We start from the raw sequence: 56,247 nt of genomic DNA on the forward strand, positions 1-56,247 counted from the left end.
CGAGACGCAGTCGGTGTATTTGCACTTGATGCAATTATCCGTGACTACGTAGGTCATTTATCCGGTCTCCGTACGGCGGGTGTGAATTGTCCCGCGGCGCTCACCTAGCGCACCTGCCGGAGAGTCGCAAGAAACATCAGGTCTTCACGGCGCATGGCTGTCCGGCGCGCCAGGGGTCTCCACTTCCACATAGGTCGTGGCCGCCACCTGTGCATCCCCCCGCCGCTCGATAAATCCGGTGACCCGCCAGAGCCGTACGCGGGAATCGAGGGCAATGGTGAGCACGTCGCCAAGGCGGATCGTCTGGCTCGGGGCGGTGACGCGCGCGCCGTTCAGCCGCACGCGGCCGGCCTTCACCAGCGCCGCGGCGCTGGAGCGCGTGCGCACGCAGCGCGCATGCCAGAGCCAGGCATCGAGGCGATGGCGCCGACTGTCCGGCTCGTCATGGCGGGAGGCGCCCTGTCCGGAGTCGCTGTCGTCGGTCAAACGCGCCTCCGTCCCCGCGCCTCAGCCGCCGTTCTTCTCCGCTTCCATCCGCGCCTTGAGCGCGAGCAGGGCGGCGAAGGGCGAATCCGGATCCACCGGCTTGTCGCGGCGGCCGTCGTTGCGGTTGTCCTGACGCGGCGCGGAGAAGCGCTCCTGCCGCTCGCCGCGCTCTGGCCTCGGACGGTTGCCCTGCTCGCGGCGGTTCTCGTCGCGACGCGCCTCGCCGTCACCGCGCTCGGTGCGGCGCTCGCGCCGGTCCTCGCGGAAGGGGCGCCCGCCGCGCCCGCCATTATCGGGACGCTCGCGACGATCGGGACGCCCGCCCTCGGCCGGCGCCTCGCCACGCCCCTGTTCACTACGTCCCGGCTCGCCACGACCCTGATCGCCGCGCGCCTGATTGCCGTCGCGGCCGCCCTTGCGCTGATGATGCGCCGGGCGGTGCTGGCCCGGCGGACGACCGGGGCGCCAGACCTCGATCATGGCCGGTTCGACCGGCGCAGCGGCCTCAGCATCGCCGGTCTCGGTAGCCGCGGCAACCTCCCCGCTTCCCGCTTCCGTCTCGGTCGCGACGGCCGGGCTTTCCAGCGCGGGCTCGACCGTGTGGTCGAACACCGGATCGGTGAACACCTCGCCGCTCACTGCTGTCACATCGGCGGCAGCGGTCTCGACGGGTTCCGCCGGCTCGGGCGCGGGAACGTCTTCCAGAGCGGGCTCCACCGTCTGGTCGAAGGCGACATCGGTGCCGGCTGCTACCTCCGCCGCGGCCTCGTCCGCCTTCGACGGTTCGGCGGGAGCTTCCGCGGTCGACGCTTCCGCCACCGGGGTTTCAGCGGGAACATCCGAAGCCGCCGCGGGCGTCGCTTCGACCGGAGCCGGGCGGCGGTCCATGCGGTAGCCGAGCGAACGCAGGATCGAGGCGAAGTCCTCGCCGGCGCAGCCGGCCAGCGAGGTCATGGCGACGGTCGCGACGAAGCCGTTGCCGTCAAAGGCGCCCGCCGGCTTTTCACCGGACGTACCCGGACGCCAGGCCAGCGCCGGGCGGATGAGGTCGGCGAGGCGCTCCAGAATGTCGACGCGCACCGCCCGCTCGCCGGCAACGCGGAAGCCGACGGCGCGGTACAGCCCCTTCTGGATCTCGGGATCCACGGGGATCGAGGTGCGCCCGCTGGCCGCCAGATGCGGAAGCTCGTCGAGGCCCTTCTGCTGCAGCCCGCCATGCTTGAGCGCCCAGAGCTGGGCGGCCAGCGCGCGCGGCGCCGGCTTCAGCAGGGTCGGGATGTAGATATGATGGGCGCCGAAGCGCACGCCATGGCCACGCAGCACCGCGCGGGCCTCCTGCGCGAGCGTCTTCATCTCCTCGGCCACCTTGTGGCGCTCCAGCACGCCGAGCGATTCGACGATCTGGAAGGCGATGCCGCGCGCGATGCCGGTCACGTCCTCGGCGGTGCCGAGCACCAGGAGCGGACCGAGCAGCTTCTCGATATGCGCCTTCAGCCACAGGTCGAGGCGCGCCTGCACGCTGTCGCGCGCCGTACCGGTCAGGTGCTCGTCGGCGATGATCTTCAGCCGGGGGGCGAGCACTTCCTCGCCGGGAATGAGCTTGGCGACCGGATCGCCGATCCAGCGCAGCGTGCCGTCGGAAGAGAGCACGAAGGCATCGTCGGGTGCCTCGGAGAGACGGGCGGCGCGCGCCTCGATCTCGCCGGCCAGGCCCTTCTGTGCGGCGGCGCGCAACGCTTTCGCCTCCGGGCCGCCGGCGGAAGCGTCCGCTGCGAACTGGAAGCCGAGCAGATGGCCGATCACATGGCCTTCCACAACGACGTCGCCGGTCTTGGTGATTTCTGTTTCGAGCATCGCGTTCTCTCGCAGGCGCCTCATCAGCACGCTGGTCCGGCGATCGACGAAGCGGTGAGCCAACCGCTCGTGAAGCGCATCGGAAAGCCTGTCTTCCACACGGCGTGTGACGCCTTGCCAGTGTTCGGGGTCGTCGAGCCAATCCGGCCGGTTTGCCGCGAAGGTCCAGGTGCGGACCTGCGCAATGCGCCCCGACAGCGTGTCTATGTCACCTTCCGCTCGGTCCGCCAAGGCCACTTGTTTGGCAAACCAGTCGGTGGAGAGCCGTCCGCGTTGCATTAGATCGCTGTAGACGGTCGCAACGAGGTCGCAATGCGAGGCGGGGGAGACCTTGCGATAGTCCGGCAGCTGGCAGGCTTCCCATAGCCGCTCCACCGCATTCGCGCTGGTGGAGAAGCGCCGGATTGCCGGGTCGCCGGCGAGCCGCTCCAGCACCAGAACGTCGTCCGCGGTGGGCGCGCGGGTCAGGCCGTCCTCGCGCGGCGGGATGGCGAGAGAGCGGTTCAGGGTCTCGATCGAGGTGAAGTCGAGGGCACTGTTGCGCCATTGCAGCACCCGGTGCGGTTCGAAGCTGTGCGCCTCCAGCCGCTCGACCAGCTCGGCGTCGAAGGGCGAGCAGCGCCCCGTGGTCCCAAAGGTGCCGTCGCGCTGGGCCCGCCCGGCGCGACCGGCGATCTGCGCCAGCTCGCCCGGATTGAGCTTGCGGAACTGCCACCCGTCGAACTTCACGTCGCCCGCGAAAGCGACGTGATCGACGTCGAGATTGAGGCCCATGCCGATGGCGTCGGTGGCGATGAGGTAATCCACATCGCCGTTCTGGTACATCGCGACCTGGGCGTTGCGGGTGCGTGGGGAGAGCGCGCCGAGCACCACCGCGGCGCCGCCGCGCTGCCGGCGGATCAGCTCGGCGATGGCGTAGACCTCGTCGGCGGAGAAGGCGACGATGGCCGAGCGGCGCGGCAGGCGGGTGATCTTCTTCTCGCCGGCGAAAGTGAGATTGGACAGGCGCGGGCGCACCAGAATGTTCACGCCCGGCAGCAGCCTTTCCACCAGCGGACGCATGGTGGCGGCGCCGAGAAGCAGCGTCTCCTCGCGCCCGCGGCGGTTCAGGAGCCGGTCGGTGAAGACGTGCCCGCGGTCGAGATCGGCGGCGATCTGGATCTCGTCCAGCGCCACGAAAGCGACGTCGAGGTCGCGGGGCATGGCCTCGACGGTGGCCACCCAATAGCGCGGATTGGCCGGCTTGATGCGTTCCTCGCCGGTGATCAGCGCGACGTTGTGCTCGCCCGCGCGCTCGACCAGCTTGCCGTAGACCTCGCGCGCCAGCAGGCGCAGCGGCAGGCCGATCAGCCCGGAGGAATGGCCGAGCATGCGCTCGATGGCGAGGCTGGTCTTGCCGGTATTGGTCGGGCCGAGCACCGCCGTGACGCCACGGGCGCGCAGCGACGGCGGCAGCGGTCGGGTCTCGGGACGGGAATGGCCCGGCGGGGCGGCGATGTTCATGCGGCGATGTTCACGAAACCGATCGGGCGGCGGGCCGGCAGGACGGCCCTTTTAGCACAGGAACTTCCCATATGGGGATGCGGGGGCGCGATTGCCCGTCCGGGGTTTTCAGGCGGCTTTGCAACGGTAGCGAGGGGGTAGCGTTTTGCGTAGCATCCGGGGCGGAGTGTAGCGCTACAGGGCGCTACGTCGCGCTACACCGTGCAACCCGGCGCTACTGCACCCCGGCCTTGGCCGGAGCGGCGCGCTTGCTCACCACCGGCTCGGTCTCGAAAGCTTCCGCCTGCAGCTCCGCGATGCCGATGGCGGTGCTGACGGAGGCGCGGAACGGCACCAGCATGCGCGTGCCGGCGACGGGGGCCAGCCACACATAGATGTCCTTGTTCCTCATCATGTACTTCACCGCCGTGCGGTCCGGCTTGTGGCCGGCGACCGGGCGGTAGGCGACGCGGCAGACCACGGCCGGGCCGGCATAGCCCTTCTCGGCCTTCACGTTCTCGGTGCGCTCGTAGCTGAGGGCCAGATCGTAGCGCTGGCGGCCGTCGAAGATGGACAGGACGCGCTCGCACGCCTTGGGCGACAGCGGATCGGCGCCGCCCGGCACCATGATCAGCGCCGCCGTCATCGGATCGAAGACGCCCTTCTTGTCCTTGTCGGCGATCGGCACCCGGTCGGGCGAGGGAAAGACCGGCGGCTCGACCCGCATGTCGGTGACGGCCGAGCCGTTCATCACCAGCCGGATCGCCTCCGACTTCTTGTCGGACACCGCCTCCATGGCGAAGCTGCGCGGGGCGAGCGCGCCGCGCTCGACGCTGCCGCGCGCGCCGGCCGTGCCCTTGCCGGGCGAGACCGCCTGCACGACGCCGGTGAGGCGCCCGCTGCCGGAAGCGATGTAGGAGCGGTCGTCGACCTCGACCATCAGCGCCGCCTTGCCGAGCTCCAGCCCGCCAAGCGACATGCGGTAGCGCGCCTCGAGACGTCCGTCCGCGAGGGCACCCGTGATCGTCGCGCCCGCTCCGGCGAACGCCATGACTGCCGTAAGGCAGACCCGCTTCATGAAGGCTTCCCGAATCGTTCCGGCCGCTCTGCCGAAACGTCATTTACTCCCGTTTCGGATGCCGTTGGAAGGCGGCGGAACTGTGACTCCCGCCGGTCACGAAGCCGCTATCATCGCCGGCGCCATCCCCGCGCCGCCGGCGGCGACGGATGGCGGGCGATGCGCAAGGCGGCCTTGACGGCGCTGGGGCCGTTCCTTATAGGAGCGCACTCTTAATTTCCACGGATGCCGCATGCGGGATCGTCGGGCTCTTATAGCCTGCGGCGCATCGGCTGCGAAGAACAAGGAAGTCCACGATGTCCCGTCGTTGCGAACTTACCGGCAAGGCGGTTCTGACCGGCAATCTCGTCAGCCACTCGAACCGCAAGACCCGCCGGCGTTTTCTGCCGAACCTGGTGAATGTGACGCTCACCAGCGACGTGCTGAAGCGGTCGGTCAAGCTGCGCGTGAGCGCCAACGCCCTCAAGACCGTCGATCATCGCGGCGGCCTCGATGCGTTCCTCATCAAGGCGCGCACCGAAGAGCTGTCTCCGAAGGCCGCCGAGCTGAAGCGCGCCGTCGTCAAGGCGAGCCAGGCCGTCGCCGCCTGAGCGCGATGAACGCCTCCGGCACCGGATTCCCGATCTCGAAGCTCGTCGTCCCCGTCATCGCCATGATGGCGGTGGTGGCGGCTTCGAACGTGCTCGTGCAGCACCCGGTCGAGCTGTTCGGCTTGCAGGAGGCGCTGACCTGGGGCGCCTTCACCTACCCGGTCGCCTTTCTCGTCAATGACCTGACCAACCGCCGCTTCGGCCCCGCCGTGGCGCGGCAGGTGGTCTATTTCGGCTTCGCCCTCGCGGTGGTGCTGTCGATCTGGCTGGCGACGCCGCGCATCGCGCTGGCCTCGGGCACGGCCTTCCTGTTCGGCCAGCTCCTCGACATCGGCGTGTTCAACCGGCTGCGCCGCATGAGCTGGTGGCAGGCGCCGCTGGCCGGCAGCCTGTTCGGCTCCGCCGTCGACACGGCGCTGTTCTTCTCGCTGGCCTTTGCCGGCGACGCGGCAATGTCCTTCCCCGTCACCTATGCCTCCACCGGCATCACGGTGCCGCTGTGGGTCGGCCTCGCCTATTTCGACTTCCTGGTGAAGCTCGGCTGCGCCCTGCTGGCGCTGGTGCCCTATGGCGCGCTGATGGGCTGGCTCAAGCCCTGGGGCGGCGCGCAGGGCGCCAATACGCTCTCGCGCTGACGCCGGAGCGTCGTTTCCTTCCCGATCCGCCGACGATTGCCAATCTGCGACCGCCTTTCCGCGACCGCTAGTCCACGACCGCGAAGCGCAGCAGCAGCGTGCGCTGGAGCGCGGAGAAATTGTCGTCGGAGACGAGGGTCAGGATGAGCTCGCCCGCCGCGTTGCGGTGCAGGGCGAGACCTTCCATGTTGTCGATCGCCGCCAGCCGGTTGGCGGTGATCACCACCTCGCCCTCGACGCGCGCGCCCGGCTTGATCTCGCTCAGAGGGAAGCGGCGGATGCGCATGGCGACGCCGCGCAGGAAATCGAAGCGCCGCTCCAGCAGATAGACCGTGCCGTCATCGGCCAGCGCCGCGTCGGTCGCCGCGAAATCGTCGCTGCGGCGGATGGAAAAGCGCCCGGTGGGCACCGGCTTGCCCAGCGGCGCGAACAGGAAGCCCGGCAGGATGCCCGCATCGTCCGGGCTCTCCTCGCCGATGACGACGATCGCCGACGGCGTGCCGTCCGGCGGGGCGAGCAGCGCTTCCGGCCCCTGATTGCCGCCGAGCGTCGCCAGCGCGGGATCGGCCAGCAGCCGGCGGCCGGCGGATGTCAGCGGATCGTCGCCGGGAAACAGCCACAGCTCCTGCCGGCGCTCGATGCCGACGAGATAGCCGGCCTTGGTGCGGGCGAGGGATTCCGCGTCGCCGCGCCGCCGGCCGGCGAGCGTGCCGCCGCCCGCCGCGCGCAGGCGCGCCAGCCGGGCATCGGCGATGCCGGTGGGACGGTCGCCCTCGGAGCGGATGCGGCCGGACAGCCAGAAGCCGCGATCGGTGACGGCGACGAAGCCCGCCCCGTCGGGATCGACGACGAGGCCGGAGAGCCCGCCGAAATCGGCCGCCGCCGAGGACAGGACCAGCCCGCCGCGGAACTCCAGCGCGCCGAAGCGCGTGCCGCCGCCGGCCTCGAGCCGCTCGATGGGGGTCGCCGCGATCTCGATGCGGGCGGCGGATGGGGAGGACTGCGCCTGAACCGGAAGCGGGGCGAGGCAGAGCAGGAGCAGCACGGCGGCCAGCGGACGCGACGGGGCGGTGCCAGGCTTCGGGACGGACTTCAGCGCGGACATGGGCCTCCCGCCCCTCACCGGCGGGCCGGCAGCATGCGCAGCAGCAGCCCGTCCCGGCGCACGAACTGGTGCCAGAGCGCCGCCGCCACATGCAGCGCGACGATGCCGGCGATCACATAGGCGAGCCCGACATGGATGCGGCCGGTGCCGAGGCTCTTGCCCAGCGCGGTGGTGGTCACGGCGCCGAGGACCGGCTGCACGAGGATGGCGAGATAGAGAACGCCATGGGTGGCATGGGCGGCGACCTGCGTGAGCCGGTCCATGCCCGCCGGCAGCGGCGGCGCCGCATGGGTGAGCCGCCAGCCGATGCGCAGCACCGCCAGCGCCAGCACCGCATAGCCCGCCACCAGATGGGTGCGGAACAGATAGAAGCGCGGATCCGTGCCCCGCTCGAAGAAGCCCCAGCCCCAGCCGGTGGCGAACTGGAGCAGCACCAGAGCGGCCACGAGCCAGTGCAGGAGGCGGGCGATCCGGTCGTAGCGGGCGGGCATAGGCGGGCCTTTCGGTGCCGGCGGGAACGTGGGGAAGGATCGAATCGGCGGCATGCGGGCCCGCATATTGCGGCGCCTTTCATTTCCATGCCATGTCAGGGACTGGGGAGTTGACCGGGAGCATCCGTTGACGCGCGCGCAATCGATGGGGAAGCCCGCCACGGGTGCGGCCGCCAGGGCGAAGCCGAGGGGCGGCAAATCCGTTGTCGGCACGCCTTCTGTCGGCAAATCCGCCGCCGGCGCGCGCCAGGGCCGGCCGAAGACCGCCAACCGGCTCAAGCGCATCGAGGCCAAGCACGCCGCCATCCTCGACGCGGCGCTGGCGCTGTTCTCGCGCTACGGCCTGCACGGCACCACGGTGGAGGAGATCGCCCGCACCGCCGGCGTCTCCAAGACCAACCTCTTCTACTATTTCGCCTCCAAGGAAGACGTCTATGTCGGCGTGCTGAGCCGGCTGCTCGACCTGTGGCTGGAGCCGCTGCGCGAGTTCCAGCTCGACAGCGACCCGATCGAGGGCATCCGCGAGTTCATCCGCCGCAAGATGCTGTTCTCGCGCGCCCACCCGGAAGCCTCGCGGCTGTTCTGCCTGGAGATGGTGCAGGGCGCGCCGCTGCTGCGCGGCGAGCTGGAGACCTCGCTCAAGGCGCTGGTCGATTCCAAGGTGCCGGTGATCGAGGCCTGGGTGGCGGCCGGCAAGCTGGCGCCGGTGGACCCGCACCACCTGATCTTCGCGCTCTGGGCGACGACGCAACACTACGCCGATTTCGCCTCGCAGATCGACGCGCTGCTCAAGACGGGGCTGGACGACGACCGCTTTGTCGAGGAGGCTAGCCGCAACGTGCAGCGCATCGTGCTCGACGGGCTGCGCGTGAGGAACGAGGGCTGAATCGTCGCCCCTCCGCGCGGCGTGGGAACACCGCGCCGCCCCTCCGGCCTTGAAAGGAATTCGCGATGAGGCGCCGCGCGCTGCTTCGTTTCGCCGCCGGCGCGGCGCTCGCCCTGACCCTGCTGGCGCCCGGCCCGCTCGCCGCCCCGCTGCGCGCGGCGACGCCCGACGCGGCGCCCGCCCCCGCCCCGGCCTCGAAGCCGCTCGACGTCGACGCGCTGCTGTTCGACCCCGAGGCGCCGGTCGCCGGCAACCCGAAGGGCGACGTCACCATCGTCGCCTTCTTCGACTATAATTGCGGCTATTGCCGCAAGGCCTCGCCGGCGCTGGAGAAGCTGGTGGCGGAGGACGGCAATATCCGGCTCGTCTACAAGGACTGGCCGATCCTGGCGAAATCCTCGGTGGTGGCGGCGCAGCTCGCCCTCGCCGCCAAGTACCAGGGCAAGTACGACGCCGCCCACGCGACGCTGATGAAGATCCCCGGCCGCGCCTCGACCGAGCGCATGAGCGCGGCGCTGGCGGAGGCGGGGATCGACCGGGCGCGGCTCGCCAGCGATCTGAAGACCCACGCCAAGGCGATCGGCGCGCTGCTGGCGCGCAACAACGAGCAGGCCGAGGCGCTCGGGCTGCCCGGCACGCCGGTCTATCTGGTCGGCCCCTACAAGGTGGCGGCGGCGCTGGACTATCAGGGCTTCAAGGACGTGGTGAAGGACGCCCGCGACCGGGCGGCGGAGCGCTAACCCTCCGGCAGGTTGCCCTCCGGCAGGTTGCCCCCCGGCAGGCCGCCCTCCGGAAAATCGCCCTCCAGCAGGGCGGCGGCGCGGGCGAGCGCCTCCTCGCGCGCGCCGGAAGTGTCGAGGCGCACCCAGTCGAGCGGGCCGACGTCCCGTCCCGCCTGCCAGTGCACGACGTCCGCCGTGGCGTCGGAGGCGTCGCCCCGCCGGGCGTCGACGCGCTGCGCCAGCGCCGGTACCGGGGCTTCCAGCCACAGGCCGAGGAAATCCACCCCGCATTCATAGGCGACCTCGGCGATGGCCTCGCGCTCGTCGGGACGCTGGTGGACGGCATCGACGACGACGCCGTGCCCGGCGGCGAGGATCGCCTCGGCCCGCGCGCGCAGCGTCGCGTAGACGCGGTCTGTCGCCTCCATCGAATAGGCGTCGGAGGGCAGGCGCTCCAGCTCCGGCGTGCCGTGGAGGCGCTTGCGCTCGACATCCGAGCGCAGATGCACCGCCCCCGGTACCGGCCCGACATGCGGCGCCAGCCGGGCGGCGAGCGTGCTCTTGCCCGAGCCGGACAGCCCGCCAATGGCGACGAGCCGCACCGGGCGCGGCCGCAAAGCCTCCTCGGCGAAGGCGAGATAATCCTGCGCCTCCCGCGCCGCCGCCGCGCGCGCCGGCCCGCTGCGATGGGCGAGCGCGGCGGCCATCACCTGCGCGCGGATCGCCGCCCTGAGGGCGATGAACAGCGGCAGCGCCGCGAGGCCGTCGAGCGGCGCCTCGTCCCCGCAGGCGACGAGGTAGCGGTTCATCAGGTAGTTGGCCTCGAAGGCGAGGCCGCGAACGCCGATGTCCATCAGCAGGAAGGCGAGGTCGTAGAGCCGGTCGGTGGTGGCGAGCGCCTCGTCGAATTCCAGCGCGTCGAACAGCACCGGGCGGCCGTCGATCCGCACGATGTTGCGCAGATGCAGGTCGCCATGGCAGCGGCGCACCTCGCCGCCCGCCGCCCGGCGCGCCAGCAGCGGCCCCAGCCGGTCGAACGCCTCGGCGAAGGCGGCGTCGAGCGCCGCCACCCGCGCCGGCGGCAGGATATCGGGCGCCTCGGACAGCCCCTCGACGATGCCGCGCGCCACCGCGCGCAGGGCCTCGCCCGACGCGCCCTCGGCGCGGGGCGCGCGCCGGTGCGCCTCCTCCACCGCCAGCGCCAGCGCGGCGAGCAGCGGGGCGGAGAGCCCCTCGCGCCCGGCGACGCGGTCGAGCGTCTCCTCCTCGTCGAAGCGGCGCATGTGCACCGCCCATTCCACCACCTCGCCGTCCGCCGGATCAGCATCGGCCCGGTCCGCATCGGTCAGATGCAGCGCGCCGGACCGGCGCACGATGGGGACGATGCCGAGATAGAGGCCGGGGGCGGTGGCGCCGTTCAGCTCGACCTCGCGGGCGCAGGCCCGGCGGCGCTTCTCCAGCGTCGAGAAATCCATGAAGGAGAAGCGCACCGCCCGCTTGACCTTGTAGACGTCGGCGCCGGCGAGGAAGACCGCCGCGCCATGCGTGTCGATGCGCCGGATGCCCTCGCGCAGCCCATAGGTGGCGGGATCGGCGAGCAGGCGGAACACCGGCTCCTGATCGGCGACGACATGACCGGCGGCAACATGGTCTGTGGCAACGTGATCTGGGGGACGCGCACTCATCGCCCGCACTCTACCGCACCGCTCCGCGCGCCGGCCATACGGCAAGCTGCGCAGCCGGCTTCCCGGAATGTGCCCCGTGCCTCTCGCGATTGCGGTGGGATGTGGGGCCGTTTCGCCGTAAAGCAGGGCACAGAACCCCGGCCCTTCCATGCCATCCTCCGTGCCGTCCTCCATGCCGCCTTTCATGCCGCGCCCACTCCGACAGGATTTCCCGTGACCGACGCTCCCCTTCCCCGTTCACCGGCTCCCCGTTCGCCGGGCTTCGGCAGCGACAACGTTGCCGGCGTCTCGCCCGCCATCCTCGCCGCGCTGGCCGCCGCCAATGACGATTCGATGCCCTCCTACGGCACGGACGACCTCTCGGCCCGCGTCGAGGCACGGCTTTCCGCCCTGTTCGAGCGCGAGGTCGCGGTGTTCCTCGTGTCCACCGGCACGGCGGCCAACGCGCTGGCGCTCGGCGCGCTCACCCCGCCCTGGGGCGCGGTGCTCTGCCATGCCGAGAGCCATATCGAGAACGACGAGTGCGGAGCGCCGGAATTCTTCACCGGCGGGGCCAAGCTCGTCCATGTGGCGGGCGAGGCGGCGAAGATCGACCCGGACGCGCTGGCCGAGGCGGCCGGGCGCAACCGGGGCGACGTGCATTGCGTGCAGCCGGCCGCCGTCTCCGTCACCCAGGCGAGCGAACTCGGCACGCTCTACGGCGTGGAGCAGCTGCGTGCCATCGGCGCGGTCTGCCGCGCGGCGGGGCTGAAGCTGCACATGGACGGCTCGCGCTTCGCCAATGCGGTGGCGGCGCTCGGCGTCTCGCCGGCGGAGCTGACCTGGAAGGCCGGCGTGGACGCGCTGTCCTTCGGCGCCACCAAGAACGGCGCCATGGGCGTGGAAGCCATCGTGCTGTTCGACCGCGCGAAGGCGGACGAGCTCGCCTTCCGCCGCAAGCGCGGCGGGCACCTGACCTCCAAGATGCGCTTCCTCGCCGCCCAGATGGACGCCTATCTCGACGGCGACCTCTGGCTCGCCAATGCCCGGCAGGCCAATGCGATGGCGGCGCGCCTCGGCGCGGGCCTCGCCGCCCTGCCGGGCGTCGCGCTGCAGGCGCCGGCCGAGGCGAACATGCTGTTCGTGCGCCTGCCGCAGAAGATGATCGACGGCCTGCTGGCGCAGGGCTTCCGCTTCTACACCGACCGCTGGGGCGCGGGCGTGGTGCGCCTCGTCACCTCCTTCGCCACCACGGCGGAGGATGTCGACCGGCTGCTGGAGGCGGCGGGGAAGCTGGGCTGAGCCGAGCACGTGGCTCAGGGCCGGCCGGCGGCCGGCCTCTCCCCCAACGAGGGATCGCCGGATGGCTTTTGTGCCCAGCGGACAAGGCGTGGAGGATCGGGCCGAGCCCGGCCATGACGGTGTTCGGAGGCGGAACGCTCACACCACGGACGACACCGCCTCGGGCGACTGGGTGAGGGCGTGGGCCATGAAATCCAGCGCCGAGCGGATCTGCGACCGGGTCGCCGGCCCGCCGAGGCAGACGCGCACCGCCTCGGTCGGCGTGCCGCCGGCCGCGAAGACGTCGCTGGCGACGACGCCGATGCCGGTGGTGCGCATGTGGCCGACGAAGGCCGAGCGCGTCCACGGCTCCGGCAGCTCGATCCAGAGATTGAAGGCGAGTGGATCGGCGCGGAAGCTGCCGGGTGGCAGGATATCGGCGGCGAGCGCCTGACGCGCCTGCGCCTCCGCGCGGATGAAGCGCAGCAGCGTGTCGGCGGTGCCGTCCTCGATCCAGCGGGTGGCGAGCGCCGTGGTGAGCGGCGAGGCCATCACGTTGGCGGTACGCAGGGCGCTGGCGAAGGGATAGCCCGAGCGCGCATCCGGCACCACGACATAGGCGGCGCGCAGCCCGGCGCCGATGCATTTGGCCAGCCCGGCGATGTGCCAGGTGAGGTCCGGCGCGATGGCGGCGAGCGGCGCCGGGCCATGGGCGGGGATGAAGCCATAGGCGTCGTCCTCGACGATGGGCACGCCGAAGCGCCGGGCGACCTGGGCGATGGCGGTGCGCCGCGCCTCGGGGATGGTCAGCGTGGTCGGATTCTGCAGCGTCGGGTTGATGTAGAGCGCCTTGGGCGCGTGCTCGGCGCAGGCCGCCCCGAAGGCGTCGGGATCGATGCCGTCGCGGTCCATCGGCAGGCCGACCAGCCGGAGCCCGAGCTGGGCGACGATGGCGCGCGCGCCGGGATAGGTGATGGCCTCGCACAGGATGGTGTCGCCGGGCTTCGCCAGCAGGCCGAGAATGCCGAGCAGCGCGGGATGGGCGCCCGGCGTGACGAAGACGCGCTCCTGCGCCGGCACCAGCGCGCGCCGCCCGAGCCAGGCGGAGGCGGCGTCCTTGTCGGCCGGGGTGCCGCCGAAGCCCTGATAGCGCAGCAGGTTGACGAGATCGCGGGCGACCTCGGCGAGGCCGTCCTGCATGCGCTCGATGAGCGCGGGATCGTCCGGCTCCGGCGGCAGGTTCATCGACAGGTCGACCGTGCCGGGGCGCGCCGGGGCGGCGGCGCGCGGCCTGGGGCGCGGCGCGCCGGTGACGAAGGTGCCCTGCCCGACGCGCGATTCCACCAGGCCGCGCTTCTGCGCCTCCACATAGCCGCGCGCCACGGTGGTGAAGTCGATGTCCAGCCGGCCGGCGAGCTTGCGCTGCGGGGGCAGGCGGTCGCCGACGGCGAGGCGGCCGGCGCGGATGTCCTCGGCGATCAGGTCGGCGATGGCGAGGTAGCGCGGCTTGTCGGAACGGGAGAGATCGGGAACCCAGTCGGCCATGGTCGTCACGCGTGGTTGTCGGGCGCCGGGGGCGGCGCCGAATCCGTCATAGCATAATTGACTGTATAATGTTGCAGAGGTGGCCTGTCACCTCTGGTCCACAACTTGCTGCGTAAGGGGTGTTACGCACCGCCTTTCGTCGCATGCGCATGAAGCGGGCATTTTCCCGCCTTTTCCTTAAGCTCCCGCATGGGTTTTGATCAGCTCGCCCCGAAGCCGGGAGATCTAATTGAATGTATTATTGAATGTAAATTGAATGTTTTGATGATTCTTTTTGCATTCTGTCAATTGGCACATTGATTGCAATTCCCTCTGGCGCAAGCCGGCAGCACCGCCGGCCCCTGCCAGTCAAGGAGAGCGACATGGCCACCATCACCGTGCCGGCCCACCAGAAGGGCGACGTGCTCGTCGACTACGAGGACAAGAAGTTCGAGGACGTGAAGGCCGCCCCCGGCGAGAAGGCGCTGGTCACCTTCCACACCGTCGCCTTCGAGGGCTCGATCGGCCTCGTGAACCTCCTGCAGGCCTCGCGGCTGATCCAGAAGGGCTTCGAGACCTCGGTGCTGCTCTACGGTCCCGGCGTCACGCTCGGCGTGCAGCGCGGCTTCCCCAAGCTCGGCGACGAGGCCTTCCCCGGCCATCTCAACTTCAACGGCCGCATCGAGAAGATCATCAATGACGGCGGCAAGGTCTATGCCTGCCGCTTCGCCCTGCAGGCGCTCTACGGCCATGGCGAGGGCGCGCTGATCCCCGGCGTCATCCCGATCTCGCCGCTCGACGTGCTCGACATCGTGCTCGTCCACCGCCGCGACAACGCCTTCATGCTCCACACGTGGACGCTGTGACCCCGACGCTGTAGGCGCCGAACCGCTCAGGGAGGCCGGAATGGCCGAGAAGCGTATCGTGAGGGTGGGCGCGGTGCAGATCGCGCCCGACCTCGACAGCCTGGAGGGCACGCTCACCCGCGTGCTCGCCGCGCTGGACGAGGCGGCGGGGAAAGGCGCGCAGCTCGTGGTGTTCCCCGAGACCTTCGTGCCCTGGTACCCCTATTTCTCCTTCGTGCTCCCGCCGGTGCTGACCGGGGCGGAACATCTGCGGCTCTACGACAACGCGGTCATCGTCCCCGGGCCGGTGACGGAGGCCGTCGGCGCCGCCGCCCGCCGGCTCGGCGTGGTTGTCGTGCTCGGGGTGAACGAGCGCGACCACGGCTCGCTCTACAACACCCAGCTCATCTTCGACGCCGATGGCAGCCTCAAGCTCAAGCGCCGCAAGATCACCCCGACCTTCCATGAGCGGATGATCTGGGGCCAGGGCGACGGCGCCGGGCTGAAGGCGGTCGACACGGCGGTCGGCAAGGTCGGCGCGCTCGCCTGCTGGGAGCATTACAACCCGCTCGCCCGCTACGCGCTGATGGCGCAGCACGAGGAGATCCACGTCGCGCAGTTCCCCGGCTCGCTGGTGGGGCCGATCTTCGCCGAGCAGATCGAGGTGACGATCCGCCACCACGCGCTGGAATCGGGCTGCTTCGTGGTCAATGCCACCGGCTGGCTGACCGACGAGCAGATCGCCCGCATCGCACCGGACGAGAAGCTGCGCCGCGCGCTGACCGGCGGCTGCATGACGGCGATCGTCTCGCCCGAGGGCAGCCATGTGGTGCCGCCGCTCACCTCGGGCGAGGGCATCCTGATCGCCGATCTCGACATGGGCCTCATCACCAAGCGCAAGCGGATGATGGATTCGGTCGGCCATTACGCCCGGCCGGAGCTGCTCAGCCTCAACCTCGACAACCGGCCCGCCGTGCCCGTGCACGCCGGCGCTTTCCCCGTCCAGACAGGGAGTGCTTCCGATGAAACCGATGGACCCGGCGACCGATCTCGCGCCGATGCCGACGGAGCACCTGATCAACGAGTTGCAGTCCTACGGGGTGCGGCTCGTTGATCCCAAGGCCGGAGCGGAGAGCCGGCGCGGCGGCGCCGGTCCTTCCGATCACAAGGCGCTGACCCTCGACGGCATGACGGTGATGGTGCCGGTGCACACCGCCCCGGCCTTCGACAGCCCGTACCTCGTCGAGAAGCCCGACGCCTACGGGCGAAGCCGCATCAGCCGCGACGGGCTGGTGATCGGCGAGGTCTCCTTCCCGCTGCAGCCGAAATTCTACGGGCTGTCGACGGCGGACGGCATTCCCTATTCCAAGATCGCCGTGCTGCACGGGCGCGACGTGCTGGCGACCACGGTGCTGCAGACCTGCATCCGCTACCAGAGCCGCACCAAGACCTGCCAGTTCTGCGCCATCGGCCAGTCGCTGGCGGCGGGGCGCACCATCGAGCGCAAGACCCCGGCGCAGCTTGCGGAAGTCGCCAAGGCCGCCGTGGAGCTGGACGGCGTGAAGCACATGGTGATGACCACCGGCACGCCGCCCGGCAAGGACCGCGGCGCGGCGATCCTCACCGAGAGCGCGCAAGCGGTGAAGGCGGCGGTGGACCTGCCCATTCAGGTGCAGTGCGAGCCGCCGGACGATGACGCTTGGTTCGATCGCATGCACGCGGCAGGCGCCGATGCGCTCGGCATGCATCTGGAGGCCGTGACCGAGGAGGTGCGCGCCCGCATCATGCCCGGCAAGGCGCAGGTCTCGGTGGAGCGCTATTTCGAAGCCTTCGAGGCCGCCGTGCCGGTGTTCGGGCGCGGACAAGTCTCGACCTATATCCTCGCGGGGCTCGGCGACAGCCGCGAGGACATCCTTTCCGTCTGCGACCGGCTGACCCGCATCGGCGTCTATCCCTTCGTCGTGCCCTTCGTGCCGATCTCCGGCACGCCGCTGGAAAGCCACAAGACGCCCTCGCCCGCCTTCATGAATTCCATCCTCGGCCCGCTGTCCGGCATGCTGCTGGCGACCGGGCTGAAGGCGATCGAGGTGAAGGCCGGCTGCGCCAAATGCGGCGCCTGCTCGGCGCTCTCCACCTATGAGCGAAGGGCCTGTTCATGATCTTCGAGCCCTTCCGCCCCTTTCTTCCCAGCGACTTTCAGGTGAAGTTCGCCACCGCGACGTGGGAGCGGCGCTGCGCCGCGCATCTGCGCCGGCAGGTGTTCTGCGAGGAGCAGGGCCTGTTCGACGGCGACGACCGCGACGCCATCGACGAGGCCGCCATCCCCATCGTCGCCGTCTCCATGCTCGGGCTGGTGGCGGACGACGTGGTCGGCACGGTGCGCATCCACGAGGCCGAGCCGGGCGTCTGGTGGGGATCGCGCCTCGCCGTGGCGGCGGATTATCGGAAAGTGGGCGCGCTCGGCGCGGCGCTGATCAGGCTCGCCGTCTCCTCCGCCCATGCGCGCGGTTGTACCCGCTTCCTCGCCCATGTGCAGGCGCAGAACGGGCTGCTGTTCCGCCGCCTGCACTGGGGGATCGTCGAGGAGAAGGAGCTGCACGGCCGCCCGCATTACCTGATGCAGGCGGACCTCGCGCATTACCCGCCGATCCTCGACGCCGAGACCGGCTTCCACGCCCTCGCGCGCAATAGTTTGCCCCGGAAGGCGGCATGAGATGAGCACGCTCGCCCTCACCCCCATCGCTTTCGAAGCCGTCGCGGCGGCGCTGCGCGCTTCCAGGGGCATGGCGGCCAAGGCCGATATCGGGATCGCCGCCGCGCGGCTCGGATTGAGCGGGGCGGACGCGGTGGCGGTCGGCGACGACTGCGCGGCGATCCCCGACGGCGACGGCTTCCTGCTGCTCGCCATCGAGGGCTTCATGAACGGCTTCGTGGCCGGCGACCCGTGGTTCGCCGGCTGGTGCGGGGTGATGGTCAACCTCTCCGACATCGCCGCCATGGGCGGACGGCCGGTCGCCGTGGTCGACGCGGTCTGGGCGGCCGGCGAGGCGGAGGCCGCGCCGGTGCTGGACGGGCTGCGCGCGGCGTCCGAGCGCTTCGGCGTGCCGATCGTCGGCGGCCACACCAACCTCGACACCGACCGGGGCCAGCTTTCCGTCGCCGTGCTCGGGCGGGCATCGAGGCTGCTGACGAGCTTCGACGCCCGGCCCGGCGAGACGCTGATCGCCACCATCGACCTGCGCGGGCGCTACCGCGAGCCCTTCTCCAACTGGGAGGCGGCGCTGGAAGCCCCGGCCGCGCGGCTGCGCGGCGACCTCGAATTGCTGCCGCTCATCGCCGAGGCCGGGCTTTCGCGCGCCGCCAAGGACATCAGTCAGGGCGGCCTCGTCGGCACGGCCGCCATGCTGGCCGAATGCTCCGGCGTCGGCATCGAGATCGATCTTTCGCGCGTGCCGGCGCCGGAGGGCGTCGATCCCGCGCGCTGGCTGATGAGCTTCCCGAGCTATGGCTACCTGCTCTCCGCCGCCGCGAATGATGTGCCGGCCATCCTGTCGCTGTTCGAAGGGCGCGGCATCGCCGCATCCGCCATCGGCGCGGTGACGGCGGACCGGCGCGTCACCGTGACGAACGGCGCCGCGCGGGAACCCATCTGGGACTTCGCGCAGCGCGCCCTGCTCGGCTGCGGGCCTGTCACCGCCACGGCGGAGGACGCCGCATGAGCCGTTCGCTGCGCATCGCCCTCCTCGCCCATTCCACCAATCCGCGCGGCGGCGTGGTGCACGCGCTGGAACTGGGCGACGCGCTCACCCGGCTCGGCCACGAGGCCGTGGTGCACGCGCCCGACCCGAAAGGCGCCGGCTTCTTCCGCCCGAGCCTGTGCCGGACGGTGAGCGTGGCGGCCTCGACGGTGGGCGCCGATGTCGCCGAGATGGTGCGCATCCGCGCCGGCGATTATGTCAGCCATTTCGAGGACCCGGCGAACCGGGGCTTCGACGTCTTCCACGCGCAGGACGGCATTTCCGGCAACGCGCTGGCGACGCTGAAGCAGCGCGGCTTCATCCCAGGCTTCGCGCGCACCGTCCACCATGTCGACGCCTTCCGCGACCCCGCGCTGGCCGACCTGCAGCGCCGCGCCATCGTGAGCGCCGACCGGCATTTCGTCGTCAGCCATCTCTGGCAGGGGCTGCTGGCGGAGATGTTCGGGCTTCCGGCGGTCCTCGTCGGCAACGGCGTCGACACCCGGCGCTTCTCGTCCCTGACCGACGGGCGCGAGCCGCCGCTCGCCGCCCGGCTCGGCCTCGGCGCCGGGCCCATCGTGCTCGCCGTCGGCGGGGTGGAGGAGCGCAAGAACACGCGGCGCCTGCTCGACGCCTTCGTCCAGCTCCGGGCGATGCACCCGCGCGCCCAGCTCGTCATCGCCGGCGGCGCCTCGGTGCTCGACCACCACGCCTATCGCGCGGATTTCGAGGCGGCGCTCGCCACTTCCGGCCTGCCCGCCGACGCGGTGATCCGCACCGGCCCGCTGGCGCAGGACGACATGCCCGCCCTCTACCGGCTGGCCGACGTGCTGGCCTTCGCCTCGGTGAAGGAGGGCTTCGGCCTGGTGGCGCTGGAGGCGATGGCCTGCGGCGTGCCGGCGGTGGTGTCGGCCATCGCGCCCTTCACCGAGCATATCGGCGAGGAGGAGGCGGTCTGGTGCGACCCGCTCAGCGCCGGCTCCATCGCCAACGCGCTGATGCTGGCGCTGAAGCCCGAGACGCGCCGGCGCCTCGCCGCCCTCGGCCCCGCCGCCGCCGCCCGCCACGACTGGGCGACGACCGCCCGGGCGCACCTGCCCACCTATGAAAGCCTCGCGGAGCCCGCCCATGCGTGAGACCTCCCATGCCTGAGATGCGCTTCACCATCCGCTGGCCCGACGGCACGGCCGAGAGCTGCTATTCGCCCTCGCTGGTCATCCGGGATTATTTCGCCCCCGGTACGAGCTATCCGCTCGCGGACTTCCTGGAGAAGAGCCGCGAGGCGCTGACCATCGCCAGCCAGCGCGTCGAGGCGCGCTACGGCTTCCCCTGCTCGCGCGCCCTGGGCCAGCTCGCCCGCATCGAGGCGGGCGCCCGGGCCTTCTCAGCCTTTCCCAATCCCCGCGTCACCGTCGAGGCCTTCGACGCGTGACGCCCTGGAGATTCCTGTGATGAACGAGAACCGCATCGAGCACTACCCGGTGGTCATCGTCGGCGGCGGGCAGGCCGGCCTGTCGACGAGCCATCACCTGCGCGCGCAGGGCATCGACCATCTGGTGCTGGAGAAGCACCGGGCGATGCATGCGTGGTCGACCCAGCGCTGGGACACTTTCTGCCTGGTGACACCGAACTGGCAGTGCGACCTGCCGGGCCATCCCTATCAGGGCGACGACCCCGACGGCTTCATGAAGAAGGACGAGATCCTCGCCTATCTCGCCGGCTTCCGCGCCAGGGTCGATCCGCCGATCCGCGAGGGCGTCACCGTCCGCCGGGTGAGCCCGCGCGCCGGGGGCGGCTTCCATGTCTCGACCACCTCGGGCGAGGTGAGCGCCGACAATGTGGTGGTCGCCTCCGGCGGCTATCACGAGCCGATCGTGCCGCGCATGGCCGAGCGCCTGCCGGGCGCCGTCGCGCAGATCCATTCCGCCGAGTACCGCAACGCCGGGCAGCTTCCCGCGGGCGCGGTGCTGGTGGTGGGCTCCGGCCAGTCCGGCGCGCAGATCGCCGAGGACCTGCACCTCGCCGGGCGCAAGGTGTTCCTGGCGGTGGGCAACGCCCCGCGCTGCGCCCGCTTCTACCGCGGCCGCGACGTCGTCGCCTGGCTCGCCGACATGGGCTATTACGACATGCCGGTGGAGGAGCACCCCCTGCGCGAGGGCGTGCGCGACAACACCAACCACTATGTGACCGGCCGCGATGGCGGGCGCGACATCGACCTGAGGAAGTTCGCCGCCGAGGGCATGGAGCTCTACGGCGCGCTGCGCGACTATGACGGCGGGCGGCTGGTGTTCGACACCAATCTGCGCGCGGCGCTGGACGACGCCGACCGCACCTATAACGGCATCAACGCCGCCATCGACACCCACATCGCCACCCATAACGTCGTTGCGCCGCCGCCCTCGGTCTACGAACCGGTCTGGCAGCCGGCGGACGAGCGGGAGACGCTGGACCTCGCCTCGTCCGGCATCGCCGCCATCGTCTGGTGCATCGGCTTCCGCCCGGATTTCCGCTGGCTCGACGCGCCCGTCTTCAACGGCGCCGGCCATCCCCAGCACCGGCGCGGGGTGACGGCGCGCGAGGGCATCTATTTCATCGGCCTGCCCTGGCTGCACACCTGGGGCTCCGGCCGCTTCGGCAGCGTGGGGCGCGACGCCGAGCACATCGTCGCCCACATCGCCGCCCGCACGCTGAAGGAAAGCGCGGCATGAACGTGGCCGTCTCCCCCGACACGCTGCCCGACACGCTGCCCGGCGCCGACGCGGCGGCAGGGATCGCCACCGTCGAGACGGTGCGGCTCGGCATGCCGCATCTGGCGCTGGGCGGCCTGTCGGAGAGCTGGCTCATGAAGGATCTCGGCCACCGCCACTGGATGCTGCTGGCGCGCATGGCGGGACGCGCCGTGCCGGACTTCCGGGACGGCGACGGCGCGCCGGTCTACGCCGCCTTCTCGGCGCTGTCGGTGACCGGGGCCGACTTCGCGGCGCTCGGCGAGAACGACCTTCTCACCATCCGCTCCGGGATCGCGCGGGTCTCGCGCACCCAGTGCGCCAGCCGTCACACGCTGAGCCGCGCCGGGCAGCCGGTGGGCGAGGTCGAGCTCGTCTCGGCCTTCGTGCGCCGGGCGAACGGCGGCGGCAATCATACCGTTGCCCGCGTGGCGCTGGACGGCTTCCCCCCGGCCGCCGCGCCGATGGCGGACAGCCTTGCCGGGCTGGCGGCGGAAATGCGCGCGGGCCGCCGCCGGGAGCATCTCGGCTTCGACCTCGCCGAACCCGCGACGGGCGGGGCCTTCGACATCGATCGGTCCTTCGAGATCGACCCTTGCCCGGCGCAGGACTTCAACGGCGCCGGCTTTCTCTATTTCTCCAGCTTCGTCGCCTTCGTCGACCGGGCCGAATGGCATTTCGACCACCGCCGGGCCGCCCGCCCCACCACGCTGCGGCGCGACGTGTTCTTCCACGCCAATATCGACCCCGGCGAACGGTTGCGGGTGCGCTGGCTGGCGGAGCGGCGCGACGGGGGAAGGCTTGCCCATCGCTGCCGGCTGGAACGCCTGGGCGACGGCGCGCGCCTCGCCGAGGCCTTCACCCTGCGGGCCTTGTGAGGGAGAGGCGACCCCTTCGCCGACGTGGGGACGGCCAATGTCATCCGGCTGTGAGAAATCGTACGAAAGCCCGTTGCATTCGCCGCGCGGCTGGGGCATAGAGACGGCCCGTTCGGGGCGGCAGCCAATGCCGGACCGGACGACGGAGCGAGCGGGTGTAGCTCAGGGGTAGAGCACAACCTTGCCAAGGTTGGGGTCGTGGGTTCGAATCCCATCGCCCGCTCCAAAAATTTCAAGCTTATCGATAGATTTGACGCAAGCCGCCGAAGGGCGGCTTTGTTGTTTCCGGCGTGGTGACCAGCAAGGCGGCTGTGCTCACCAACTCCCCGCCTGTGGATAACCGCCGTTTCCCCTCACGAAACGAAGGGCTTCACCTTCCGGCTGCGGATGATGCGCGCGCCATCCCGTGATCGCAGGGCCGCCGCCGCTCCGAGCGGTCAGCCATCGGGACGTCCCCGCCCGCACGGAGGGTACGGAAAGCCGTGTTCGCTTTGCGCTGAATCGGCGGCCGCTGAAGCCCTGCCGATCCCGAACGGGAGGCCAAGGGGTCTTGCCTTGTTCACCGCATCGCCGCGCGATGGCGTGAGCCGACGGGCCCAGGCGGCCGACGCCGATGTTCCCACCAGGGCATGAGGTCATGCGAAACGACGACTAACCACCTGCGAGCCTGACGGCGACACGCCCCCGGACCTTGCCATCCAGCAGGTCGGCGGCCATCGCGATCGCTTCATCGAGACGGATCTCCGTCGCGATCGCGTCGATCCCGGCGAGGGGCAGCTCCGTCGCGAGCCGCTGCCACGCCGCCGACCGCAGCGGCGCCGGGCAATACACGCTGTCCACGCCGGCGAGCGTGATGCCACGCAGGATGAAGGGGGCCACCGTGGCCGGCAAATCCATGCTGCCGGCCAGACCGCAGGCGGCGACCGTACCGCCATAGCGCGTCTGCGCGCACGCATTGGCAAGCGTGGTGCCGCCGACGCTGTCGATCACACCGGCCCAGAGCTCCTTGCCCAGCGGACGACCCGGCGCCGCAAGCTCGGCGCGGGGAATGATCCTCTTGGCGCCGATCCGCTCCAGATAGTCCGCCTCCTCCGGCCGTCCGGTGGAGGCGACAACGGTGTAGCCGCTGGCGGCCAGGAGCGAGATGGCAAAGCTGCCTACCCCGCCCGAGGCGCCGGTGACGAGAATCTCGCCCCCGTCCGGCTTCATCCCGTGCCGTTCGAGCGCCATCACGCACAGCATCGCCGTGAAGCCGGCCGTGCCGATGGACATGGCCTGCCGCGTCGAGAAACGGGCCGGCAAGGGAACCAGCCATTCGCTCTTCACGCGAGCCCGCTCGGCGAGCCCGCCCCAATGGACCTCGCCGAGGCCACAGCCGTTGACCAGCACCTTGTCACCAGGCGCGAAGCCCGGCGCAAGGCTGTGCGTCACCTCACCGGCCAGATCGATGCCCGGCACCATGGGGAATCGCCGGACAACCGGCCCGCGGCCGGTGATGGCGAGCGCATCCTTGTAGTTGAGGCTGGAATAGTCGATGGCCACCGTGACGTCGCCCTCCGGCAACGCGCTCTCATCCACCTCCGAGAGCCGGGCCTGGTACGTGTCGTCGTCCTTGGTGACGAGTATGGCGCGAAACATCGGATGCTCCTCCCTCAGGCCCGAACGCGGTCATAGCGGAAGAGCTTCTCGGCATTCTCCCAGAGAAGCTTGCGGCGCGGCGCCTCGCGCAGCCCGAGCGCGTCCAGCTGGGGCAGCACCTCCTCATGGGTCAGCAACGGGAAGTCCGTTCCCCACACCACCTTGTCCTGCCCCCAGGAATTGATGAAGTGCACCATCTCCGGCTTCCAGTAGCGCGGCGCATAGGCCGTCGTACCGAGAAAAACATTCGGATGCTTGGAGGCAAGGGCGATGGCCTCTTCCACCCACGGCCACCCGGTATGTGTGCAGACGATCTTGAGGTCGGGAAAATAAAGGGCGACGCGATCGAGGCGCACCGGCCGGCCGTTCTCGATCGGCATGAAATCGAGCGTATGGCCCATCGAGACCACGAGCGGCACGTCGAGCTCGACGCATTTCGCGTAGAAAGGAAAATAGAAGGCGTGCTCGGGGCCGAGGTCGAACCCGTGCGGATGGACATGGGCGCCCACGAAGCCCAGTTCGCGCACCGCGCGCTCCAGCTCCCGCACGCCTTTCAGCGCCGTGTGGGGATTGATGCCGAACAGGCCATAGGCGTAGCCGGGCGTCCGGCGGATCACCTCATGGACCTCGTCGGCCGTCACCGTCAGATAGGGGTGCTGCTGGCGGTAGCTCCACGACGCGAAGGAGGCGATGTGGACGCGTCCTACGCCGACACGGTCGGCGTAGGACATGAACTGCTCGGGCGTAAATCCCTGCAGGTTAGCGGAACGTCCCAGGCTGTCGAAGACGCCCTGTTCCTCGTCATTGTCCCGGAAATGCGCCTTCATCGCCTCGGGCGTGTACAGATGGCCGAGTATGTCGATGGGCATGCCGGAACGGCTGTCGCCGGGAGACGGTCTGGAAGACATGGTCGATCTCTCTGGAACTTCCGGGACGAAGAAAGGGGGCGCGGAGATCACCGCGCCCCGGCTCTATCAATCGACAAGACCATAGATCTCGCGGGCCGCCTGCTCGGAGATGTAGCCGAGCGCGAGATCGCGGCGCACCGCCGCGCGGTCCCGCTGGCGTGGATCGCCATAGCCGCCACCGCCCGGCGTCTCCAGAACGAGATATTGGCTGTCCTCGACCACGAAGCGCTGCTTGGGGTGAACGGGCACACCGTCACGCCCGAGCGTGCGGCCGATCTGGCCGGGAAGCCCGTCGAACAATCCCTGCGGACCGATGCGGGTCTTGTCGCAGACGAGATTGACGACACAGGAGCTGCCCTCGGGTACGACTTCCAGCGTCACCCGCTGCCCGAGGCCCCCGCGGAAGCGGCCGGCACCGCCGCTGTCGGTCAGCAGTTCCTTGCCGTAATAGACAAAGGGCGCCTCCAGCTCGAGCACCTCGACCGGAACGCAGCGTGTTCCCGTCGGGTACTGCATGGTCGAAAGGCCATCCTTCGCCGAGCGGGCGCCGATGCCGCCGGCGATCAACGCCACGGCCGCATAAGGGCGGCCTTCGCGGGTCTGGCCGTTGAGCGTGACGCCCCAGACCGAGCCGGCCCCGTCGGCCATGACCTTGTCCGGCCAGGCCTGCGCCAGCGTCTGCAGCACGAGGCCCGGGATCATCTGGCCGACCAGATGGCGCGCCGCAACCGGCGCCGGGAACGTGCAGCTGACGATGAGCCCCGGCGCCGCGTTCAGCTTGAAGGTCGAGAGACTGCCGAAATTGTGCGGAATCTCCCGCCCGATGGCGCAGCGCAGGGCGAAGGCGACGTAGCCGAACGTGTAGTTCTCGCAGACGTTGATGCCTTTGCGTATCTGCGGCGACGTGCCGGTGAAGTCGGCCTCGATCTCCTCGTCGCGAATATGCAGGGTCAGCACGACCTTGATCGGCTCGTCATAGCCGTCGAGGTTGAGCACCGAGGTATAGCTCCCGTTCGGCACCTCGCGCAGCGCCTGCCGCGCCGCCCGCTCCGAGCGCAGGAATATCTCCTCGACGACGGCGTCGAGGTCATGGATGGCGTATTCGTGGATCAGCTCGCGCATCGCGCGACCCGCCGCCTCGTTCGCCGCGTTCTGCGCGTCGAGATCGCCGACGACCGCGTCCGGCTCGCGCACGTTCGCCCGGATGAGGCGGAACAGCGTGTCGTTGCGCACCCCCGCGTCGTACATCTTGCAGACGGGGATGAAGAGCCCTTCCTCGAACACGTCGTTGGCGCTGGCGCCGAAGCCGGTGCCGCCGATATCGGCATGGTGCGCCGTCGATGCGGCAAAGCCGATCAGGGTGCCGCCGTCGAAGATCGGGCTCGCGACGGTGATGTCGAAGAAGTGCCCCGTCGTCTTCCACGGGTCGTTGGTGATGAACACATCGCCGGGCTTCAGCGTGTCGATGGGAAATTCCGCGAGGAACTCCAGCACGGTGCGCGTCATCGGGATGAGATGGCCCGGCGTCCCGGTCTGGCCATGGGCCAGCATGCGTCCCTTGCGGTCGAACAGCGCCGTGGCGATGTCGCCCGCCTCGCGCACGAGGGGGCTGAAGGAGGTGCGGATGATGTTGACCGCCTGCTCGGTGACGAGCGAACTCAGCCGGTTCCAGAAGATCTCGAGAAGGACCGGATCGCTGTCGAGGCTGATATTCTGGTTTACTGTCATGACTGTCTCGCTTCACGCTTCCTGTCGATGATCAGGTTGCCGTCCTGATCGATCTGGGCGGTCCAGTTCGGCGGCACGATCACCGTGGTGTCGGGCTCCTCGAAGATCGCCGGGCCGGGCACGACCGTCCCCAGCGCGAGCTGGGGACGCGCCAGCACCGGCGTCTCGACCTGGCCGGTCTCGGGGAAATAGGCGAGGCGGGTCTTGCCCTCGCTTGCCGTCTGCGCCGCGCGCCGGAACGCCACGGAGGAGTCCGGGCGCGGGCCCGAGGCCGTGAGACGCCAGTTCAGCACCTCGACGCCGAGACCGGAGGTCATGCGGCCGTAGAGCCGCAGATAGATCTCCTGATAGCCCTCGCTGAGGGTGCCCACGGTGTCGGGACCCATCGCCGAGAGTGAGAACGGCACCTCGATCTCGTAGCCCTGTCCGACGATGCGCATGTCGCAGCTGGCCTTGAACTCGATGTTCTCAGCCTTGATGCGCGACTTCTCCATCAGCTCGACCGCCTGGGCCTTCATGTCGTCATAGAGCCGGCGGCACTGATCCCAATCGATCGTATCGAGGGCGAACTTGCGCGTGCGCACGAAGTCGAAGGTGAGCGGCGCCATCAGCATGCCGTTGGCGGAGAACACGCTCGCCCCGCGCGGGCAGATCACCCGGTCGACCCGGACCGCCTCGGCGACCCGGCAGGCATGCAGGCCGCTGGCGCCACCGGAAGCGAGCAGCGCATAGCGCGCGGTATCGACGCCGCGCTCGGCGGCGTGGACCCGCAGCGCGTTGGCCATGTTCTCGTTCACGACGCGGTGGATGCCCCAGGCCGCGCGCACGGCATTTCCTTCGAAGGATGCGCCGAGAACCCGCCCGATGGCCGACGTCGCGCCATCGAGGTCGAGCTTCATGCGCCCGCCGAGAAAGTAGTCGGGATTGAGATAGCCGAGCACGAGATCGGCATCCGTCACGGTCGGCTCGGTGCCGCCCAGCCCGTAGGAGACCGGCCCGGGGCTGGCGCCGGCGCTGGCCGGGCCGACGCGCAGCAGGCCCATCTCGCTCAGACCGGCAATGGAGCCGCCGCCGGCCCCGATCTCCAGCAGCTCAACCGACGCCACCTTGAGCGGAATGCCGCTGCCGGGCTTGAAGCGGTAGGCGCGAGCGACCTCGAAATCCCGCGAAATGGTCGGCTGTCCATGGTCGATGAAGCAGATCTTCGCCGTCGTACCGCCCATGTCGAGCGCCACGACATGCTCCTCATCGATGTGCCGGCTCAGCATTGCCGCGCCGGTAACGCCGGCGGCCGGGCCGGATTCGACGATGCGCACGGGATAGTCGGAGGCCTGCTCGGCGGTCACGACGCCGCCATTCGACAGGAAGACGTAGAGGTTCCCCTCCACGCCGGCGCCGGACAGCCCTTCGCGCAGCTGCGACAGATAGGGACGCACGAGCGGCTGCACATACGCATTCACGATGGTCGTCGACATGCGCTCGACCTCGCGGATCTCCGGCGCGACATCCGACGAGATCGAGATGGCAAGTCCGGGCCGCAGCTCCTGCAGCTGATCGCGGACCTTTCGCTCATTGGCGGGGTTCACGTAGCTGTGCAGAAAGCACACGGCCAGCGCCTCGAGATCGGCCGGCAGGGTGCGGGCCAGCTGTTCGATCGCCGGCGCCTCGGCGGGCACCCTCATCTCCCCGGAGGCGAGCACGCGCTCCTCGATCTCGTAGCGGCTCCCGCGCTCGATCAGGATCGGGGGCGGATCGAGGTCGATGTCATAGATGTCGTAGCGCCATTCCCGCCCGATCTCGAGAACGTCGCGGAACCCCTTGGTGGTGACGAGGGCGGTCTTGGCGCCCTTCCCCTCGATGACGGCATTGGTGACGAGCGTCGTGCCGTGAACCGTATCCACGATTTCGGATGCGTCGCTTCCGGCCTGTGCGAGCAGGCGCTCAACGCCTTCGACGATGGCCACGATGGGGTTGTGGGGGTTGGTGAGGACCTTCTCGGTCGCGAGAACGCCGACGACATCGGCGAGCACCAGATCGGTGAAGGTGCCGCCGATATCGACGCCCAGTCGGAGTTTCCGGGACATGCTGACTGCCTATATTTGGTTCGCTAGACAAAACGCTATCTATCATATTGATACTTGTCAACGACCCGAAATGGGCGCTAACTTTGAAAAATCGCGAATTCATTGGATGAGCCCGGACGATTGCGTCATGAACCATGAAACGCTGTTTCATGTTTTCAGAACCCTTTCGCAGGGCATGAGGAGGCAGGAATGGGAGATCGGATCGCCGACGCCGAGGCAGAATTTGCCTGGGTACCCGATGCCGAACGGATCGCGGGCAGCCGCCTGACGGAGTTCATCCGGGCCGGCGGCTGCAGGGACTTCGATGAACTCTACCGCCGGGCGGATGCCGATCCCGGCTGGTTCTGGGAGCAGGTCATCCGCTTCGGCGACCTGCGCTTCGAGCGCCCCTACGACCGGATCATGGACGACAGCCGCGGCATCGAGTGGACCCGATGGTGTGTCGGCGGCACGACCAACATGGCCGCCAACTGCATCGACCGTCACCGCGGGACGCCGACATACGACCAGACCTACATCGTCAGCGAGGCGGAGGACGGCACGACGCGGTCGCTGACCTATCGCGAATTCGACGCGCAGGTCTGCCGGTTCGCCGGCGTGCTGCACGGCCGCGGCATCGGGCCCGGCGACGTCGTCGGCCTGCTCATGCCGCTTATCCCCGAAACCTTCGTCGCCTATTTCGCCATCGTGAAGCTCGGGGCGATCGTGATGCCGCTGTTCAGCGGTTTCGCTCCCGGCGCCATCGCCGAGCGCTTCAACATGACGGACACCAAGATCGTGGTGACGACCGACGTCATGTATCGCCGGGGTTCGTCGGTACGTCTGGCGGCCGCCGCGCTGGGGGCCCTTCCCGAGTCACCCAGCGTCGAGCATGTGATCGTCCTGAACCGCACCGGCGGGCCGCTGCCGGATGGCCCGATCCTCGACTGGGACGAGGCCATGAAGACCGCGGAACCGGTGGTCGAGACGCTGATGATGGATGCGGAGGCCCCGGCGGTCCTGCACATGACCTCCGGCACCACGGGCCGCCCGAAGGGCGCGATCTACACGCATATCGGCTTCGTCACCAAGATGGTGCTCGACTACGGCATCCTCTCCGATTTCCGTCCGACGGACCGCTACCTCTACCAGGCAGACATGGGCTGGATGGTCGGCTCGCAGACGGCCGTCATCGCCAGCGTCCACGGCGCCAGCATGCTGCTGGCGGAAGGCGTGCCGGACTATCCGGAGCCGGACCGGTTCTGGCGCCTGATCGAACGCCACAAGGTGACATGGGTCGGCATCACGCCTTCGATGGCGCGTATCCTGATGGCCCATTCCGACAAGCCGCCTGAAAGCGATCTTTCGAGCCTGCGGATCGTGCTCACGGCGGCGGAGCCCTGGACGGTGCATGCGTGGAACTGGCTGTTCCACACCGTGCTCAAGGGCAAGGTGCCGATGCTGAATGTCTCCGGCGGCACCGAGATCAGCGGCTGCATCCTCGCCTGTTCGGTCAATCACCCGCTCAAGGTCGGGTCCTTCGCCATCCCCATTCCCGGCATGGGAGCCGATATCGTCGACGAGAACGGCAATCCGACGGCCCCGGGAGAAATCGGCGAGCTGGTGCTCCGGCGCCCCTCCATCGGCCTGACCCCCGGATTGTGGCGCGACGACAAACGCTACATCGAGAGCTACTGGAGCACGCTGCCGGGCGTCTGGGTCCATGGCGACCTCGCCTCGCGGGACGAGGACGGGCACTGGTACATCCACGGCCGCTCCGACGACACCATGAAGATCGCGGGCAAGCGCGTGGGGCCAGCCGAGATCGAAACGGCCGTGATGGCGTCGCGGGCGCTGGTCGAGGCCGCCGCCGTCTCGGTACCCGACCCGATCAAGGGCGCGGCGCTGGTGCTGGCCTGCGTCCCCCTGCCCGGCGTCGAGGCGGACGACGCGCTGCGCAAGCGCCTCCAGTCCGAGCTGGAGCGGCAGATGGGCAAGTCCTATCGGGCCGAGAAGATCATCTTCGTCCGAGACCTGCCCAAGACACGCACCCTGAAGATCATGCGCCGGGCCGTGCGCGCGTCGCTGCTGCGGCAGTCGCCCGGAGATCTTTCCGCGCTCACCAACCCCGACTCGCTCGCCGAGCTCCAGCAACAGGCGCTGTTCTAGGCCGCGCGACCCATCAGGAGAAGACAAGCATGAAACTCGCGACCTTCATCAGCCGGGGCGAGCCACGGCTGGGATTTTCATTCGGCGGTTTCGTCGTCGACCTGCGAAGCGCTCTCGAGGCGGCGCTTCGCGCCCGCTCGATCCGTGGGGCGGCGTCGATCGCCGAGCAACTCAGCCCGCCGGACATGCGCGAATTCATCCTTCTGGGCGAGGAAGGCGCGGCCGCGGCGCGGACGGCGCTGGCTCATGTCGAGGTGGAGGGTATCGACGGCCTGATCGCGGCGAAGGCCGCCGTCGCCTTCGAGGAGGCGGAGTTCCTGGCGCCCGTCCATCGCCCACGCAATCTGTTCTGCGTGGCGGTGAACGGGGCTGCCCTCGTCGAGCTGGCGCCCAAGCTGCCCGACTATCCCGTCTACTTCCTCAAGCCCAACTCGACCCTGACGGGCCACCGCCAGCCGATCGAGCTGCCGCCGATCGGAAACACCATTCCCGAGGCGGAACTCGCGGTCATCATCGGTCGCAAGATGAGCCGCGTGCCGGCGGCCGACGTCTACGACCACGTCTATGGCTACTCGGTGATGAACGAGGTCACCTCGCCGCAGATTCGTCAGGACGACCTTCTCATCTCGCGAATCTCGGGCCGCAATCCGGCTACCGGCGAGCTGGAATTCGAGGATGTTCCGTTCACTGCCCTGGCGCGCCACAAGGGCCTCGACAGCTTCGCGCCCATGGGGCCGTGGCTGGTGACGCGGGACGAGATCGACGATCCACATCAGCTGACCATCTCCGGCGAACTGAACGGGCGTTCCTTCTGCCTCGACCACACCTCGCGGCTGCGCTTCAAGATCCCCGAGGTCCTCGAGCGCATCTCCCATTTCTCGACCCTGCATCCGGGAGATATCGTATCCATGGGCACGGCGAGCCCGTCGCAGGAGTGGCCGATGCTCGAAGTCGACCTGTTCAAGGAAGGCGGCCTCGTGAGCGTCTCCATCGAGAAGCTGGGCGTCCTCGAGAACCCGATCGCCTATATCTGAGATCGCCCGGGAACAGCGACGGCGCCGGCCCCCCGCGCGCCGTCAGCGATCGAATTTGAGGCTGCGCGAGATCTTGAACGCCGCGTCGACAAGCGCGGAGACGTGCTCGATGCTGGGCTTGGCGGGCACGTACTGGATCGAACCGAGCAGGGCGATGGTACCGATCAGCCGTCCCTGCGGGCCGAAGATCGGCGCGGCCAGCGCATTGATGCCCACGAGGCTCTCATTGGGAGCGACCGCCCAGCCCTGCTCGCGGATGACGGCGATCTGTTCACGCAGAACACCGGGATCGGTGATGGTGAACTCGTTGCTTTCCGGCAGCGGGCCGCGCAGCACCTTCTCCCTTGAACTCTCGTCGCCGAAGGCCAGCAGCAGCTTGCCCTGGGCCGTGCTGTGCAGCGCGAGGTCGGTGCCGGTCCGCGCGACCACTTCCACCGTCGAGTTGGCCCGCACGATCTCAAGGATGGTGAGCCGGGTGCCCTCCACGGCCGACACGACCACCGTCAGGTCGAAACGGTCCGCCAGGCTGCGCATCACATCCTTGGAAACCGAGGAGAGATTCATCTGCTTGTTGATGGCCGGGCCGAACAGCGCCCAGCGGTTTCCCAGGCCGTACTTCTCGCTTTCCGAATCCTGGGCGACGTAGCCGGCGCTCGCCAATGTCCGCAGGTGACGAAAGACTCGCGCCTTTCCAACCCCGAGCGCGGTGGCCAGTTCGGTGACGCCCATCGGTGCCCCCGCAAACGCCAGATATTCCAGGATCTTCAGGCTCTGAAGAACAGACTGGATATCCTGGCCGCTGGAGGTCTTTTCGGGCGTTTCTGAATCCATGAGCGTCTTTTGCCGATCCCTGTCCTACGTCAGGCCTCATCGTCGCCGACCCGCCGGACGACGACGCTGTCGCTGTCCCGCCAGTGAACCAATGTCTCGCCGCCGATGCAGGGCAGATCCTGCGTCGAGCCGACCTGGAGCTTCGCGATCAGCGTTCCGAGTGTGGGGTTGAAGACCTTCACGCGCAGATGATCGCCGTGATAGGCAAAGTCACGAATGAGCGCAACATATCCCTCCCCTTGCGAAGGGGAAGACAGCTCCAGATGCTCCGGCCGCACGAGCAGCTGAACGGCGGCGGGACGCGCTATCTCCCTACCGGGCACGGTGCGCACGCTGCCATCGGCGAGACGGATCGTGTTGCCGCCCGGACCGCCGTCCAGGAGTTCCGCGTCGAGCAGGTTGCTCTCGCCGAGGAAGGACGCGACGAAGCTGCTCAAGGGTGACTTGTAGAGTTCGGCGGGGGTCGAGATCTGGGCAATGCGGCCCTTGTCGAATACCGCGACGCGGTCCGACATCGTCAGGGCCTCGCTCTGGTCGTGCGTCACATAGACGACCGTCACGCCGGTTTCGCGGTGGATGGACTTGATCTCGTCCTGCAGCTGCTCGCGCAACTGCTTGTCCAACGCGCCCAGCGGCTCGTCCATGAGCACGAGGCTGGGCTTGAAGACCAGAGCGCGAGCGACCGCGACCCGCTGCTGCTGACCACCCGACAATTGCGCGGGCGTGCGATGCGCCAGGGCCTCCAGGCGCACCATGGCCAGAGCGCGCATCGCGTCCTGCGTGCAGTCGCGGCTACGCATGCCGCGGGCGCGCAAGGGATACTTGATGTTGTCGAGGATGCTCATGTGAGGGAACAGCGCGTAGTTCTGAAAAACGACGCCGATGCCGCGCCGGTGGGGCGGCACGTTGCTGATCACCCTGCCGTCGAGCGAGATGGTGCCCGATGTCGGATGCTCGAAACCCGCGAGCATCATGAGCGATGTGGTCTTGCCCGAGCCGGAAGGTCCGAGCAGCGTGAGAAACTCGCCGCGCGCGACATCGAGGTTGAGATCCCGAATGACCGTCAGGGCCGCATAGGCCTTGTTCACATTCCGAAAGGAAACGAACCCCTGTTCGGCTCCTCGTTCCTGCGTCATCCGCCGATCGCTCCGATTAGCTGCCGAACCGCCCCTGATGAAGAATCCATCCTAGGATTCCCAGATCTCGTCCGCGGCTCCATCGTAGGTCTTGATCACCGGGTTCTCCAGAATGCCGATCTTTTCCACTTCGATGCGGATCGGGCCCGCAAAACGTCTCATATCCGCGTCCAGCATGGGCCACTGATCGGTCGAGCTTGCCGTACCGAGGGTGACGATGTCGCCCGGCGAGAGCGTCGACCACTTCGTAATATGGGCCATCACCTCGGGGATCGTGAAACGCAGCCGCCCGGTGTGGTCCTCGTTGATGAGGCGCTCGCCGAGCCAGGCCCGCACGTGCAGATCATGGGGATCGGCGATTTCATCCTTGGTCACGATCCACGGCCCCAGCGGACCGAAGGTATCCATTCCCTTGTGCCGGGCGATGACGGTGAAGGTGACGTCGTCGAACGTGTCCTCGCCGAATTCGTTCTTCCCGGCGGGCACACGGGAGATCAGCAGGTCACGCCGCCGGATCTCCGGCGAGGTGACGTCATTCAGGATCGTGTACCCGAACACATAGTCGTAGGCGTCTTCGGCGGCGACGTTCTTCGCCGTCTTGCCGACGACGAAGGCGAATTCGGATTCGGGATGGACGAGTACCTTCTCGCGGATCTCGATCGGCTGGAGATGCCCGATGAGCGACGAATTGGGCTTCGCATAGTAGATCGGATAATCGGGAGCACGGATGGCATGCGCCACCAGTTCGGGGTTGTTGACCACCGTGCAGAAGACGTTGCGCGGGCGGGCAACCGCCGGCAGCCACTCGACGTCATCGGCCGCTATGCAGAACACTCCGGCACCATCCGCGTCGAGCGCCCATGCGAGCGCCCGCCGCGCCGCGGCAATGGAAATCTCGCCCAGTTCGATGAACCGGACCATATCGGCGGGAATGACCGCGCGGGCGATCTCGGCGGAACCGGACAGCCCTTCGCCCGCGAGCATGGCCTCATACGCCGCCGCGAGGTCGACGACGATATCGCCCTGCACGGCACCGACCTTCTCATGTCCTCGATGACGGAAACTGGCGAGCTTCATGCGGAGGACTCCTTGATCTGCTCTTCGATATGAAAGTTCACATGCCGATACGATGACGTCCTGACGCGAGAGCGATCTTCGCTGAAGGTCAGCCGCATCACTGGATCATCAGGATATAAACACGGCATCCACATTTCGACAAACGAAATATCGTTTACAGTTGCGATACACGGTGTTAGCTTTTTCATATAACGGGCGCCCCCCCCGCCAAGAGCCTCTTCAGAGGTCGTGACTACGCCGCCAGAGAGATTGGAACGGGAGTTACTCATGATGAAGATAAACAGGCGTACCTTCGGCATCGGCGTTGCGAGCCTCGCGGCGCACAGCCTCATCCCCAATGCGCATGCGGCCGGCGGGCAGGTCACCGTCGTGGGCTTTGGCGGCGCCTTCCAGGACGCCATGCGCGAGATCTATTGGAAGCCGTTCGAGGCGAAGACCGGCATCAAGGTTCTGGAGGACAGCTGGAACGGCGCCTTCGGCACCATTCGAGCCAAGGCCACGGGCGGCGTCGGCAACTGGGATGTCGTGCAGATGCCGGGCGACGGGCTCCTCCTGGGTGAGGAAGAGGGCCTCTACGCGCCTCTGGACTGGAAGGCGCTGGGCGGTCGGGAGGCCTACATCGGGCAGGGCGCGACCGATTTCGGCGTGGGCTGCGAGGTAGGCTGCATCGTGCTTGCCTATGACAGCTCGAAGCTGGCGAACGGGCCGGAGAGCTGGAAGGACGCCTTCGACCTGGTCAAGTTCCCCGGCAAGCGGTCGCTGTACAAGGGACCGAAGTACAATCTGGAGGCTGCGCTGTACGCCGACGGCGTCGATCGCGCCGACATCTACAAGGTGCTGAAGACCCCAGAAGGCGTGAACAAGGCCTTCGCCAAGCTGGACACCATCAAGAAGGACATTCTCTGGTGGGAATCCGGCGCCCTGCCGGTCCAGTTGCTTGCCTCAGGCGAAGTAACCATGAGCTCGGCTTATGGCGGGCGCATCTATTCGGCGCTAAACACGGGAAAGCCCTTCAAGATCATCTGGGCCGGCAGTCTGGTCGAGGTGGACTCCTGGGTGATCATGAAGAATGGGCCCAACAAGACGGCCGCCATGGAGCTGATCAAATGGATGGGCGATGCCGACCGGCAGTTGGAGATCGCCAAGCGCATGGGGTACGGTCCGACGGCGAAAGCCGCGCTCAAGCGCATTCCCCCCGAGCTTGCGCCGTCCCTGCCGAGTTCGCCGGCCAATCTCGCCGTGGCGATCGACATGGATCCGAGCTTCTGGATGGAGCGGGAGGCGGCATTGACCGAGCGCTTCACCAACTGGGTCAATAGCTGAGGGTGAAGGAGCGCCGGAATGTCTTCGGGTGATGCCGCATCAGGCGCAGCTCGCCGGCTCGGTGGCTATTGGCTCTCCATTCCGGCGCTGCTCTTCCTCACCGTCTTCTTTCTTGTTCCACTGCTGTCGGTTCTGCTGGCGGCTGTCTTTGATCAACGCTTCTCCTCCCAGTTCGAGCAGACCACGCGCCTGCTGCAGGCGTGGTCCGGCGAGCAATTGCCGGATGAGGAGACATATCGGACGATCGCCGGCGAACTGCTCGCCGCGCGCGGCAACAAGACAATCGCCAATGTCGACCGGCGCCTCGCGCAGGAAGAGGCATCGCTTCAAGGGCTGCTTACGTCATCGGCAAGGGGGCTCGCCAATGACGGACTTCCCTCTTCCGGCGTGCGCGAGGCACTCATTGCCATCGATCTGCGCTGGCAGGACACGAGGACGTGGAAGGTGCTCAGGCGCGTCTCGGACGATCTGACGCCGACCTATCTGCTCGCCGCCCTGGACCTGCGCCGGAACGCAGACGGCGGCTTTGAAACAGCGCCGCCCGAGCAAGCCATCTACGTGCCAATTCTCGTTCGCTCGCTGGTCATAAGCCTGGTCGTGACGCTGGCGACGCTCGTGCTCGGCGCCCCCGTCGCCTTCGTGATGGCGAATGTGCGCCCCGGCTGGCGCGGCATTCTGTTCGTCCTCGTGCAGATACCGTTCTGGACGTCGATCCTGGTGCGCCTCGCGGCGTGGATCGTGCTGCTGCAGAATCAGGGGCCGATCAATCAGGCGCTGATGACCATCGGCCTGATCGATGCCCCGGTCGCCATGATGTACAACCGCATCGCGGTCTACATCGCCATGACCCACGTTCAACTGCCGCTGATGATTCTGCCAATCTACAGCGTGATCCAGAACATCAAGACCAACTATGTGCGGGCGGCCCTGTCGCTGGGCGCATCGCCGCTGCGTGCGTTCATCACCGTCTACTTGCCCCTCGCCGCGCCCGGCATCGGGGCGGGAGTGGTGCTCGTCTTCATCTCCTCGCTTGGATACTACATCACGCCGGCCATCGTCGGCGGCGCCGGGGACCAGATGCTCAGCTACTTCGTCCAGTTCCACCTCGACAAGCTGAACAACGGGCTCGCCGCCGCGCTGGCCTCCATCCTCATCCTGTCGACGGGCCTGGTATTTCTCGGCGGCCGCATTGCCAGCCGGCTGGGCAGCGCTGCGAGGCCGACCCGATGATCGAACTGCTGCTCGGTGAACGGGGCTGGGGCCGGCGCATGCTGTTTCTCGGCTGCGCCCTGGTCCTCGCCTTTCTCGTCCTGCCCCTCCTCGTGATCGTGCCGCTGTCCTTCAACAGCGGCTCGTTCCTCGTCTTCCCGCTCGAGGGCTTCTCCCTGCGCTGGTATGAGACGGTCCTCACCGATCCGCGCTGGCTGTCGGCCGGTAAGAACAGCTTGATCGTGGGGCTGTCGGCGACGGCGGCTTCGCTCGCCATCGGCGTCCCCATGGCGATGGCACTCAGCTTCTATGTTCTTCCCGGTCGGGCATTCCTCGGCCTGTTCGCCGGCGCGCCACTGGTGGTGCCGCCCGTCATACTGGCGATCGGCCTGTTTTTCCTGATGTCCAGCCTGCAGCTGACCTATTCGCTGCCCGGCCTCATCATCGCCCATACCGTGCTCGGGCTGCCCTTCGTCGTCATCACGGTTTCCGCCGCCCTGAGCGGGTTCGACCGCACGCTGCTCAAGGCCGCCGCAAGCCTCGGCGCATCACCGATGCGGGTCTTCCGCACTGTCCTGCTGCCGCTCACCTGGCCGGCGATCACGACCGGCGGGCTGCTGGCCTTCATCACGTCCTTCGACGAGGTCGTGCTGGTCATCTTTCTCGGCGGGCCCAGCCAACGCACCCTGCCGCGCGAGATGTTCGACAGTCTGCGCGAGAGCTTCAGCCCAAGCATCCTCGCTCTCGCAACGCTGCTGACGCTGGTATCGACGGCCCTGATGCTCATTTCGCTGCGGGCCCGTGCCAGAATCGAGGGCGCCTCGTACTGAGGGCCGGTTCGATCGCCCGGCCGAAACGGCGGCCGCTGCGACGAAGGCGCCGCTGGTATGCGACGGAGGACGGCTCCCACGGGGCAAGGGGAATCGCCGGGACGATACGCCGGTCCGAAACATCAGGCCCGGTCGCGCAGCGCCTTTTCGAGCTCCGGCAGGACGGTGAAGAGGTCGCCGACGAGGCCGTAATCCGCGACCTGGAAGATGGGGGCTTCCTCGTCCTTGTTGATCGCGACGATGACCTTCGAATCCTTCATGCCGGCGAGGTGCTGGATGGCGCCGGAGATGCCGCAGGCGATGTAGAGATCGGGCGCCACCACCTTGCCGGTCTGGCCGACCTGCCAGTCGTTCGGCGCGTAGCCCGCGTCCACCGCCGCCCGCGAAGCGCCGACCGCCGCGCCCAGACGGTCCGCGACGGGCATGATGACCTCCTCGAACTTCTCGGCCGAGCCGAGCGCGCGGCCGCCGGAAATGACGATGCCGGCGGAGGTCAGCTCCGGCCGGTCGCTCGCCGAGAGGCTGTTGGCGACGAAGCCCGACAGGCCGGGATCGGCGGGCGCCTCGACCGTCCGGATCGGCGCCGAGCCGCCCTGCGAGGCCGGCGGGAAGGCAGCCGTGCGCACGGTGACGACCTTACGCGTATCGAGCGCCTGCACCGTCTGGACGGCGTTGCCGGCATAGATCGGGCGCTTGAAAATGTCGGGCGCCACGACCTCGACGATCTCCGAGACCTGCGCCACGTCGAGCAGCGCGGCGACGCGCGGGGCGACGTTCTTGCCGGAGGAGGTGGCGGGCGCCATGATCGTCTCGTAGGCGCCGGCGAGCGACACGATCAGCGCCGCGAAGGGCTCGGCGAGCCGCTCGGCCAGCCCGTCCGCCTCGGCCAGCAGCACCGTACGCACGCCGGCCAGGGCGGCGGCGGCCTCGGCGGCCGGCCGGGCGTCGCGGCCCGCCACCAGCACGTCGATGTCGGGTCCGATCCGGAGCGCCGCCGTGAGCGCCCGGGCGGTCTGTTCCGCCAGGCTGGCATTGTCGTGCTCGGCGATCAGCAGAATGGCCATGTGCATCTTCCTTGGCTTGCGCCCGGCCGTGCCGCCCCGCGGGGGCGCCGGGCGCCACATCGTCACAGAACGCGGGCTTCGTTGCTGAGCTTGTCGACCAGCGCGGCGACGGAGGCGACCTTCACGCCCGCCTTGCGGGCATGGGGCTCCTCGGTTCGAAGCACCTTCAGCCGCGGCGCGGTGTCGGCGCCGAAATCGGCCGGGGTCTTCTCGTCGAGCGGCTTCTTCTTCGCCTTCATGATGTTGGGAAGGCTGGCATAGCGCGGCTCGTTGAGGCGTAGATCGGTGGTCACGATGGCCGGCAGCTTCAATTCCAGCGTCTGCAGGCCGCCATCGACCTCGCGCGTCACCCGAGCGCTGCCGCCCTCGACGGCGAGCGCCGAGGCGAAGGTGCCCTGCGCCCAGCCGAGCAGCGCGGCGAGCATCTGGCCGGTCTGGTTCGAATCGTCGTCGATCGCCTGCTTGCCGAGGATGACCAGCCCCGGCTGCTCGGCCGCGACCACGCCCCGCAGCACCTTGGCGACGCCGAGCGGCTCCACCGCTTCGTCCGTGCGCACGAGGATCGCGCGGTCAGCCCCCATCGCCAGCGCGGTGCGCAGGGTCTCCTGCGCCTGCGCCGGCCCGATGGAGACGACCACGATCTCCTGCGCCTTGCCGGCCTCCTTCAGGCGCAGCGCCTCCTCGACGGCGATCTCGTCGAAGGGGTTCATCGCCATCTTGAGATTGGCGAGGTCCACGCCCGAGCCGTCCGCCTTCACGCGGACCTTCACATTCCCGTCGACCACCCGCTTCACGGGCACGAGAATCTTCATCGTCGCTTCTCCTTGACGCGCGCCTGCCCGGCGGCCGCTCAGATGACGGCCTCTTCGAGGAACGGCTCGTTGCGCGGTATGCGCTCATAGTGGAAGGGGGAGAGGTCGAGGGTCTGGAACGACCCGTGGATGATCAGCTCGGAGACGGCGCGCCCGACCGCCGGCGACTGCTGCAGGCCGTGCCCGGAGAAGCCATTGGCGAACATGAAGTTCGTCACTTCCGGGTGGAAGCCGACGATGCCGTTGTGATCGAGCATGTTGTACTCGTAGTGGCCGGTCCAGCACTGCTGCACCTTCAGCGCCTCGAAGTCGGGGATGCGGTGCCAGAGCGCCGGCCAGATGCGCTCGTCGAATTCCTCGTGATGCATCTGGAAGTCGTCGTAATCGGCCGGGCCGTCGTCGATCGGGGTGTTGCCGGTGAGGAAGAGCTCGCCTTCCGGGCGCACGAAGGTGCCGGAGAGGTCGATGACGTTGGGCATCCGGCCGGGGATCGGGACGGCGCTGGAGAAGACGAAGCTGTAGCGCTTGAAGGGCGCGACGGGGATCGACAGCCCGGCCATCGCGGCCACCTGCTGGGCGCGCGGGCCGGCGGCGTTGACCACCGTGCCGCAGGAAACGGTCTCGCCGGTCGCGAGCTGCACGGCGACAACGCGCCCGCCAGCGACGGTCAGCCCGGTGACGGCGTTGTCGATATACTCCACGCCGCTGGCGCGGGCGGCGCGGCGAAAGCCGTTCAGCAGGCCCATGGAATCGAACCAGCCCTCGTCGCGCGAGCCCCAGGCGCCGCCGCCGAGATCCTCGACGTTGAGCCAGGGGAAGCGCTCCTTCAGCGGGCCGGGATCGAGGAACACGGTGTGGGCGCCGAGGCTGCGCTGGAGATCGACCCGCGCCTTCGCCGCCTCCACGCCATCCGGCGAGCAGCAATAGAGGTAGCCGTGCTCCCTGAAGCCGAGATCAGGCGCCGGCTCGTCCTTGTAATAAGGCTTCATCCGCTCGGCGAAGCTGCGGATGATCTCGATGCCGAACTGGCTGATCTTCACGTTGATCGGATTGGAATATTGCTGGCGGATCGCGCTGGTCGACAGGGCGGTGGAGGAGAACTCGTAGCTGCTGTCGCGCTCCACCACGAGGATGGACATGCGGGTGCCCAGCGCCTGGCTGAGCCAGTAGGCGACCGAGGAGCCGACCACCGCGCCGCCGACGATGACGATGTCATAGGCCGGGCGGGACGGCGCCTTGTAGGGAGGGATGGCCATGCGAACGCTCCCGCTCAGCGGTTGAAGGAAGCGACCAGCGCATCCGACCCCCGAGCCAGCAGGCCGAGATCCGAGCCGACCGCGACCATGGTGAAGCCCTCCGCGATGTAGCGGTCGGCATCGGCCTTCACCGGCGCCAGAATGCCGCTCGCCTTGCCGGCCGCCGCGGCCGCCTTGCGCACGGAGGCGATGGCCTCCTGAACGTGCGGCGCGCCGGGATTGCCCATGGCGCCCATGTTGGTGGAGAGGTCGCCGGGCCCGACGAAGAGCACGTCCACCCCTTCTACGGCCGCGATCTCGGCGGCGTTGGCGACGCCGGTCTCGCACTCGATCTGCACCGCCAGAAGCTGCTGCTGGCGTGCATTGGCGTGGTAGCCGGCGATGCGGCCGAAAGAATTGGCGCGATGCGCGACGGAGAAGCCGCGAATGCCGTGCGGCGCGTAGCTCATGGCCGAGACGATGGCGCGGGCCTGATCGGCGGAACGCACATTCGGGATCATCAGGCTGCGCGCGCCGGCATCCAGCATCTGCTTGATGAGGTCGGGATCGTCGGAGCGCAGCCGCACCGCGCCCTCGCAGGCCGAGCCGTTGAGAACCTGAAGCTGGGACACGATGCTGCGCAGGTCGTTGGGGCTGTGCTCGCCGTCGATGAGCACCCAGCCCACGCCCGACCCGGCGACGATCTCGGTGGTCAGGGCCGAGGCGAGGGAACACCACAGGCCGATATGCGCCCGCCCGGCGGTGACCGCGGCCTTCAGGGAATTGGGACGCTCCTGCATCTCGTCTGTCTCCGGCGAAAACGCGAATTGAAATTTGTATGATGTCCTATATCATACGTATTTGACGGCTCGCAACGGGATCTTGCGCCGCCTGCGGCGGCGGGACGGCAAGACGGAAGACGAGCCGCCGGCGCCCGGCGCCGGCACCCGATGGGCGAAGGAAAGGAAGCAGACCGATGCGCGGGACAGGCAAGGCGGACGTCTTCGTGATGCTGGCTCACCCGGTGGGGCACGCGAAAAGTCCGGGCGTCTTCAACGAGATCTTCGAGCAGAAGGGCCTCGACAGCCTGATGGTGCCGATGAGCTGCAAGCCGGAGGATTTCGACACCTTCTGGGCCGGCCTCACCGCAGCCGAGAACGTGCGCGGCGTCATCATCTCCGTGCCTTACAAGGCGGCGGTCTACCGCAAATGCGCCGCCGCGCACGACCGCGCCGCGCGGGTGCAGAGCGCCAATTCGGTCCGCCGGCAGGCCGACGGGACCTGGTACGGCGACAATTTCGACGGCGTCGGCTTCATCGACGGCCTGAAGGCCGGCGGGCACCAGATCGCCGGCCGGCGCATCCTGCAGGTGGGGGCCGGCGGTGCGGGAGCCTCGCTCGCCTATTGCCTCGCGGAGGCCGGCGCACAGGAGATCCGCCTCGCCGACATCGATGCCGACCGGGCCGAGAACCTCGCCGCGCTGGTCCGCAAGACCTTCCCGCAGTGCCGGATCGACGTCGGCGCCGCCGATCCCTCCGGCATGGACATGGCGGTCAACGCCACCCCGTCGGGGCTGAAGGCCGGCGACCCGCTCCCCATGGACGTCGGCCGGCTGACGCCGGAGATGACGGTGGTGGACATCATCATGGAGCCGGCCGAGACGGCGCTGCTGCGCGCGGCGAAGGAGATCGGCTGCCGCATCCAGCCGGGCCGGCCGATGATGGACTTCCAGGTCCGCGGCATGTCCGAATTCTTCGACATCGAGCGCCGGAGCCGCGGCAATGGCTGAGGCGGGGACGCACGCACGCACGGTCGTCGTCATCGGCGGCACCTCCGGGATCGGCCACGCCATCGCCCAGCGCTTCGCCGAGGACGGCAGCCGGGTCGCCGTCGCCGGGCGCAGCGCCGAACGCGGCGGCGCGGTCGCCGCCGCCTGCATCGGCGCCGGCGCCCCCGACGCCCGCTTCTTCGAGACCGACGTCGCCGACGCCGCCTCGGTGGAGGCGCTGGCGCAGGCGGTGGAGGCGGCGTTCGGCGTGCCGGACGTCGTCGTCAACTGCGCCGGCATCCTGCAGAGCGGCAAGCATGTGCTCGATCAGGACCTCGGCGAGGACGAACGCATGTGGCGGGTGAACTACCGCGGCACGCTGCTCGGCTGCCAGTCGTTCGGGCGGCGCCTGTCCGCCGCCGGGCGCGGGGCGATCCTCAATGTCGGCTCCCTCGCCTCCTTCGCGCCGCTGTCGCTGCCGGCCTACACGCCGGGCAAGCACGCGGTGCTGGCGCTGACGCAGATCCTCGCCGCCGAGCTGGGCCCGCATGGCGTGCGGGTCAACGCGGTCGCCCCCGGCTACACGCTCTCCGACGGGCTGAAGGCCAAGATCGCCAAGGGCGAGCGCAACCCGGAAGCCATCCAGGCGACGACGGCGCTGCGCCGCTTCGTCGAGCCGCGCGACGTGGCGGAAGCCGCGCTGTTCCTGTGCTCGGACCGCGCGGCCTCGATCACCGGGGTGACGCTGCCCGTCGACGCGGGATGGCTCATCCAGGCGCCCTACGCCCAGTACCTGCAGGGCAACCCGATCCGCCCCGCGTCCAATGTCTGAAAGGCCGAGACACGTGACCGACATCCAGCGCTTCGACTTCGACACCCGCATCCACCACGGCGTGATCCATAACGGCACGCTCTACCTGACCGGGCAGGTGGCGACGCCCGGCCGCTCCGCCGCCGACCAGATGCGCGAGGTGCTCGGCAAGATCGACGCGCTGCTGGCGAAGGCCGGCACCGACAAGACGCGCATCCTGCACGTGCAGATGTGGCTCGACGACGTGCGCGACTTCGACGAGGTGAACACCGTCTGGGACGCCTGGATGCCCCGGGAGCACGCCCCCGCGCGCTCCTCCGGCGAGGGCCGGATGGCCAAGCCGGGCATGCTGGTGGAGCTGATCGTGACGGCGGCGGTGTGAAGGAACGGTGTGAAGGGGGTTGCCGATCGGCGCATCTTCGTCCATCGGCGTTCTGGCAAGGGAACGTTCTGGCAAGGGAAGAGGAACGCGATAACGCGATGACGAAGCGCAAGCCGCTCTCCACCGTGGTGGCCGACAGCCTTCGGGAGAAGATCAGCTCCGGGGAATTGCAACCGGGCATCCAGCTCCCGACGGAGGCCGAGCTCGGCGCCCAGTACGACGTGAGCCGCACCGTGGTGCGCGAGGCGGTGGCGCGCCTGCGCTCGGAGGGGCTCGTCGTCCCCCATCAGGGGCGCGGCATGTTCGTCAACGAAGCGCCGGTGCCGCGCACCTTCTCCATTCCCGACGAGGCGCTCAGGACCCTGCCCGAGACCATCGCGCTGCTGGAGCTGCGGCTCAGCGTCGAGGTGGAGGCCGCGGGCCTGTGCGCGGAGCGCCGGACGGAAGCGGAGGCGGACAACATCCGCGCGCTGATGGAACAGGTCGACGCGCGGCACGACGACCCTTCCGCCATCCAGATCCACTACGACTACGACTTCCACCTCGCCATCGCCAAGGCGACGCGCAACGAGTTCATCTACGCCTTCCTGGCCTATCTGCGCCCCATCATCGTGCCGCGCTTCCAGCTCGGCCACGTGGTGGCGACCGACGTCAAGGAGGTCTACTACGCGCGCATCCATGCCGAGCATCGCGCCATCGTCGACGCCATCGGCAAGCAGGACGGACGCGCCGCCCGGCGCGCCATGCGCGCCCATCTCGCCAACAGCCTCGAACGGGTCCGCGCGCTCGCCCTCGCCGCCGGCATCGACGCCACCGATGTCGACCAGCAGGCGGCGGCCGCCGCGCTTTTCGCCGAGCTGAAGCGCCCCCCGCGCGCGGAGGGGTGAAACCGCCTCCGCGCGACCGGCGATGGCGACCAGAGCGAAAGCCAGAATTTTTCCGGCTCCCGCCAAGTCGCGGATGAATCACGCGATACCGCCGGCGCGACCCCAAGCGCTGACAGGCCTTCCCCGGTTCCGGCATGGGCGGCGGAAGGCGCGACCGGTCCCGGCCACGTAATGGACAGGAAAGCTTATCTTTCGAATTTCCACGGTTTTCTTGGTTTGCCCGCGCCCCTGAACGTCACACACTCGCCTCACAACAACCGGGAAAGCCGACGTGACAACAGCCTTCATCACGGGTGCGACGAGCGGCATCGGGCGGGCCATGGCGGTGGCGCTCAGCGACGCCGGCTATGAGGTCTTCGCCGTCGGCCGCAGCAAGGCGGCACTCGAGGCGCTGCGCTCGGAACGGGCCGGCATCACGCCGATCGCGGTCGACGTGACCGACCGCGAGGCCATCGAGGCGGTCGTCAACGGCCTGCACATCGACGTGCTGATCAACAATGCCGGGATGATGCCCCCGCTCGGCAACTTCGCCGACATGAACCGCGGACATCGACGCCGCCCTGGAGGTCAATCTCAGCGCCGCCATCCTGCTCACCCGGCTGGTCGTCCCGCAGATGCGCGAGCGCGAATCCGGGCACATCATCTTCACCGGCTCCTCGGCGGCGCACGCGGCCTTCCCCAATGTCGCGGTCTATTCGGCGACCAAGGCCGCCATCGCCGGCTTCTCGGCCGCCCTGCGCGCCGACCTCTCGCCCTTCGGCATCCGCGTGACCGAGATCGTGCCCGGCCGCGTCGAGACGCAGCTCTACAAGGACATCCTCGACGCCAAGGCCCGGGCGGCGATGTACGCCGGCAACGTGGCGGTGCAGCCCGAGGACGTCGCGAAGATGGTCGTCGCCCTGCTCGGCCTGCCTTCCTGGGCGGACGTGACCCGCTTCGACATCATGCCGACCCGCCCCACCACCCCCAGCGGCAGCAAGTAAGGGTATCAGGACCATGAAGGATCTTTCCGTGCTCATCGTCGGCGGCGGCTCGGGTCTCGGGGCGCTGCTCGCCCGCATGGCCGTCGAGAACGGGGCGGCCAGGATCGGCATCATCGACATCAACCGCGCCGCCGCCGAGGCCGCGCTGGAGCCGGCGCGCGCCAAGGGGCTGCCGACCGCCACCGCCGAGGCCGACATCCAGGTCGGCCCGCAAGCCCACGCCGCCTTCGAGGCGGTGGCCGCCGAGCTCGGGCGCATCGATACGCTGATCAACTGCGCGGCGGTCTATCCGCGCCGCCCGATCCTCGAGATCACCGACGCCGAATGGGATGCCTCCAACGGCATCAACATCAAGGGCACCTACCACATGATGGTGGCCGCCATCCGGCACATGCAGCGGCAGGAACCGAAGGACGAGGTTCGCGGCCGCATCGTCAACCTGACCTCGGTCGACGCCTTCAAGGCGCATCCGCAGAACGCCCACTACGCCGCCACCAAGGCGGCGGTCGTCAGCCTCACCCGCTCCTTCGCCCACCACGTGGCCAAGGACGGCATCCTGGTGAACTCGGTCGCGCCGGCCGGCATGGCGACCGAACGCGCCCGCCAGCTCGGCTTCCTCGAGGAACTCGCCAAGGCGAGCCCGCTCGGCCGCGGCGCGCAGCCCACCGAGATCGCCGAATGGGTGCTGATGACCGGCGGGCCGAAGAACACCTACATGACCGGCGAAAACGTCATCGTTTCCGGCGGATACATCTACGCGTGACGTCCGGCGCCGGCCGCCTTGCGCGGCCGGCCCGAGCGGAGGCCCGATCGAGGGAGTTCCTAACCGAGGGGTGGAAGAGAGAATGACCGGGAAGCTGCGTCTTCCGCCGCTGAATGCCCTGCGGGTCTTCCACGCGGTGGCGCGGCACAAGAGCTTTCGCCACGCGGCCGACGAGCTGCTCGTCACCCCGCAGGCCGTCGGCCAGCAGATCAAGCTCCTGGAAGACACGCTCCAGGTGACGCTGTTCGAGCGCAAGGGCCGCTCGATCGAACTGACGGAGTCCGCGATCCTGCTGTCGCACTACGTCAATGCCGGTTTCGAGGAATTCGCGGAAGGCGTGCGGCGCGTCACCAAGTCCAACTACCGGGACCGCATCAACCTCAATGCGAGCCCGTATTTCGCCACCCACTACCTGCTGCCGCGCCTCTCGCTGTTCCGGGAGATCCTGCCCGGCGCCGACCTTCGCCTGACCACCATGGTCGACCTGCCGGACTTCGGCCGGGACGACATCGACATGGCCGTGCAGTGGGGATACGGCGGCTGGTCCGACTACGAGACGACGCTCCTCGTGCCGGACCCGAAGATCATCTGCTGCACGCCCGCGATCGCCGCGCAGATCCGCTCGGCGCAGGACATCACGCGCTTCACCCTGCTCGACACCGTCAAGTCGAAGCGCCTGTGGCCGGACATCCTGCGCCATCTCGGCGTCGAGCAGACCGAAGGCGACCGGAGCATCGGCTTCGACGACGCCGCCACCATGCGGCGCGCGGCGCTGCAGGGGATCGGGGTGGGGCTGGTCTCGGTGATCGACGCCGAGGAGGACCTGCGCTCGGGCGCGCTCGTCGCGCCGCTCGGCCACGACGCGCTCGCCGGCATGCGGCCGGAGGAGGTGCCCGGCTTCTACCTCATCCTGCCCAAGGGCCACCTGCGCGTGAAGGCCGTGGCGGCGCTGCACCGCTGGCTGGGCCAGCAGGACTGGAGCAGCGACCTCAAGGTCTCGCCGCTGCCGCAGCCGACCCAGCTGTCGGACTGAAGACCGCTTTGAGTTACGGGCCCCTATCGCCCCAACAACGATAAAACCCAGCAACCTCAAGAGTGGACAACGGACATGCAACTTCTGAAATGGGGGGCGACCGCCGCCCTGGCGCTCGGTCTCTTCCAGCTCTCCGCGCCGGCGCAGGCCGCCGGCGGCAAGACCCTCGAAGCCGTCAAGGCGCGCGGCGTGCTCAACTGTCCCGGCCATGACGGCTCCTATCTCGGCTTCGCGGAAGTCGACGACAAGGGCAACTGGAAGGGGATGGACATCGACCTGTGCCGGGCCGTCGCGACCGCCGTGCTGGGCGACCCGTCCAAGGTGAAGATCGTGCCGATCAGTTGGGCCCAGCGCTGGCCCTCGCTGCAATCCGGCGACATCGACATCATCATCAAGGCCTCGGGCGGCACGCTGAGCCGCGACACCGAGCTCGGCCTGCAGTTCTCCAACTCCTACTATCTCGGCACCACCAAGGTGATGGCGCACAAGGAGCTGAACCTGAGCTCGCTGAAGGACGCGGACGGCGGCTCCATCTGCATCCCGGCCGGCACCTCGCAGGAGCAGCAGGTCGCCGCCTACGCGCAGAAGCTCGGCATCAAGCTGCAGCCGGTCGTCATCGAGAAGACCGAGGAGCTGGAGCAGGCCTATTTCTCCAAGCGCTGCGACCTCTACACCCAGTGGGGGCCCGTGCTCGCCATCGCCCGCGTCGCCAAGGGCAAGGTCGAGGACCACGTGATCCTGCCGGACGTGCTCGCCGTGGAGCCGGAAGTCATGATCGTCCGCCAGGGCGACGACAACTGGGTGGACGTCGCCAACTGGACGCTGACCGCACTGCTCTTCGCCGAGCAGGAAGGCATCACCTCCAAGAACGTCGACGAGATCCGCGCCAAGCCGACCTCGCCGCAGGTCGCCAAGTTCCTCGGCGCCACGCCGGGCGTGGGCAAGGGCCTCGGCCTGTCGGACGACTGGGCCTACAACGTGATCAAGAAGGTCGGGAACTACTCCGAGATCTTCGACAACGATCTCGGCAAGAACTCGCCCTACAAGATGGATCGCGAGCTGACCAACCTCTGGAACAATGGCGGCGTCCTGTTCCCGCTGGTCATCGACTGAAGACTCTCCGGCTCCTCCCGGCACAGGCCGGGCGGAGCCCCGTCCGTTTCCGCAAGAAGGTTGGTCGATGGGAAGCCTGCTGAGAAATCAGAAGGCCCGCAACGCATTGTTGCAGGCCGTCTTTGTCGGCGCGCTGGGCTCGCTGGTGATCGCCGGCGCCCTGATCGCGCAGCAGAACATGGCGGCGCAGGGCATCACCTCGGGATTCGACTTCCTCTTCAAGCCGACCGGCTGGGAAGTGACGTTCTCGCTGCTGCCGGCCAAGCCCACCGATCCCTACTGGTGGTACTTCCTGATCGGCATCATCAACACGCTGTTCCTCGGCGCCTTCGGCCTGGTGACGGCGACGATCGTGGGAACCGTCGTCGGCCTGGCGCGCACCTCCTCGAACGATCTGGCGCGCCTGCTCGGGCGCTCCTATGTCGACGTCTTCCGCAACATCCCGCTGATCCTGCAGGTCTTCTTCTGGAACGCACTCATCACCCACCTGCCGCCGCCGCGCGAGGCGCATGAGGCGTGGGGCTTCGCGCTGACCAGCCGCGGCCTCTACGTTCCCATCCTCAACGTCCACGGCCTCGCCTTCGCCGGCGCCATGGTGGCGCTGCTCGCCGCCATCGTCCTGCCGATCTGGCTGGGGCGCACCGCGCGCCTCGGCAGCCCGCCCGAGCAGCGCCGCCCCCTGCAGCTCGCGGCAGCCATCCTCGCGCTCGCCTGCGCGGTGTTGATCCTGTTCCTCGGTCGCCTACCCGACACCGCGCTGATGAACGTGCCGGCCCTCCGGGGGCTCAACCTGCAGGGCGGGCTTCGCGTGCCGCCGGAATTCACCGCTCTGGTGGTGGCGATCGCCATCTATGGCGGCTCCTACATCGCCGAGATCGTGCGCGGCGGCTTCAAGGCCGTCGGCAGGGGGCAGGTGGAGGCGGCGAACTCGCTGGGCCTCACGCCCTGGCAGGTGTTCTCCCGCGTGCGCCTGCCGCTGGCCCTGCGGGCGATGCTGCCGATCCTCGCCAACCAGTATGTGTGGCTGATGAAGGCCACCACGCTCGGCATCGCGGTCGGTTTCGCCGATTTCTTCATGATCGTCGCCCTGACGATCAACCATTCCGGCCAGACGCTCGAAGCCATCGGCATCCTGATGGCCGGCTTCCTGATCATCAATCTCAGCCTGGCCGCGCTGTTCAACCGCATCAACAAGGCGATCGCCCTCAAGGGCAATCAGCTGAGGGGGTAGGACATGACCGATCTTGCTCCGCCCGCCCCGGGAATGCTCGAAGACCTGCGGCGCCGTTTCTTCGCCAGCCCGCTGCAGGCGCTGGTGTCGCTGCTCTCGCTCGGCCTGATCGCCCTCGTCGGGTGGAAGCTGCTGAACTGGGCGCTGCTCTCCGCCGTGTTCGACCCCAGCCAGGGCGCCGAAGCCTGCCACCGCGCGGCCGGCGCCTGCTGGTCGGTCATCGCCGCCCGCTGGCGCATCATCCTGTTCGGCCTCTATCCCTATGAGGAACAGTGGCGCTCGGCGCTGGCCTGCGTCGCGGTGGTGGCGATGACGGTGCTCTCCTGCATTCCCGCCTTCTGGACCGGCCGGCGCATCGCCGCGATCTGGCTGGCGGGAACGACGGTGTTCTACGTGCTGATGAAGGGCGGCGTGCTCGGCCTGTCCTATGTCGGCGAGGAATCCTGGGGCGGCCTCGCGCTGACCCTGTTCATCTTCGTCGCCACCTGCCTGATCGGCTTCCCGCTGTCGATCGTCCTCGCCCTGCTCCGCCGCTCCGAGCTGCCGTGGATCTCGCGCACGACGGGCCTCATCATCGACGCCGTGCGCTCGCTGCCGCTGATCTCGATCCTGTTCACCTTCGCCATCGTGCTGCCCTTCGCGCTGCCGCACTGGCTCCAGGGCGACAAGCTCTACCGGGTGATCGTCGGCTCGGCGCTGTTCTTCGCCGCCTATCAGGCGGAGATCGTGCGCGGCGGCATGCAGGGCGTGGCGCACGGGCAGGGCGAAGCCGCCATGGCGCTCGGGCTGAGCTACTGGCAGCGCGTCAGCCGGATCCTGCTGCCGCAGGCCATGCGCAACGCCCTGCCGGCGACGATCAACCAGTTCGTGATCTCCTTCAAGGAGACCTCGCTGGTGGTCATCGTCGGCTTCTTCGAGATCATCGCCTCCGGCAATGCGGCCTACGGCACCGGCGAATGGCGGTTCGCCTATGCCGAGGTCTACACCTTCATCGCCTTCATCTATTTCGTCTTCGTCTTCAGCCTGTCCCGTTACGGCGCCTTCCTCGAACGGCGCATGTCGGTCGGCGAACGGTAAGGATGCGTCCCATGGCCACCCTCGCTCAGTCCCCGAACCCCGACATCGCCCTCAGGATCGAGGGGATGAACAAGTATTTCGGCAATTTCCATGCCCTGCGGAACATCGACCTGACGGTGACGCGCGGCGAGAAGATCGTCGTCTGCGGCCCCTCCGGCTCCGGCAAGTCGACGATGATCCGCTGCATCAACCGGCTCGAGGAGCACAATAGCGGCCGGATCGTCGTGCTCGGCACCGAGCTGAACGACGATGTCGGCAACATCGACGAGATCCGCCGCGAGGTCGGCATGGTGTTCCAGCATTTCAACCTGTTCCCGCACATGAGCGTGCTGGAGAACTGCGTGCTGGCGCCGATGCTGGTGCGCAAGCTGCCGCGCCAACAGGCGGAGGAGATGGCGCTGCGCTTCCTGGAGAAGGTGCGCATTCCCGAGCAGGCGTCGAAATATCCCGGCCAGCTCTCGGGCGGGCAGCAGCAGCGCGTCGCCATCGCGCGGGCGCTGTGCATGCAGCCGCAGATCATGCTGTTCGACGAGCCGACCTCCGCGCTCGACCCGGAGATGATCTCCGAGGTGCTCGACGTGATGGTGACGCTCGCCGCCGACGGCATGACGATGATCTGCGTGACCCACGAAATGGGCTTTGCCCGGCGCGTCGCGGACCGGGTGATCTTCATGGACCGCGGCGAGATCATCGAGGAAGCGCCGCCGGAGACGTTCTTCACCGCCTCGCAGAACGAGCGCACGCGGCAGTTCCTCTCGCAGATACTGAACCACTGAGCCGCGCGTCGCCTCGTTCCGGCGCCTCCTGCCGGACGCCGCCGCGGCTCCACCTGCTCACGGGTTCCCCATGACCGACCCTGTCGCGGCGCTCTCCGGCCTTCTCGGAGGGAAAGGCTGGCTTTCGGGAGACGACACCGCGCCCTACCGGCGCGACTGGCTCGACCGGTACGGCGTCGCGCCGCTCGGCGTGGCGCGGCCGGCGACGACGGCCGAGGTGGCCGGCGTCGTGCGCATCTGCCGGGAGGCGGGAATCGCGCTGGTGCCGCAGGGCGGCAATACCGGCCTGTGCGCCGCCGCCGTCGCGGCCCGGCCGGACTCGGTGATCCTGTCGCTCGCCCGCATGAACGCCATCGGCGCTCCCGACCGGGACAGCGGGACCATTCTCGTCGAGGCCGGCGTCGTGCTGGCGGCGCTGCACGACGCGCTCGAACCGCACGGCCTCATCTTTCCCATGCATCTCGGCGCGGAGGGCAGCGCCCGGATCGGCGGCCTCGTCGGCACCAATGCCGGCGGCAGCCATGCCAGCCGCTACGGGATGATGAGCGACCTCGTGCTCGGCCTCGAGGTGGTCCTGCCGGACGGCGCCGTCTGGGACGGCCTGCGCGCCGTGCAGAAGGACAATGCGGGCTACCCGCTGCGCAAGCTGTTCTGCGGCTCCGAGGGCACGCTCGGCGTGGTGACGCGCGCCGTGCTGCGGCTGTTTCCGGCCCCGAAGCAGCGGGCGACCGCCCTGCTGGCCTTTCCGGACCTCGCCTCGATGGTCGCCTTCGGCACCTTCCTGCGGGAGGAAGCGGGCGAATTCCTTTCGGGGCTGGAGTTCTTCTCCGGGCTCGGCATGTCGCTCGTCACGAAGCACCTGCCGGAGATCGTGCTGCCGTTCGCGACGCGCGGCGCGGCCTATCTTCTGGTGGAGCTCGCCTCAAGCTCGCGGCATGTGCCGCTCGACGACATCCTCGCCTTCACGCTCGAGAAGGGCATGGAGGACGGGCTGGTCGGCGACGGCGCCCTCGCCATGTCGGAAACCCAGCGCGCGCATTTCTGGCGGCTGCGCGAGGAGCAGCCGGAAGGCCAGCGGCTGGAGGGCGACCAGCTCAAGCACGACATCGCCGTGCCGCCCGGCGCCATCGCCCGCTTCGTCGAGGCGGGGGCGGCGCTGTGCGAGGGCATCCTGCCGGGCGTGCGCATCAACCCGTTCGGACATCTGGGCGACGGCAACATCCACTACAATCTCTCGCCGCCCGAGGGACGGGACGGCTTCGAGGGCAAGGGCCCGCAGATCGGCGAGGCGCTGGCGCGGCTCGCCACCGGGATGGGCGGCAGCTTCGCCGCCGAGCACGGGCTGGGCCGCACCAAGATCGCGCTGGCCGACGCGATCCGCAGCCCTCAGGAGCGGGCCCTGATGGCACGCCTCAAGGCGGCTGTGGACCCTTCCGGCACGATGAACCCCGGCGTTCTCGTGGATGCCGCTGAATAAAGAAGAACTTTCCTGTGGGCCGGATTTCTTGATTTCTCCGCGGCCCGCCAGGGTTCACGGTCGAGTGGAAATCCGAAGCGGCACGGCAGGGCATCCGCCCCCGTGCCGTCCGGTTGCGGGCGTGAGACCCGGCGCGAGCCGGCGTCGTTGTGAGGACATCAGCGCATGGTGCGGAACGGGGGGCGCCTTCTGGTCGAATGCCTGATCGCATTGGGCGCGACCAAGAGCTTCGGCGTGCCGGGGGAAAGCTACCTCGCGGTTCTGAACGCCCTGCACGACACGGCCGGCCGGCTCGACTACGTGCTGTGCCGCAACGAGGGCGGCGCCTCCTTCATGGCCAGCGCCTACGGCAAGCTGACCGGTTCGCCCGGCATCTGCTTCGTGACGCGCGGCCCCGGCGCGACCAACGCCGCCATCGGCGTCCACACCGCCATGCAGGACAGCTGCCCGATGATCCTGTTCGTCGGGCAGGTGGGCACCGACATGAAGGGCCGCGAGGCCTTCCAGGAACTCGACTACCGCGCCGTCTTCGGCACCCTCGCCAAATGGGCGGTGGAGATCGACGACGTCGCCCGGCTGCCGGAGATCATCGCGCGGGCCTGGACCACGGCGCTGGCCGGACGGCCTGGGCCGGTGGTCGTCGCCCTGCCCGAGGACATGCTGAGCACCGTCACCGACGTCGCCCCGCTCGACGGACCGGCCACGCTGTTCGAGCCGGCGCCCGCCGGCGAAGCGGTCGCGGCCGCCCGCGCCGCGCTGGCGCAGGCGCAGCGCCCGCTGCTGCTGATCGGAGGCGCCAACTGGAGCGCGCAGGGACGCGCGGCGCTCCAGGCCTTCGCCGAGGGCTCGGACATCCCGGTCGTCGCGGCGTTCCGCTACCAGGACCAGTTCGACAACCATTCCCCGGTCTTCGTCGGCGAGGCCGGCGTCGGCATGGCGCCGCATGTGAAGGCGCTGATCCGCGAGGCGGACGTCATCCTCGCCGTCAACGTCCGCTTCGGCGAGATGACGACGGACGGCTACACGCTGCTTTCCGTGCCAGCGCCGCGGCAGAGGCTGATCCACGTGCATGCGTCGGATCGCGAGATCGGCAAGGTCTATGTGCCGGCGCTCGGCATCGTCGCCGGCCCGAACGCCTTCGCCGGGGCGCTGGCGCCGGTGGTGGGGAAATGGGGCGACTGGCGGCGCACGGCGCGGGCGGCGTACGAGGCCTCGTTCGAGGCGCCGGCCCAGCCGAGCCCGGTCGACATGGTGGCGGTGAGCGCCTGGCTGCGCGACACCCTGCCCGACGACGTGATCCTGACCAACGGCGCCGGCAACTTCACCGTCTGGCCGAACAAGTTCTTCCGGTTCGGCCGCCGCGCGCGGCTGCTGGCGCCGCAATCGGGCGCCATGGGCTACGGGCTGCCGGCCGCCATCGCCGCCAAGGTCGCCTTCCCCGGGCGCACGGTGGTGTGCTTCGCCGGCGACGGCGACTTCCAGATGAACTGCCAGGAACTCGGCACCGCCATGCAGGCCGGCGCGCAGCCGATCGTGCTGGTGCTCAACAACGGCGTCTACGGCACGATCCGCGCCCATCAGGAACGCGCCTATCCCGCGCGCGTCTCCGGCACCACGCTGGAGAACCCCGATTTCGTCGGACTCGCCCGCGCCTACGGCTTCCATGCCGAGCACGTCCGCTCGACCGCCGACTTCGCCGACGCCTTCGGGCGGGCCCTCGCCTCGCCGACCGGCGCGGTCCTCGAACTCGCCATATCGGCGGAGGCGCTGACGCCCCGCCAGACCCTTTCCCAGATGCGCGATGCTGCGCTCGCTTCGCAGAAGGCCCACGCATGACCTCCAGGACTGACGACATCCGTCTCGGTGCGGACATCGGCGGCACCTTCACCGACATCGCCCTCGACGTCAGGGGGACGATCTTCTCGACCAAGGTGCTGACCAACTACGCCGCGCCCGAACAGGCGATCCTGGACGGCCTGGAGATCGTCGCCCGCGACGCCGGCATCTCCCCGGCCGAGATCGGCCTCGTCATCCACGGCACGACGCTGGCCACCAACGCGCTGATCGAGCGGCGCGGCGCGAAGACGGCGCTGATCACCACCGAGGGATTCCGCGACGTCATCGAGATGCGCACGGAAAACCGCTTCGAGCAGTACGACCTGAACCTGAAGCTGCCCACGCCGCTCATTCCGCGCGAGCACCGCTTCACCGTGAAGGGCCGCATCGGCGCCGAGGGGCAGGAACTGCAGCCGCTCGACGAGGCCGCGCTCGAGGAGATCGCCGGCACCATCGCCGCCGGCGGCTTCGGCGCCGTCGCGATCGGCTTCATCCACTCCTACATGAACCCGGCGCATGAGCGGCGGGCGCGCGAGATCCTCGCCCGCCGGCTCTCGGTGCCGATCTCGATCAGCGCCGAAGTCTCCCCGCAGATGCGCGAGTTCGAGCGCTTCAACACGGTCTGCGCCAACGCCTATGTCCGCCCGCAGATGGCGGACTACCTCGCCCGGCTGCAAAGCCGGCTCAAGGACATGGGCGCGACCTGCCCGGTCTTCATGATCCATTCGGGCGGCGGGCTGATCTCGGTGGAAACGGCGTCGGAGTTCCCGGTCCGCCTGGTGGAATCCGGCCCGGCCGGCGGCGCCATCTTCGCCGCCGACATCGCGCGGCGCTTCGACCTCGATTCCGTCGTCTCCTACGACATGGGCGGCACCACCGCGAAGATCTGCCTGATCGAGGACTTCGCGCCGCAGACGGCGCGGACCTTCGAGGTCGCCCGCACCTATCGCTTCTGCAAGGGTTCGGGCATGCCGATCTCGATCCCGGTGATCGAGATGATCGAGATCGGCGCGGGCGGCGGCTCCCTCGCCTGGGTCGATGCCATGGGGCGCATCCAGACCGGGCCGGA

At 68.9% G+C, this 56,247-nt stretch carries 51 protein-coding genes, 1 tRNA gene and 1 pseudogene (2 of these 53 running past the window's edge); 34 read left to right on the plus strand and 19 right to left on the minus strand.

The annotated features are described in order from the left end of the window. The 4 genes from fdxA to STARVERO_RS17885 all read right to left on the minus strand — a co-directional run. Positions 1–57, minus strand: partial view of a ferredoxin FdxA gene (gene fdxA / locus STARVERO_RS17870; protein WP_159600484.1) — the 5' portion only. It extends 279 nt beyond the left edge of the window; only the first 57 of its 336 coding nucleotides appear in the window; its start codon is at positions 55–57; its stop codon lies off the left edge, out of view. Between the two features lie 87 nt (positions 58–144). Then, positions 145–486: an RNA-binding S4 domain-containing protein gene (locus STARVERO_RS17875; RefSeq protein WP_159600486.1), complete on the minus strand. Its 342-nt coding sequence runs from the start codon at positions 484–486 to the stop codon at positions 145–147. A gap of 21 nt (positions 487–507) precedes the next feature. Further along, positions 508–3,843: a helicase-related protein gene (locus STARVERO_RS17880; RefSeq protein WP_159600488.1), complete on the minus strand. Its 3,336-nt coding sequence runs from the start codon at positions 3,841–3,843 to the stop codon at positions 508–510. Positions 3,844–4,057: 214 nt separating this feature from the next. Next, positions 4,058–4,900, minus strand: a complete 843-nt coding sequence (locus STARVERO_RS17885) for a DUF3108 domain-containing protein (protein WP_144341101.1) — start codon at positions 4,898–4,900, stop codon at positions 4,058–4,060. A 296-nt stretch (positions 4,901–5,196) separates the two neighbouring features. Here STARVERO_RS17885 and rpmB point away from each other — a divergent pair, with 296 nt between their 5' ends. Next, positions 5,197–5,490, plus strand: coding sequence for a 50S ribosomal protein L28 (gene rpmB, locus STARVERO_RS17890; protein WP_144341102.1), 294 nt, complete (start codon positions 5,197–5,199; stop codon positions 5,488–5,490). 5 nt (positions 5,491–5,495) lie between these two features. Beyond that, positions 5,496–6,125, plus strand: coding sequence for a queuosine precursor transporter (locus tag STARVERO_RS17895; protein ID WP_144341103.1), 630 nt, complete (start codon positions 5,496–5,498; stop codon positions 6,123–6,125). A gap of 67 nt (positions 6,126–6,192) precedes the next feature. Here the strand turns inward: STARVERO_RS17895 and STARVERO_RS17900 are convergent, their stop codons facing one another. Beyond that, a complete protein-coding gene (locus STARVERO_RS17900) occupies positions 6,193–7,230 on the minus strand; it encodes an esterase-like activity of phytase family protein (protein WP_159600490.1) in 1,038 nt (345 codons plus the stop codon). 14 nt (positions 7,231–7,244) lie between these two features. Beyond that, entirely contained in the window at positions 7,245–7,721 is a 477-nt protein-coding gene (locus tag STARVERO_RS17905) for a cytochrome b (RefSeq protein ID WP_159600492.1), read from the minus strand. Positions 7,722–7,848: 127 nt separating this feature from the next. On the opposite strand from STARVERO_RS17905, the gene rutR reads away from it, so the two are divergent. Both rutR and STARVERO_RS17915 read left to right on the plus strand, forming a co-directional pair. Further along, entirely contained in the window at positions 7,849–8,607 is a 759-nt protein-coding gene (gene rutR / locus STARVERO_RS17910) for an HTH-type transcriptional regulator RutR (protein WP_244616811.1), read from the plus strand. 65 nt (positions 8,608–8,672) lie between these two features. Continuing rightward, the gene (locus STARVERO_RS17915) at positions 8,673–9,347 is read left to right on the plus strand and encodes a DsbA family protein (protein ID WP_159600494.1); all 675 of its coding nucleotides are present in this window, start codon (positions 8,673–8,675) and stop codon (positions 9,345–9,347) included. Here the strand turns inward: STARVERO_RS17915 and STARVERO_RS17920 are convergent. Continuing rightward, positions 9,344–11,014 (minus strand): bifunctional aminoglycoside phosphotransferase/ATP-binding protein, encoded by a 1,671-nt coding sequence (locus STARVERO_RS17920; RefSeq protein ID WP_159600496.1) that lies wholly within the window; start codon positions 11,012–11,014, stop codon positions 9,344–9,346. The genes STARVERO_RS17915 and STARVERO_RS17920 overlap by 4 nt on opposite strands. 213 nt (positions 11,015–11,227) lie before the next feature. Between STARVERO_RS17920 and STARVERO_RS17925 the strand changes: the two genes are divergently transcribed. Continuing rightward, positions 11,228–12,295, plus strand: coding sequence for a threonine aldolase family protein (locus STARVERO_RS17925; protein ID WP_244616812.1), 1,068 nt, complete (start codon positions 11,228–11,230; stop codon positions 12,293–12,295). A 138-nt stretch (positions 12,296–12,433) separates the two neighbouring features. On the opposite strand, the gene STARVERO_RS17930 is transcribed toward STARVERO_RS17925, so the two are convergent. Continuing rightward, on the minus strand, positions 12,434–13,819 hold the full coding sequence (locus tag STARVERO_RS17930; RefSeq protein WP_159600500.1) for an aminotransferase-like domain-containing protein: 1,386 nt from the start codon (positions 13,817–13,819) through the stop codon (positions 12,434–12,436). A gap of 362 nt (positions 13,820–14,181) precedes the next feature. On the opposite strand from STARVERO_RS17930, the gene STARVERO_RS17935 reads away from it, so the two are divergent. The 10 genes from STARVERO_RS17935 to STARVERO_RS17980 all read left to right on the plus strand — a co-directional run bounded on the left by STARVERO_RS17935 (position 14,182) and on the right by STARVERO_RS17980 (position 22,210). Continuing rightward, on the plus strand, positions 14,182–14,664 hold the full coding sequence (locus STARVERO_RS17935; protein ID WP_013168483.1) for an MSMEG_0572/Sll0783 family nitrogen starvation response protein: 483 nt from the start codon (positions 14,182–14,184) through the stop codon (positions 14,662–14,664). 40 nt (positions 14,665–14,704) lie between these two features. Further along, positions 14,705–15,757 carry a Nit6803 family nitrilase gene (locus STARVERO_RS17940; protein ID WP_159600502.1) on the plus strand — a complete coding sequence of 351 codons (1,053 nt, stop codon included), beginning with the start codon at positions 14,705–14,707 and terminating at the stop codon, positions 15,755–15,757. After that, positions 15,675–16,802, plus strand: a complete 1,128-nt coding sequence (locus STARVERO_RS17945) for an MSMEG_0568 family radical SAM protein (protein ID WP_159601880.1) — start codon at positions 15,675–15,677, stop codon at positions 16,800–16,802. The genes STARVERO_RS17940 and STARVERO_RS17945 overlap by 83 nt, the downstream gene beginning before the upstream one ends. Next, positions 16,799–17,356, plus strand: coding sequence for an MSMEG_0567/Sll0786 family nitrogen starvation N-acetyltransferase (locus tag STARVERO_RS17950; protein WP_200837857.1), 558 nt, complete (start codon positions 16,799–16,801; stop codon positions 17,354–17,356). Before STARVERO_RS17945 ends, STARVERO_RS17950 begins: the two co-directional genes overlap by 4 nt. Before the next feature lies 1 nt (position 17,357). After that, positions 17,358–18,362 carry a sll0787 family AIR synthase-like protein gene (locus STARVERO_RS17955; RefSeq protein ID WP_159600504.1) on the plus strand — a complete coding sequence of 335 codons (1,005 nt, stop codon included), beginning with the start codon at positions 17,358–17,360 and terminating at the stop codon, positions 18,360–18,362. After that, positions 18,359–19,516, plus strand: a complete 1,158-nt coding sequence (locus STARVERO_RS17960; protein WP_159600506.1) for an MSMEG_0565 family glycosyltransferase — start codon at positions 18,359–18,361, stop codon at positions 19,514–19,516. Before STARVERO_RS17955 ends, STARVERO_RS17960 begins: the two co-directional genes overlap by 4 nt. A gap of 8 nt (positions 19,517–19,524) precedes the next feature. Then, positions 19,525–19,812, plus strand: coding sequence for an MSMEG_0570 family nitrogen starvation response protein (locus tag STARVERO_RS17965; RefSeq protein ID WP_159600508.1), 288 nt, complete (start codon positions 19,525–19,527; stop codon positions 19,810–19,812). A gap of 19 nt (positions 19,813–19,831) precedes the next feature. Further along, positions 19,832–21,088 (plus strand): MSMEG_0569 family flavin-dependent oxidoreductase, encoded by a 1,257-nt coding sequence (locus tag STARVERO_RS17970; protein ID WP_159600510.1) that lies wholly within the window; start codon positions 19,832–19,834, stop codon positions 21,086–21,088. Then, entirely contained in the window at positions 21,085–21,984 is a 900-nt protein-coding gene (locus tag STARVERO_RS17975) for a Pnap_2097 family protein (RefSeq protein ID WP_159600512.1), read from the plus strand. Before STARVERO_RS17970 ends, STARVERO_RS17975 begins: the two co-directional genes overlap by 4 nt. Before the next feature lie 151 nt (positions 21,985–22,135). Beyond that, positions 22,136–22,210, plus strand: a tRNA-Gly gene (locus tag STARVERO_RS17980). Positions 22,211–22,635: 425 nt separating this feature from the next. On the opposite strand, the gene acuI is transcribed toward STARVERO_RS17980, so the two are convergent. The 4 genes from acuI to STARVERO_RS18000 form a co-directional block, all read right to left on the minus strand. Then, positions 22,636–23,622, minus strand: coding sequence for an acrylyl-CoA reductase (NADPH) (gene acuI / locus STARVERO_RS17985; protein WP_159600514.1), 987 nt, complete (start codon positions 23,620–23,622; stop codon positions 22,636–22,638). Between the two features lie 14 nt (positions 23,623–23,636). Beyond that, positions 23,637–24,530: an amidohydrolase family protein gene (locus STARVERO_RS17990; RefSeq protein ID WP_144341117.1), complete on the minus strand. Its 894-nt coding sequence runs from the start codon at positions 24,528–24,530 to the stop codon at positions 23,637–23,639. A gap of 66 nt (positions 24,531–24,596) precedes the next feature. Next, complete coding sequence (locus STARVERO_RS17995; protein ID WP_159600516.1) at positions 24,597–26,258, minus strand: hydantoinase B/oxoprolinase family protein; 1,662 nt, start codon at positions 26,256–26,258, stop codon at positions 24,597–24,599. Continuing rightward, positions 26,255–28,342, minus strand: coding sequence for a hydantoinase/oxoprolinase family protein (locus STARVERO_RS18000; protein ID WP_159600518.1), 2,088 nt, complete (start codon positions 28,340–28,342; stop codon positions 26,255–26,257). The genes STARVERO_RS17995 and STARVERO_RS18000 overlap by 4 nt, the downstream gene beginning before the upstream one ends. A gap of 189 nt (positions 28,343–28,531) precedes the next feature. Here STARVERO_RS18000 and STARVERO_RS18005 point away from each other — a divergent pair, with 189 nt between their 5' ends. Both STARVERO_RS18005 and STARVERO_RS18010 read left to right on the plus strand, forming a co-directional pair. Then, complete coding sequence (locus STARVERO_RS18005; protein ID WP_144341120.1) at positions 28,532–30,490, plus strand: AMP-binding protein; 1,959 nt, start codon at positions 28,532–28,534, stop codon at positions 30,488–30,490. A gap of 29 nt (positions 30,491–30,519) precedes the next feature. Beyond that, positions 30,520–31,524: a fumarylacetoacetate hydrolase family protein gene (locus tag STARVERO_RS18010; RefSeq protein WP_159600520.1), complete on the plus strand. Its 1,005-nt coding sequence runs from the start codon at positions 30,520–30,522 to the stop codon at positions 31,522–31,524. 42 nt (positions 31,525–31,566) lie between these two features. Here STARVERO_RS18010 and STARVERO_RS18015 read toward each other — a convergent pair whose 3' ends face one another. The 3 genes from STARVERO_RS18015 to STARVERO_RS18025 are packed head-to-tail and all read right to left on the minus strand — an operon-like array spanning position 31,567 to position 34,568. Further along, entirely contained in the window at positions 31,567–32,355 is a 789-nt protein-coding gene (locus STARVERO_RS18015; RefSeq protein WP_159600522.1) for an IclR family transcriptional regulator, read from the minus strand. 29 nt (positions 32,356–32,384) lie between these two features. Continuing rightward, complete coding sequence (locus STARVERO_RS18020; RefSeq protein WP_159600524.1) at positions 32,385–33,491, minus strand: ABC transporter ATP-binding protein; 1,107 nt, start codon at positions 33,489–33,491, stop codon at positions 32,385–32,387. 51 nt (positions 33,492–33,542) lie between these two features. Beyond that, positions 33,543–34,568, minus strand: coding sequence for a fumarylacetoacetate hydrolase family protein (locus tag STARVERO_RS18025; RefSeq protein WP_159600526.1), 1,026 nt, complete (start codon positions 34,566–34,568; stop codon positions 33,543–33,545). Positions 34,569–34,835: 267 nt separating this feature from the next. Here STARVERO_RS18025 and STARVERO_RS18030 point away from each other — a divergent pair, with 267 nt between their 5' ends. From STARVERO_RS18030 to STARVERO_RS18040, 3 genes are read left to right on the plus strand one after another with little or no spacing between them, the layout of a single operon-like run. Further along, a complete protein-coding gene (locus STARVERO_RS18030; protein WP_244616813.1) occupies positions 34,836–35,891 on the plus strand; it encodes an ABC transporter substrate-binding protein in 1,056 nt (351 codons plus the stop codon). 18 nt (positions 35,892–35,909) lie between these two features. Continuing rightward, positions 35,910–37,121, plus strand: coding sequence for an ABC transporter permease (locus STARVERO_RS18035; protein WP_159600528.1), 1,212 nt, complete (start codon positions 35,910–35,912; stop codon positions 37,119–37,121). Continuing rightward, positions 37,118–37,930 (plus strand): ABC transporter permease, encoded by an 813-nt coding sequence (locus tag STARVERO_RS18040; protein ID WP_159600530.1) that lies wholly within the window; start codon positions 37,118–37,120, stop codon positions 37,928–37,930. The genes STARVERO_RS18035 and STARVERO_RS18040 overlap by 4 nt, the downstream gene beginning before the upstream one ends. A 122-nt stretch (positions 37,931–38,052) precedes the next feature. Here STARVERO_RS18040 and STARVERO_RS18045 read toward each other — a convergent pair whose 3' ends face one another. The 4 genes from STARVERO_RS18045 to STARVERO_RS18060 all read right to left on the minus strand — a co-directional run bounded on the left by STARVERO_RS18045 (position 38,053) and on the right by STARVERO_RS18060 (position 41,841). Next, complete coding sequence (locus STARVERO_RS18045; protein WP_159600532.1) at positions 38,053–38,994, minus strand: electron transfer flavoprotein subunit alpha/FixB family protein; 942 nt, start codon at positions 38,992–38,994, stop codon at positions 38,053–38,055. 62 nt (positions 38,995–39,056) lie between these two features. Beyond that, positions 39,057–39,806: an electron transfer flavoprotein subunit beta/FixA family protein gene (locus tag STARVERO_RS18050; protein WP_159600534.1), complete on the minus strand. Its 750-nt coding sequence runs from the start codon at positions 39,804–39,806 to the stop codon at positions 39,057–39,059. Positions 39,807–39,844: 38 nt separating this feature from the next. Beyond that, positions 39,845–41,062 carry an NAD(P)/FAD-dependent oxidoreductase gene (locus tag STARVERO_RS18055; RefSeq protein WP_159600536.1) on the minus strand — a complete coding sequence of 406 codons (1,218 nt, stop codon included), beginning with the start codon at positions 41,060–41,062 and terminating at the stop codon, positions 39,845–39,847. 14 nt (positions 41,063–41,076) lie between these two features. Beyond that, positions 41,077–41,841: an HpcH/HpaI aldolase family protein gene (locus tag STARVERO_RS18060; protein WP_159600538.1), complete on the minus strand. Its 765-nt coding sequence runs from the start codon at positions 41,839–41,841 to the stop codon at positions 41,077–41,079. A 176-nt stretch (positions 41,842–42,017) separates the two neighbouring features. Between STARVERO_RS18060 and STARVERO_RS18065 the strand changes: the two genes are divergently transcribed. The 14 genes and pseudogenes from STARVERO_RS18065 to STARVERO_RS18130 form a co-directional block, all read left to right on the plus strand. After that, on the plus strand, positions 42,018–42,830 hold the full coding sequence (locus STARVERO_RS18065; protein ID WP_159600540.1) for a shikimate dehydrogenase family protein: 813 nt from the start codon (positions 42,018–42,020) through the stop codon (positions 42,828–42,830). Beyond that, positions 42,823–43,641 (plus strand): SDR family NAD(P)-dependent oxidoreductase, encoded by an 819-nt coding sequence (locus STARVERO_RS18070; protein WP_159600542.1) that lies wholly within the window; start codon positions 42,823–42,825, stop codon positions 43,639–43,641. The genes STARVERO_RS18065 and STARVERO_RS18070 overlap by 8 nt, the downstream gene beginning before the upstream one ends. Next, entirely contained in the window at positions 43,634–44,002 is a 369-nt protein-coding gene (locus STARVERO_RS18075; protein ID WP_200837859.1) for a RidA family protein, read from the plus strand. The genes STARVERO_RS18070 and STARVERO_RS18075 overlap by 8 nt, the downstream gene beginning before the upstream one ends. A 98-nt stretch (positions 44,003–44,100) precedes the next feature. Next, positions 44,101–44,889: a FadR/GntR family transcriptional regulator gene (locus STARVERO_RS18080; protein WP_144341134.1), complete on the plus strand. Its 789-nt coding sequence runs from the start codon at positions 44,101–44,103 to the stop codon at positions 44,887–44,889. 319 nt (positions 44,890–45,208) lie between these two features. Next, positions 45,209–45,872: pseudogene (locus STARVERO_RS23785) on the plus strand (SDR family oxidoreductase). Between the two features lie 13 nt (positions 45,873–45,885). Beyond that, positions 45,886–46,635, plus strand: a complete 750-nt coding sequence (locus STARVERO_RS18090; protein ID WP_159600544.1) for an SDR family NAD(P)-dependent oxidoreductase — start codon at positions 45,886–45,888, stop codon at positions 46,633–46,635. 82 nt (positions 46,636–46,717) lie between these two features. Next, positions 46,718–47,668: a LysR substrate-binding domain-containing protein gene (locus STARVERO_RS18095; RefSeq protein ID WP_144341137.1), complete on the plus strand. Its 951-nt coding sequence runs from the start codon at positions 46,718–46,720 to the stop codon at positions 47,666–47,668. 75 nt (positions 47,669–47,743) lie between these two features. Continuing rightward, entirely contained in the window at positions 47,744–48,781 is a 1,038-nt protein-coding gene (locus STARVERO_RS18100; RefSeq protein ID WP_144341138.1) for an amino acid ABC transporter substrate-binding protein, read from the plus strand. A gap of 67 nt (positions 48,782–48,848) precedes the next feature. Beyond that, positions 48,849–50,012, plus strand: coding sequence for an amino acid ABC transporter permease (locus STARVERO_RS18105; RefSeq protein WP_144341139.1), 1,164 nt, complete (start codon positions 48,849–48,851; stop codon positions 50,010–50,012). 3 nt (positions 50,013–50,015) lie between these two features. Beyond that, complete coding sequence (locus tag STARVERO_RS18110; RefSeq protein ID WP_144341140.1) at positions 50,016–51,089, plus strand: amino acid ABC transporter permease; 1,074 nt, start codon at positions 50,016–50,018, stop codon at positions 51,087–51,089. Positions 51,090–51,100: 11 nt separating this feature from the next. Then, positions 51,101–51,865, plus strand: a complete 765-nt coding sequence (locus tag STARVERO_RS18115; protein ID WP_159600546.1) for an amino acid ABC transporter ATP-binding protein — start codon at positions 51,101–51,103, stop codon at positions 51,863–51,865. Between the two features lie 70 nt (positions 51,866–51,935). Beyond that, on the plus strand, positions 51,936–53,342 hold the full coding sequence (locus tag STARVERO_RS18120; protein WP_159600548.1) for an FAD-binding oxidoreductase: 1,407 nt from the start codon (positions 51,936–51,938) through the stop codon (positions 53,340–53,342). Positions 53,343–53,507: 165 nt separating this feature from the next. After that, positions 53,508–55,178 (plus strand): thiamine pyrophosphate-dependent enzyme, encoded by a 1,671-nt coding sequence (locus STARVERO_RS18125; RefSeq protein ID WP_159600550.1) that lies wholly within the window; start codon positions 53,508–53,510, stop codon positions 55,176–55,178. Beyond that, positions 55,175–56,247 carry the 5' portion of a hydantoinase/oxoprolinase family protein gene (locus tag STARVERO_RS18130; RefSeq protein ID WP_159600552.1) on the plus strand. It continues 1,024 nt past the right edge of the window, so only the first 1,073 of its 2,097 coding nucleotides appear in the window; the start codon lies at positions 55,175–55,177; its stop codon lies beyond the right edge, outside the window. The genes STARVERO_RS18125 and STARVERO_RS18130 overlap by 4 nt, the downstream gene beginning before the upstream one ends.

This window comes from Starkeya nomas (assembly GCF_902703545.1).
GTDB classification, from domain to species: Bacteria; Pseudomonadota; Alphaproteobacteria; order Rhizobiales; family Xanthobacteraceae; genus Ancylobacter; species Ancylobacter moscoviensis.

Coding starts and splice junctions, on each gene's coding strand:
- STARVERO_RS17880 (WP_159600488.1), bottom strand. CDS start 3,843: ATGAACATCGCCGCCCCGCCGGGCCATTCCCGTCCCGAGACCCGACCG.
- STARVERO_RS17885 (WP_144341101.1), bottom strand. CDS start 4,900: ATGAAGCGGGTCTGCCTTACGGCAGTCATGGCGTTCGCCGGAGCGGGC.
- rpmB (WP_144341102.1), top strand. CDS start 5,197: ATGTCCCGTCGTTGCGAACTTACCGGCAAGGCGGTTCTGACCGGCAAT.
- STARVERO_RS17895 (WP_144341103.1), top strand. CDS start 5,496: ATGAACGCCTCCGGCACCGGATTCCCGATCTCGAAGCTCGTCGTCCCC.
- STARVERO_RS17900 (WP_159600490.1), bottom strand. CDS start 7,230: ATGTCCGCGCTGAAGTCCGTCCCGAAGCCTGGCACCGCCCCGTCGCGT.
- STARVERO_RS17905 (WP_159600492.1), bottom strand. CDS start 7,721: ATGCCCGCCCGCTACGACCGGATCGCCCGCCTCCTGCACTGGCTCGTG.
- STARVERO_RS17915 (WP_159600494.1), top strand. CDS start 8,673: ATGAGGCGCCGCGCGCTGCTTCGTTTCGCCGCCGGCGCGGCGCTCGCC.
- STARVERO_RS17920 (WP_159600496.1), bottom strand. CDS start 11,014: ATGAGTGCGCGTCCCCCAGATCACGTTGCCACAGACCATGTTGCCGCC.
- STARVERO_RS17930 (WP_159600500.1), bottom strand. CDS start 13,819: ATGGCCGACTGGGTTCCCGATCTCTCCCGTTCCGACAAGCCGCGCTAC.
- STARVERO_RS17935 (WP_013168483.1), top strand. CDS start 14,182: ATGGCCACCATCACCGTGCCGGCCCACCAGAAGGGCGACGTGCTCGTC.
- STARVERO_RS17940 (WP_159600502.1), top strand. CDS start 14,705: ATGGCCGAGAAGCGTATCGTGAGGGTGGGCGCGGTGCAGATCGCGCCC.
- STARVERO_RS17945 (WP_159601880.1), top strand. CDS start 15,675: ATGGACCCGGCGACCGATCTCGCGCCGATGCCGACGGAGCACCTGATC.
- STARVERO_RS17950 (WP_200837857.1), top strand. CDS start 16,799: ATGATCTTCGAGCCCTTCCGCCCCTTTCTTCCCAGCGACTTTCAGGTG.
- STARVERO_RS17955 (WP_159600504.1), top strand. CDS start 17,358: ATGAGCACGCTCGCCCTCACCCCCATCGCTTTCGAAGCCGTCGCGGCG.
- STARVERO_RS17960 (WP_159600506.1), top strand. CDS start 18,359: ATGAGCCGTTCGCTGCGCATCGCCCTCCTCGCCCATTCCACCAATCCG.
- STARVERO_RS17965 (WP_159600508.1), top strand. CDS start 19,525: ATGCCTGAGATGCGCTTCACCATCCGCTGGCCCGACGGCACGGCCGAG.
- STARVERO_RS17970 (WP_159600510.1), top strand. CDS start 19,832: ATGAACGAGAACCGCATCGAGCACTACCCGGTGGTCATCGTCGGCGGC.
- STARVERO_RS17975 (WP_159600512.1), top strand. CDS start 21,085: ATGAACGTGGCCGTCTCCCCCGACACGCTGCCCGACACGCTGCCCGGC.
- acuI (WP_159600514.1), bottom strand. CDS start 23,622: ATGTTTCGCGCCATACTCGTCACCAAGGACGACGACACGTACCAGGCC.
- STARVERO_RS17990 (WP_144341117.1), bottom strand. CDS start 24,530: ATGTCTTCCAGACCGTCTCCCGGCGACAGCCGTTCCGGCATGCCCATC.
- STARVERO_RS17995 (WP_159600516.1), bottom strand. CDS start 26,258: ATGACAGTAAACCAGAATATCAGCCTCGACAGCGATCCGGTCCTTCTC.
- STARVERO_RS18000 (WP_159600518.1), bottom strand. CDS start 28,342: ATGTCCCGGAAACTCCGACTGGGCGTCGATATCGGCGGCACCTTCACC.
- STARVERO_RS18005 (WP_144341120.1), top strand. CDS start 28,532: ATGGGAGATCGGATCGCCGACGCCGAGGCAGAATTTGCCTGGGTACCC.
- STARVERO_RS18010 (WP_159600520.1), top strand. CDS start 30,520: ATGAAACTCGCGACCTTCATCAGCCGGGGCGAGCCACGGCTGGGATTT.
- STARVERO_RS18015 (WP_159600522.1), bottom strand. CDS start 32,355: ATGGATTCAGAAACGCCCGAAAAGACCTCCAGCGGCCAGGATATCCAG.
- STARVERO_RS18020 (WP_159600524.1), bottom strand. CDS start 33,491: ATGACGCAGGAACGAGGAGCCGAACAGGGGTTCGTTTCCTTTCGGAAT.
- STARVERO_RS18025 (WP_159600526.1), bottom strand. CDS start 34,568: ATGAAGCTCGCCAGTTTCCGTCATCGAGGACATGAGAAGGTCGGTGCC.
- STARVERO_RS18030 (WP_244616813.1), top strand. CDS start 34,836: ATGATGAAGATAAACAGGCGTACCTTCGGCATCGGCGTTGCGAGCCTC.
- STARVERO_RS18035 (WP_159600528.1), top strand. CDS start 35,910: ATGTCTTCGGGTGATGCCGCATCAGGCGCAGCTCGCCGGCTCGGTGGC.
- STARVERO_RS18040 (WP_159600530.1), top strand. CDS start 37,118: ATGATCGAACTGCTGCTCGGTGAACGGGGCTGGGGCCGGCGCATGCTG.
- STARVERO_RS18045 (WP_159600532.1), bottom strand. CDS start 38,994: ATGGCCATTCTGCTGATCGCCGAGCACGACAATGCCAGCCTGGCGGAA.
- STARVERO_RS18050 (WP_159600534.1), bottom strand. CDS start 39,806: ATGAAGATTCTCGTGCCCGTGAAGCGGGTGGTCGACGGGAATGTGAAG.
- STARVERO_RS18055 (WP_159600536.1), bottom strand. CDS start 41,062: ATGGCCATCCCTCCCTACAAGGCGCCGTCCCGCCCGGCCTATGACATC.
- STARVERO_RS18060 (WP_159600538.1), bottom strand. CDS start 41,841: ATGCAGGAGCGTCCCAATTCCCTGAAGGCCGCGGTCACCGCCGGGCGG.
- STARVERO_RS18065 (WP_159600540.1), top strand. CDS start 42,018: ATGCGCGGGACAGGCAAGGCGGACGTCTTCGTGATGCTGGCTCACCCG.
- STARVERO_RS18070 (WP_159600542.1), top strand. CDS start 42,823: ATGGCTGAGGCGGGGACGCACGCACGCACGGTCGTCGTCATCGGCGGC.
- STARVERO_RS18075 (WP_200837859.1), top strand. CDS start 43,634: ATGTCTGAAAGGCCGAGACACGTGACCGACATCCAGCGCTTCGACTTC.
- STARVERO_RS18080 (WP_144341134.1), top strand. CDS start 44,101: ATGACGAAGCGCAAGCCGCTCTCCACCGTGGTGGCCGACAGCCTTCGG.
- STARVERO_RS18090 (WP_159600544.1), top strand. CDS start 45,886: ATGAAGGATCTTTCCGTGCTCATCGTCGGCGGCGGCTCGGGTCTCGGG.
- STARVERO_RS18095 (WP_144341137.1), top strand. CDS start 46,718: ATGACCGGGAAGCTGCGTCTTCCGCCGCTGAATGCCCTGCGGGTCTTC.
- STARVERO_RS18100 (WP_144341138.1), top strand. CDS start 47,744: ATGCAACTTCTGAAATGGGGGGCGACCGCCGCCCTGGCGCTCGGTCTC.
- STARVERO_RS18105 (WP_144341139.1), top strand. CDS start 48,849: ATGGGAAGCCTGCTGAGAAATCAGAAGGCCCGCAACGCATTGTTGCAG.
- STARVERO_RS18110 (WP_144341140.1), top strand. CDS start 50,016: ATGACCGATCTTGCTCCGCCCGCCCCGGGAATGCTCGAAGACCTGCGG.
- STARVERO_RS18115 (WP_159600546.1), top strand. CDS start 51,101: ATGGCCACCCTCGCTCAGTCCCCGAACCCCGACATCGCCCTCAGGATC.
- STARVERO_RS18120 (WP_159600548.1), top strand. CDS start 51,936: ATGACCGACCCTGTCGCGGCGCTCTCCGGCCTTCTCGGAGGGAAAGGC.
- STARVERO_RS18125 (WP_159600550.1), top strand. CDS start 53,508: ATGGTGCGGAACGGGGGGCGCCTTCTGGTCGAATGCCTGATCGCATTG.